The sequence below is a fragment of the Chryseobacterium pyrolae genome (genome assembly GCF_025153485.1).
Lineage (GTDB): Bacteria > Bacteroidota > Bacteroidia > Flavobacteriales > Weeksellaceae > Chryseobacterium > Chryseobacterium antibioticum.
This window is the reverse complement of sequence record NZ_JANZQH010000004.1, coordinates 115,344-173,014: the sequence shown is the minus strand read 5'-3', so window position 1 is coordinate 173,014 and position 57,671 is coordinate 115,344. Positions and strand designations below refer to the sequence as shown.

55 protein-coding genes, 3 tRNA genes and 1 riboswitch (2 of these 59 cut by a window edge) are annotated in these 57,671 nt (G+C 37.8%); of the genes, 25 read left to right on the top strand and 33 right to left on the bottom strand.

What is annotated here, in order from left to right:
- The 7 genes from NZD88_RS10460 to rpsL form a co-directional block, all read right to left on the bottom strand.
- A protein-coding gene (locus NZD88_RS10460; protein ID WP_259829102.1) for a low affinity iron permease family protein crosses the window boundary here: on the bottom strand, positions 1-45 show its 5' end (the start). The gene continues 453 nt to the left of window position 1, outside the view; the window shows 45 of its 498 coding nt (coding positions 1-45); the start codon lies at positions 43-45; the stop codon falls past the left edge of the window.
- A gap of 226 nt (positions 46-271) precedes the next feature.
- Positions 272-550: a hypothetical protein gene (locus tag NZD88_RS10455; RefSeq protein WP_259829101.1), complete on the bottom strand. Its 279-nt coding sequence runs from the start codon at positions 548-550 to the stop codon at positions 272-274.
- A gap of 18 nt (positions 551-568) precedes the next feature.
- Complete coding sequence (locus NZD88_RS10450; RefSeq protein WP_259829100.1) at positions 569-2,830, bottom strand: TonB-dependent siderophore receptor; 2,262 nt, start codon at positions 2,828-2,830, stop codon at positions 569-571.
- Positions 2,831-3,170: 340 nt separating this feature from the next.
- Complete coding sequence (rpsJ, locus tag NZD88_RS10445; RefSeq protein ID WP_002661363.1) at positions 3,171-3,476, bottom strand: 30S ribosomal protein S10; 306 nt, start codon at positions 3,474-3,476, stop codon at positions 3,171-3,173.
- A gap of 17 nt (positions 3,477-3,493) precedes the next feature.
- A complete protein-coding gene (gene fusA, locus NZD88_RS10440) occupies positions 3,494-5,611 on the bottom strand; it encodes an elongation factor G (RefSeq protein ID WP_169234025.1) in 2,118 nt (705 codons plus the stop codon).
- Between the two features lie 6 nt (positions 5,612-5,617).
- Positions 5,618-6,094 carry a 30S ribosomal protein S7 gene (rpsG, locus tag NZD88_RS10435; RefSeq protein WP_169234024.1) on the bottom strand — a complete coding sequence of 159 codons (477 nt, stop codon included), beginning with the start codon at positions 6,092-6,094 and terminating at the stop codon, positions 5,618-5,620.
- A 23-nt stretch (positions 6,095-6,117) separates the two neighbouring features.
- Positions 6,118-6,531, bottom strand: a complete 414-nt coding sequence (gene rpsL / locus NZD88_RS10430) for a 30S ribosomal protein S12 (protein WP_027383325.1) — start codon at positions 6,529-6,531, stop codon at positions 6,118-6,120.
- Between the two features lie 486 nt (positions 6,532-7,017).
- Here rpsL and NZD88_RS10425 point away from each other — a divergent pair, with 486 nt between their 5' ends.
- The 10 genes from NZD88_RS10425 (at position 7,018) to NZD88_RS10380 (ending at position 14,624) form a co-directional block, all read left to right on the top strand.
- Positions 7,018-7,494 carry a Dps family protein gene (locus NZD88_RS10425; protein WP_169234023.1) on the top strand — a complete coding sequence of 159 codons (477 nt, stop codon included), beginning with the start codon at positions 7,018-7,020 and terminating at the stop codon, positions 7,492-7,494.
- A 93-nt stretch (positions 7,495-7,587) separates the two neighbouring features.
- Positions 7,588-8,766 carry a nicotinate phosphoribosyltransferase gene (gene pncB, locus NZD88_RS10420; RefSeq protein WP_259829097.1) on the top strand — a complete coding sequence of 393 codons (1,179 nt, stop codon included), beginning with the start codon at positions 7,588-7,590 and terminating at the stop codon, positions 8,764-8,766.
- Positions 8,767-8,820: 54 nt separating this feature from the next.
- Positions 8,821-9,291 carry a YciI family protein gene (locus NZD88_RS10415; RefSeq protein ID WP_259829095.1) on the top strand — a complete coding sequence of 157 codons (471 nt, stop codon included), beginning with the start codon at positions 8,821-8,823 and terminating at the stop codon, positions 9,289-9,291.
- A gap of 2 nt (positions 9,292-9,293) precedes the next feature.
- A complete protein-coding gene (locus tag NZD88_RS10410; protein ID WP_259829094.1) occupies positions 9,294-9,758 on the top strand; it encodes a hypothetical protein in 465 nt (154 codons plus the stop codon).
- Between the two features lie 50 nt (positions 9,759-9,808).
- Positions 9,809-10,375 (top strand): cysteine hydrolase family protein, encoded by a 567-nt coding sequence (locus tag NZD88_RS10405; protein WP_259829093.1) that lies wholly within the window; start codon positions 9,809-9,811, stop codon positions 10,373-10,375.
- Positions 10,376-10,440: 65 nt separating this feature from the next.
- Positions 10,441-10,767 (top strand): TIGR04149 family rSAM-modified RiPP, encoded by a 327-nt coding sequence (locus tag NZD88_RS10400; protein ID WP_341483010.1) that lies wholly within the window; start codon positions 10,441-10,443, stop codon positions 10,765-10,767.
- Positions 10,768-10,898: 131 nt separating this feature from the next.
- Complete coding sequence (locus NZD88_RS10395) at positions 10,899-11,654, top strand: DUF5995 family protein (protein ID WP_259829092.1); 756 nt, start codon at positions 10,899-10,901, stop codon at positions 11,652-11,654.
- A gap of 179 nt (positions 11,655-11,833) precedes the next feature.
- Positions 11,834-13,336, top strand: coding sequence for a DNA recombination protein RmuC (locus tag NZD88_RS10390; RefSeq protein WP_423738662.1), 1,503 nt, complete (start codon positions 11,834-11,836; stop codon positions 13,334-13,336).
- 94 nt (positions 13,337-13,430) lie between these two features.
- Positions 13,431-13,763, top strand: coding sequence for a hypothetical protein (locus tag NZD88_RS10385; RefSeq protein ID WP_259829089.1), 333 nt, complete (start codon positions 13,431-13,433; stop codon positions 13,761-13,763).
- 93 nt (positions 13,764-13,856) lie between these two features.
- A complete protein-coding gene (locus tag NZD88_RS10380; RefSeq protein ID WP_259829088.1) occupies positions 13,857-14,624 on the top strand; it encodes a TrmH family RNA methyltransferase in 768 nt (255 codons plus the stop codon).
- A 206-nt stretch (positions 14,625-14,830) separates the two neighbouring features.
- Here the strand turns inward: NZD88_RS10380 and NZD88_RS10375 are convergent, their stop codons facing one another.
- Positions 14,831-15,172: a hypothetical protein gene (locus NZD88_RS10375; RefSeq protein ID WP_076507063.1), complete on the bottom strand. Its 342-nt coding sequence runs from the start codon at positions 15,170-15,172 to the stop codon at positions 14,831-14,833.
- Between the two features lie 183 nt (positions 15,173-15,355).
- Between NZD88_RS10375 and NZD88_RS10370 the strand changes: the two genes are divergently transcribed.
- Both NZD88_RS10370 and NZD88_RS10365 read left to right on the top strand, forming a co-directional pair.
- Entirely contained in the window at positions 15,356-16,537 is a 1,182-nt protein-coding gene (locus NZD88_RS10370) for a hypothetical protein (protein ID WP_259829087.1), read from the top strand.
- Positions 16,521-17,102: a hypothetical protein gene (locus tag NZD88_RS10365; RefSeq protein ID WP_259829086.1), complete on the top strand. Its 582-nt coding sequence runs from the start codon at positions 16,521-16,523 to the stop codon at positions 17,100-17,102. The genes NZD88_RS10370 and NZD88_RS10365 overlap by 17 nt, the downstream gene beginning before the upstream one ends.
- Here the strand turns inward: NZD88_RS10365 and NZD88_RS10360 are convergent.
- Both NZD88_RS10360 and trhO read right to left on the bottom strand, forming a co-directional pair.
- Positions 17,051-17,626 carry a 5-formyltetrahydrofolate cyclo-ligase gene (locus NZD88_RS10360; protein WP_259829085.1) on the bottom strand — a complete coding sequence of 192 codons (576 nt, stop codon included), beginning with the start codon at positions 17,624-17,626 and terminating at the stop codon, positions 17,051-17,053. The two genes, NZD88_RS10365 and NZD88_RS10360, sit on opposite strands and share 52 nt — an antisense overlap.
- A 2-nt stretch (positions 17,627-17,628) precedes the next feature.
- Positions 17,629-19,002: an oxygen-dependent tRNA uridine(34) hydroxylase TrhO gene (gene trhO / locus NZD88_RS10355; RefSeq protein WP_259829084.1), complete on the bottom strand. Its 1,374-nt coding sequence runs from the start codon at positions 19,000-19,002 to the stop codon at positions 17,629-17,631.
- Between the two features lie 402 nt (positions 19,003-19,404).
- Here trhO and NZD88_RS10350 point away from each other — a divergent pair, with 402 nt between their 5' ends.
- Positions 19,405-20,931: a trypsin-like peptidase domain-containing protein gene (locus NZD88_RS10350; RefSeq protein WP_259829083.1), complete on the top strand. Its 1,527-nt coding sequence runs from the start codon at positions 19,405-19,407 to the stop codon at positions 20,929-20,931.
- Between the two features lie 72 nt (positions 20,932-21,003).
- Here the strand turns inward: NZD88_RS10350 and NZD88_RS10345 are convergent, their stop codons facing one another.
- The 3 genes from NZD88_RS10345 to NZD88_RS10335 all read right to left on the bottom strand — a co-directional run bounded on the left by NZD88_RS10345 (position 21,004) and on the right by NZD88_RS10335 (position 24,565).
- Complete coding sequence (locus NZD88_RS10345; protein ID WP_259829082.1) at positions 21,004-21,456, bottom strand: hypothetical protein; 453 nt, start codon at positions 21,454-21,456, stop codon at positions 21,004-21,006.
- Complete coding sequence (locus tag NZD88_RS10340) at positions 21,456-21,836, bottom strand: RidA family protein (RefSeq protein WP_099764939.1); 381 nt, start codon at positions 21,834-21,836, stop codon at positions 21,456-21,458. The genes NZD88_RS10345 and NZD88_RS10340 overlap by 1 nt, the downstream gene beginning before the upstream one ends.
- A gap of 143 nt (positions 21,837-21,979) precedes the next feature.
- Positions 21,980-24,565, bottom strand: a complete 2,586-nt coding sequence (locus tag NZD88_RS10335; RefSeq protein ID WP_259829081.1) for a putative LPS assembly protein LptD — start codon at positions 24,563-24,565, stop codon at positions 21,980-21,982.
- Between the two features lie 53 nt (positions 24,566-24,618).
- On the opposite strand from NZD88_RS10335, the gene NZD88_RS10330 reads away from it, so the two are divergent.
- The 9 genes from NZD88_RS10330 to NZD88_RS10290 all read left to right on the top strand — a co-directional run bounded on the left by NZD88_RS10330 (position 24,619) and on the right by NZD88_RS10290 (position 30,356).
- On the top strand, positions 24,619-25,908 hold the full coding sequence (locus NZD88_RS10330) for an N-acetylmuramoyl-L-alanine amidase family protein (RefSeq protein WP_259829080.1): 1,290 nt from the start codon (positions 24,619-24,621) through the stop codon (positions 25,906-25,908).
- A gap of 58 nt (positions 25,909-25,966) precedes the next feature.
- Positions 25,967-26,041, top strand: a tRNA-Glu gene (locus NZD88_RS10325).
- An 11-nt stretch (positions 26,042-26,052) separates the two neighbouring features.
- A complete protein-coding gene (locus NZD88_RS10320; protein ID WP_169234004.1) occupies positions 26,053-26,373 on the top strand; it encodes a hypothetical protein in 321 nt (106 codons plus the stop codon).
- Positions 26,374-26,440: 67 nt separating this feature from the next.
- Positions 26,441-26,695, top strand: coding sequence for a 30S ribosomal protein S20 (gene rpsT / locus NZD88_RS10315; RefSeq protein WP_169234003.1), 255 nt, complete (start codon positions 26,441-26,443; stop codon positions 26,693-26,695).
- A gap of 10 nt (positions 26,696-26,705) precedes the next feature.
- A tRNA-Glu gene (locus tag NZD88_RS10310) sits at positions 26,706-26,777 on the top strand.
- A gap of 101 nt (positions 26,778-26,878) precedes the next feature.
- Positions 26,879-26,950, top strand: a tRNA-Glu gene (locus tag NZD88_RS10305).
- 521 nt (positions 26,951-27,471) lie between these two features.
- A complete protein-coding gene (locus tag NZD88_RS10300; RefSeq protein ID WP_259829079.1) occupies positions 27,472-28,128 on the top strand; it encodes a FadR/GntR family transcriptional regulator in 657 nt (218 codons plus the stop codon).
- A 58-nt stretch (positions 28,129-28,186) separates the two neighbouring features.
- Entirely contained in the window at positions 28,187-29,392 is a 1,206-nt protein-coding gene (locus NZD88_RS10295) for an MFS transporter (RefSeq protein WP_259829078.1), read from the top strand.
- A gap of 190 nt (positions 29,393-29,582) precedes the next feature.
- Positions 29,583-30,356: a T9SS type A sorting domain-containing protein gene (locus tag NZD88_RS10290; RefSeq protein WP_259829077.1), complete on the top strand. Its 774-nt coding sequence runs from the start codon at positions 29,583-29,585 to the stop codon at positions 30,354-30,356.
- 135 nt (positions 30,357-30,491) lie between these two features.
- On the opposite strand, the gene NZD88_RS10285 is transcribed toward NZD88_RS10290, so the two are convergent.
- The 19 genes from NZD88_RS10285 to NZD88_RS10195 all read right to left on the bottom strand — a co-directional run bounded on the left by NZD88_RS10285 (position 30,492) and on the right by NZD88_RS10195 (position 54,313).
- The gene (locus NZD88_RS10285) at positions 30,492-32,771 is read right to left on the bottom strand and encodes a T9SS type A sorting domain-containing protein (protein WP_259829076.1); all 2,280 of its coding nucleotides are present in this window, start codon (positions 32,769-32,771) and stop codon (positions 30,492-30,494) included.
- Positions 32,772-32,800: 29 nt separating this feature from the next.
- The gene (locus NZD88_RS10280; RefSeq protein WP_259829075.1) at positions 32,801-34,009 is read right to left on the bottom strand and encodes a cell surface protein; all 1,209 of its coding nucleotides are present in this window, start codon (positions 34,007-34,009) and stop codon (positions 32,801-32,803) included.
- 14 nt (positions 34,010-34,023) lie between these two features.
- Positions 34,024-35,157 (bottom strand): YncE family protein, encoded by a 1,134-nt coding sequence (locus tag NZD88_RS10275; RefSeq protein ID WP_259829074.1) that lies wholly within the window; start codon positions 35,155-35,157, stop codon positions 34,024-34,026.
- Positions 35,154-37,184: a TonB-dependent receptor plug domain-containing protein gene (locus NZD88_RS10270; protein ID WP_259829073.1), complete on the bottom strand. Its 2,031-nt coding sequence runs from the start codon at positions 37,182-37,184 to the stop codon at positions 35,154-35,156. Before NZD88_RS10270 ends, NZD88_RS10275 begins: the two co-directional genes overlap by 4 nt.
- A gap of 109 nt (positions 37,185-37,293) precedes the next feature.
- Positions 37,294-37,481, bottom strand: a riboswitch (cobalamin riboswitch).
- Between the two features lie 227 nt (positions 37,482-37,708).
- Entirely contained in the window at positions 37,709-38,560 is an 852-nt protein-coding gene (locus tag NZD88_RS10265; RefSeq protein WP_259829072.1) for a transporter, read from the bottom strand.
- 101 nt (positions 38,561-38,661) lie between these two features.
- Entirely contained in the window at positions 38,662-39,708 is a 1,047-nt protein-coding gene (locus NZD88_RS10260; RefSeq protein WP_259829071.1) for a cytochrome-c peroxidase, read from the bottom strand.
- The gene (locus NZD88_RS10255; RefSeq protein ID WP_259829070.1) at positions 39,701-40,528 is read right to left on the bottom strand and encodes an MbnP family protein; all 828 of its coding nucleotides are present in this window, start codon (positions 40,526-40,528) and stop codon (positions 39,701-39,703) included. The genes NZD88_RS10260 and NZD88_RS10255 overlap by 8 nt, the downstream gene beginning before the upstream one ends.
- 196 nt (positions 40,529-40,724) lie before the next feature.
- Positions 40,725-41,093, bottom strand: coding sequence for a hypothetical protein (locus NZD88_RS10250; RefSeq protein ID WP_259829069.1), 369 nt, complete (start codon positions 41,091-41,093; stop codon positions 40,725-40,727).
- A 2-nt stretch (positions 41,094-41,095) separates the two neighbouring features.
- On the bottom strand, positions 41,096-41,770 hold the full coding sequence (locus NZD88_RS10245) for a superoxide dismutase (protein WP_169233990.1): 675 nt from the start codon (positions 41,768-41,770) through the stop codon (positions 41,096-41,098).
- A 199-nt stretch (positions 41,771-41,969) separates the two neighbouring features.
- Positions 41,970-42,653, bottom strand: a complete 684-nt coding sequence (locus NZD88_RS10240; RefSeq protein ID WP_423738661.1) for an SCO family protein — start codon at positions 42,651-42,653, stop codon at positions 41,970-41,972.
- The gene (locus NZD88_RS10235) at positions 42,640-42,915 is read right to left on the bottom strand and encodes a YHS domain-containing protein (RefSeq protein ID WP_259829068.1); all 276 of its coding nucleotides are present in this window, start codon (positions 42,913-42,915) and stop codon (positions 42,640-42,642) included. The genes NZD88_RS10240 and NZD88_RS10235 overlap by 14 nt, the downstream gene beginning before the upstream one ends.
- Positions 42,916-43,068: 153 nt before the next feature.
- Entirely contained in the window at positions 43,069-43,431 is a 363-nt protein-coding gene (locus NZD88_RS10230; protein WP_259829067.1) for a hypothetical protein, read from the bottom strand.
- Positions 43,432-43,854: 423 nt separating this feature from the next.
- A complete protein-coding gene (locus NZD88_RS10225; protein ID WP_423738664.1) occupies positions 43,855-45,507 on the bottom strand; it encodes a heavy metal translocating P-type ATPase in 1,653 nt (550 codons plus the stop codon).
- A gap of 356 nt (positions 45,508-45,863) precedes the next feature.
- Complete coding sequence (locus NZD88_RS10220) at positions 45,864-46,283, bottom strand: Fur family transcriptional regulator (protein ID WP_169233986.1); 420 nt, start codon at positions 46,281-46,283, stop codon at positions 45,864-45,866.
- 15 nt (positions 46,284-46,298) lie between these two features.
- On the bottom strand, positions 46,299-47,195 hold the full coding sequence (locus tag NZD88_RS10215) for a cation diffusion facilitator family transporter (protein ID WP_259829065.1): 897 nt from the start codon (positions 47,193-47,195) through the stop codon (positions 46,299-46,301).
- Positions 47,196-47,217: 22 nt separating this feature from the next.
- The gene (locus NZD88_RS10210; RefSeq protein WP_259829064.1) at positions 47,218-48,099 is read right to left on the bottom strand and encodes a bestrophin family protein; all 882 of its coding nucleotides are present in this window, start codon (positions 48,097-48,099) and stop codon (positions 47,218-47,220) included.
- A 130-nt stretch (positions 48,100-48,229) separates the two neighbouring features.
- Entirely contained in the window at positions 48,230-49,492 is a 1,263-nt protein-coding gene (locus NZD88_RS10205) for an efflux RND transporter periplasmic adaptor subunit (protein ID WP_259829063.1), read from the bottom strand.
- Between the two features lies 1 nt (position 49,493).
- Positions 49,494-53,855, bottom strand: a complete 4,362-nt coding sequence (locus NZD88_RS10200) for a CusA/CzcA family heavy metal efflux RND transporter (RefSeq protein WP_259829062.1) — start codon at positions 53,853-53,855, stop codon at positions 49,494-49,496.
- 134 nt (positions 53,856-53,989) lie between these two features.
- Complete coding sequence (locus tag NZD88_RS10195; protein ID WP_259829061.1) at positions 53,990-54,313, bottom strand: DUF6660 family protein; 324 nt, start codon at positions 54,311-54,313, stop codon at positions 53,990-53,992.
- Positions 54,314-54,447: 134 nt separating this feature from the next.
- Here NZD88_RS10195 and NZD88_RS10190 point away from each other — a divergent pair, with 134 nt between their 5' ends.
- The 3 genes from NZD88_RS10190 (at position 54,448) to NZD88_RS10180 (ending at position 56,252) form a co-directional block, all read left to right on the top strand.
- Positions 54,448-54,921, top strand: a complete 474-nt coding sequence (locus tag NZD88_RS10190; RefSeq protein WP_259829060.1) for a hypothetical protein — start codon at positions 54,448-54,450, stop codon at positions 54,919-54,921.
- Positions 54,922-55,035: 114 nt separating this feature from the next.
- A complete protein-coding gene (locus NZD88_RS10185) occupies positions 55,036-55,584 on the top strand; it encodes a hypothetical protein (protein WP_259829059.1) in 549 nt (182 codons plus the stop codon).
- 275 nt (positions 55,585-55,859) lie between these two features.
- On the top strand, positions 55,860-56,252 hold the full coding sequence (locus NZD88_RS10180; protein ID WP_259829058.1) for a hypothetical protein: 393 nt from the start codon (positions 55,860-55,862) through the stop codon (positions 56,250-56,252).
- 40 nt (positions 56,253-56,292) lie between these two features.
- Here the strand turns inward: NZD88_RS10180 and NZD88_RS10175 are convergent, their stop codons facing one another.
- Positions 56,293-57,671: the 3' portion of a RagB/SusD family nutrient uptake outer membrane protein gene (locus tag NZD88_RS10175; RefSeq protein WP_259829057.1), read on the bottom strand. It continues 115 nt past the right edge of the window; 1,379 of the gene's 1,494 nt are visible here — the last part of the coding sequence; the start codon falls outside the window, past its right edge; its stop codon occupies positions 56,293-56,295.

Sequence of the window (57,671 nt, the reverse complement as noted above, 5' to 3'; positions counted from 1 at the left end):
CCAGTCAGAAAATTTCTCAAAAAGATTATTATTTTGATGGCTCATGATATCAATTATTTTAATGAATAAATTTATAGAATTAACTTGAATCGGAAGGAAAGAAAGTTGGGAAACGGAGGAAAGAATGAAAAATGTTTCGACTGGAATTGATTCAGCTTTATTTTTAATCTTATGAGTACCTAAATAGATCTCAGTGGTATTAAAAAAAACATTAAGACAGAAGGACTGCCTTAATGTTTTCTAATTAAAATTTGATATGAATGAATGTTTATTATTTTCTCCTGAAGGTTATTTCTTCAGATTGATCAGCCGTTTTTGCACTGATTGAAGACAAATCTTTTCCGAAGTGAATCTTTTTTATGCCGGGCATTCCATTATTCCAGGTATTTTGAGGCCAGCTATTCCACTGGTATGGATTATGGACCGTATTATACTTCATTGCCTCATTGGCAGCCTTTAATTCTTCTTCTGAAAGTTCTGTATCGGAAGAACAGGCTCCTGTAGCTATTCCAAAAACCATAGCATAGAATATTATTTTGATGCTTTTCATAATGAATAATTTAACTGATTAAAATTTATAATTCACCTGTACGGCAAAGTTTCTCGGTTGAATCTGATCGATGTAGCCTCCTCTGAAATAAGAGCTGTACCCTACTGAATCGAAGATGTTATTCATAAATACTCTTAATCCCATCCCGTTTTTAAGGGTGTATCCCACCTGAGCATCAAGTGTCGTATATTCCGGCATATCAAAAGGCTTGTCTCCTGCTTTTACGCTATTAAGATGAGCAGCTGTAAATGTTTTCTGAGTCCATTCATCAACCGGTCTTTTTCCAACATAATAGATTCCGGCTCCTACATCAAGACCTGTTAAAGTTCCTGTAATAAATTTGTAATTTAACCATCCATTTGCGGTATGCCTTGGAGCATTCATTGGCGCAGAACCATTCATATAAGCAGGACTCTCCTGATACTGAGCATCCAGATATGCCCATCCTGACATGATCTGAAGGTTTGGTAAAATTCTTCCGATAAGCTCTACCTCCATTCCTTTTCTTCTCAGGTTACCGGCAAGTCCGTAAAGAATATTATTGTTGTTATCTTTTATGGGCTGATAATTTTTATCCAGAATCTGGAATGACAGGTTATCTGTATTAATATCAAATAAGGTAACATTGAATCTCAAACGTTCATTAAACCAGTCAGATTTAATACCGGCTTCCCACTGCTTGGTGTGCGATGCTCCAACCAGTCCTCCCGCCTGAAGAATATTATTCGAAGCTCTTAAAGAGGTCGTCGTCGTATACGATCCGAAAACATTGATATTCTGAATCGGTGAAACGATCAATCCAAAAGATGGATTCCATGTGTCTACCGTTTCATTCGCAGATCCATTCAGTCTGCTGTATCTTAGTCCCAAATGGGCTTTCAGGTATTTTCCGATTGACATTACATCCTGCGCCATAGCACCGATGCTTGGAGTCAGGACAGGATTTGATCGTCCCAGGTTTTTATAAATGACGTTCGTTGGAATTTGATTGGGTATTGTTCCGTTCACAACATCGAAAATATCCAGAGGATTGGCATTATATGTTATCGTTCCGATTTTTGTTGGGCGGGCAGTAATTAAGTTTTCAGGCGCAATGGAATTTTTATATGCCTCATAGGTCACAGTAGATGTTTCCGTTTCTCTCCAGTCAAACCCAACCTGGAAGGTATGATTGATGAAACCTGTTTTTATCTGCTCACCAATGAAATCTAACTGCAATACTTTATTGATATCTTCTCCCTGGGACTTCCCGATGGTATGCTGTCTGATATTATAATTCGTTTCTCCGGTAGGCAATGATATGGAAGAAGCCTCACTGTCTGAACTGCTTGTAGAGTTAATAAAAGCAGCTCTTACCTTTAATTTATCATTAAGTTTACGCACTACTGTAGTGGCGAAGTTAAATGTTTCTGTTTTTGAATAATCAGAAGTATATCCTAAAAATTTACCTTTTGGCATATGGTATAATGATTCTACATCACCAGGCGCGGTATTAATAGTTCCTCTGTCTGGAGTACGGTTATCATGAAGATAATCCATCTCCACATTGATGTCTGTTTTATCATCCGGACGGTACGTTATGGATGGATTTATGTAGATTCTCTCCCCTTCCACATGGCTTCTGAAAGAATTGTTTTTCTGATAAGCCCCATTGAATCTTACCGCTACTTTTCCCTGAGAGTCCAGGACTCTCTGAAAATCTACAGTGGGTCTGTAAAAGTCCCAGCTCCCGTAACGGAATCCTACACTGGTCTGATCAATAAACTGTGGTCTTTTGGTCACAACATTAATGACTCCTCCTGCAGAACCCAAACCATTTCCGATCCCCTGGCTTACAGCCGCTGATCCTTTTATTACCTGGATACTTTCAACGCCCTGCATATCTGTGATCATCCCTGCAGTACGGAAATCCGAATCCATCTGAACGCCATTTTTCAATACAGGTACTCCACGGTACCCTCTGATTGACATACTTTCACTTCCTCCTCCATAGCTGGAGAACAAAGTAACGCCGGGTACATTTTTGGCAACGTCTGTAACGGTAAGACCTCCCAGCTCTTCGATGGCTTTATGCGAAATTACCGAAATACTCTGAATCTGGTCCCTGGTTTTCAAAGGAAGCCTTGTAATGGCTTCTAAGCCTACCGGCTGTTTCTTTTTTTCACCAAATAATTCTACTTCATCAATCTCTTTTGATTTTTTAATAGAATCGTTTACTTGCTGTGCGTTTACAAAAACCCCACCTAATACAAGCAAAGAAAAGGATACTACTTTATTCATCTGATTATTTTTTGCAAAATTATTATTTTTATTGATTCTAAATAAATAAACAAAGGTGACATATCTCACCTCCGAATGACTCATCATTATCAGATTATAAATGAACTTTCAGATGTTATAGAGATCCCTTAATGACACCGGAGCATCTTTAAAGGTCCCGGGAAAAAGTGGACTTATCTGTAGAAAAGGCGAAATGGTAAAAAGACAGAATATCCAGTATTAAAATATTTTATACGCTAATTTACCAATCGTAGATCAGCTTTATTACCATGATTTATAGACAAAAAAATCCGGCCCTTTTCAGGGCCGGATTCTATAATCATTGCAAAGTATGCAATTATCACACTTTAATTTCAACGTCTACACCGCTTGGTAACTCTAATTTCATTAGAGCATCAACAGTTTTAGAAGAAGAAGAGTAGATATCCATCAATCTCTTGTGAGCAGAAAGTTGGAACTGTTCTCTAGCTTTCTTATTTACGTGCGGAGATCTCAACACAGTGAAGATTCTCTTATTTGTAGGCAATGGAATTGGTCCGTTTACAACAGCACCAGTAGCCTTTACCGTTTTTACGATTTTCTCAGCAGACTTGTCTACCAAGTTATAATCGTAAGATTTTAGTTTTATTCTGATTCTTTGTGACATTTTTCTAATTTAAAAAATTAACCTTTTGCTTTAGCAATGATATCTTCAGCAACGTTTTGTGGAGTTGCTTGGTACTTCTCTAATTCCATAGAAGAAGTAGCTCTTCCTGATGAAAGTGTTCTTAGAGTCGTTACATATCCAAACATTTCAGAAAGTGGAACTGAACCTTTGATAACAACAGCACCGTTCTTTTCTTCCTGTCCACTGATCGTACCTCTTCTTTTGTTAAGGTCACCAATGATGTTACCCATATATTCTTCCGGAGTTACAACTTCCAGTTTCATAATAGGCTCCATAATTACTGGCTTAGCAGCACGTCCCGCTTCTTTAAATCCTAATTTAGCTGCCATTTCGAAAGAAAGTGCATCAGAATCCACTGCGTGGAAAGATCCGTCTTTAAGAATAACTTTAATACCTTCAACTTCGAAACCAGCCAAAGGACCGTTCTTCATTGCAGCTTTAAAGCCTTTTTCAATTGCAGGAACAAATTCTCTAGGAACGTTACCACCTTTGATCTCATTGATGAATTCTAAACCAATTTTACCTTCGTCAGCTGGTCCTAGTTCAAATACAATATCAGCAAATTTACCTTTACCACCAGATTGTTTTTTGTAAACTTCTCTGTGTTGAGCAACTCTTGTAAGATTTTCTTTGTATTCTACCTGAGGTTGACCTTGGTTAACTTCTACTTTGAATTCTCTTCTCATACGATCTACAAGAATGTCAAGGTGAAGTTCACCCATTCCTGAGATAATCGTTTGACCAGAAGCTTCGTCAGTTTTAACCTGGAAAGTAGGATCTTCTTCAGCTAATTTAGCTAGAGCGTTACCCATTTTATCCTGGTCTGCCTTAGTTTTAGGTTCAACAGCGATACCAATTACCGGATCAGGGAAAACCATCGATTCAAGAACGATTGGGTGTTTCTCATCACACATTGTATCACCAGTTTTGATAGATTTAAAACCTACAGCTGCACCAATATCTCCTGCTTCAATATATTCTACAGGATTTTGCTTATTAGCGTGCATCTGATAGATTCTAGAGATTCTTTCTTTATCACCTGAACGGGTGTTCAAGATATAAGAACCTGCATCTAGTCTTCCAGAGTATGCTCTGAAGAATGCTAATCTTCCCACGAATGGGTCAGTAGCAATCTTAAATGCTAAAGCCGCGAAAGGCTCGTTTACGTCTGGTTTTCTTGTAATATCAAGATCTGTTCTAGGATCAGTACCTTTGATATCGTCTTTATCCAATGGAGAAGGCAAGTATTTACATACTGCATCCAACATAAACTGTACTCCTTTATTCTTAAATGAAGAACCACAAGTCATTGGGATAATAGAAAGATCAATAGTAGCTTTTCTTAGCGCTTCGTTGATTTCTTCTTCAGAGATTGAATCCGGATCTTCGAAGAATTTCTCCATCAAAGTCTCATCGTAATCAGCTACAGCTTCTACTAATTTCTCTCTGTATTCGTGAACTTCAGCCTTCATGTCTTCAGGAATTGGCACTACTTCGAAAGTAGCTCCTTGTCCTGCTTCATCCCAGATGATCGCTCTGTTTTTAATTAAGTCAACAACACCTTTGAAATCTTCTTCAGCACCGATTGGTAAAACGATTGGAACTGCGTTTGATCCTAACATCGTCTTAACCTGGTTTACCACGTTAAGGAAGTCAGCACCTTGTCTGTCCATTTTGTTTACGAATCCCATTCTTGCTACTTTATAGTTGTCAGCAAGTCTCCAGTTTGTTTCAGACTGAGGCTCTACTCCATCTACTGCAGAGAATAAGAATACCAAACCATCCAATACTCTTAGAGATCTGTTTACTTCTACTGTGAAGTCAACGTGTCCAGGTGTATCGATGATGTTGAAGTGGTAAGGCTTACTTTCAGGTAAGATTTTACCTTGATCTGTTGGAAAATTCCAAGAACAAGTTGTTGCAGCAGAAGTAATTGTAATACCTCTTTCTGCTTCCTGCTCCATCCAGTCCATTGTAGAAGCACCATCGTGAACTTCTCCAATTTTATGGTTAACACCAGTATAGAATAAGATTCTTTCTGTAGTGGTAGTTTTTCCCGCATCAATGTGGGCAGCAATACCAATATTTCTTGTAAATTTAAGATCTCTACTCATTTCTAATTAGAATTTAAAGTGTGAGAAAGCTTTGTTAGCTTCCGCCATTTTGTGAGTATCAGATTTCTTTTTGTAAGCAGCACCTTCTTCTCTAGAAGCAGCTACTACTTCGTTAGCTAATTTCAAAGCCATTGACTTATCATTTCTCTTTTTAGAGTAAAGAATTAACCATTTCATTGCCATAGAAATTTTTCTATCAGCTCTGATTGGCATAGGAATCTGGAAGTTAGCTCCACCTACTCTTCTAGAACGTACTTCTACGTGAGGCATAACGTTAGTTAATGCATCTTTCCAGATTTCAAGGGCAGTTTTCTCAGTTTCTCCTTTTTTAGCTTCTACAAGCTCTAAAGCATCATAGAATATTTTGAATGCGATAGACTTCTTACCGTCTTGCATTAAATTGTTTACAAATCTTGTTACCAATTGATCATTAAATTTCGGATCTGGTAACAACGGTCTTTTTTTCGCTTTTGTCTTTCTCATTGTTTCTGTACCTTATTTAATGATTATTTTTTCTTTCCTTTAGCTGGTGCAGCTGCTGCCTGACCTGGTTTTGGTCTCTTAGCTCCGTACTTAGATCTTCTCTGCGTTCTTCCACTAACACCTGCAGTGTCTAATGCTCCTCTTACGATATGATAACGTACTCCCGGTAGGTCTTTCACCCTTCCGCCGCGTACCAATACTATCGAGTGCTCTTGAAGATTATGTCCTTCGCCCGGGATGTAGGCGTTGACTTCCTTCCCGTTAGAAAGTCTTACCCTTGCAACTTTTCTAAGTGCAGAGTTAGGTTTCTTAGGAGTGGTAGTATATACTCTCGTACATACACCTCGTCTTTGTGGACAAGAATCAAGGGCAGCCGATTTACTCTTCTTGGTGAGTGCGACTCTTCCTTTTCTTACTAATTGTTGAATAGTAGGCATTTAATTGCTTTTTATTTTAGGGTGCAAAAATAGGAATATTTTTTCAATCTACAAAACTTATATAAAAATTAAAATCAAACACTTACACGAAAAAAACCTTGTCCTTTAGTAGTCAAATCGCAGACCGCTGATGTATATTGAGAAAATGCAAAAGAAGGTCGTCATTTTTCCTTACTAACTCTCTATTAAATAATTGTAAAATTTATTTCATTATTTTAACCTTGACATTTTTACTCCATTCAAAGTTTTTTACATTTTGTTTCAGGGAATTATGGATATTTAGCTCTGGAAAATAGATATTATCATATACTCTCACCAAGACCTTCGATTATACCTTAATATATGGATCATTAATAATTACCATAAATAAGATAATCCCCATACTTCCAAACTATTTTTAAAAATTTTCTTATAGTTATCTTCTATTGACATTAAAAGCTTTTCGGCACAATATTTTCTAAATTTGTTAGTATAAAAAATAAACGTATGAAAAATGCAAGCATTATCGGCCTGAAAGAAGCCGACTGTAAAAACATTTCTGAAAAGCTTAATATACTTTTAGCCAACTATTCAGTATTCTATCAGAACACAAGAGGTTCACACTGGAATATTAAAGGAGAACAGTTCTTTACGCTTCACCCGAAGTTCGAAGAATTGTACAACAGCCTGGTCCTAAAGATCGACGAGATTGCGGAAAGAATATTAACATTAGGCGCGACTCCTGCCCACAACTATTCAGACTACCTGAAAGTATCCACTATTAAAGAAAGCAAAGAAGTAACAGATGCCACTAAAAGTGTTGAACTTATTTTGAACTCTTTCAAAGTAGTGATCGATTTACAGAGAGAACTTCTTGACATTACAGATGCAGCAGGAGATGAGGGAACCAATTCCCAGATGAGCGACTACATTACAGAACAGGAAAAAGAAGTATGGATGTACAATTCTTATTTAGGGAAGTAACCTGCAAAAATCAACTGATAAATAAAAAAATCGCCTTACATTTAGGCGGTTTTTATTTTAAATACCTATATTTGCGTTAAAATTACACATATTATGTACGACGTTCGATTAAACTCCATCTTAGATAACGATTTCTATAAAATAACCATGCAGAACGCAGTGGTAAAATTATTCCCAAGTTCTATTGTAAAATATGAATTCATCAATAGAGGAAAACATCAGTTTCCGGAAGGCTTTGATGCAGCTTTAAAAGAAGCAGTCAACAAAATGGCAGAACTGAAGCTTACCAAAGATGAAAAGAAATTCATGGCAAGAACCTGCCCTTATATAGATCTGCCCTACCTTGATTTTCTGGAAGGATACCATTACGATCCATCTGAAGTGAAAATTCATCAGGAAGGCTCCGAACTTTCTGTAACCGTTGAAGGACTTTGGTACAGAACGATCCTTTGGGAAGTGCCACTACTGGCTTTAATCAGTGAACTTCATTACGAAATGAACCATATGGAAAGAGATTCCAATGATATCGTGATGAACAGAACTCTTGAAAAAGCAGATTCGCTGGCAAGACTTGGAGTGAATTTCGCAGAATTCGGGACCAGAAGAAGACATTCCTATAAAGTACAGAATCTGGTCATGGAAGCTTTAACGCAAAACAAACCCTCCACTTTCATCGGAAGTTCCAATGTTCATTTTGCGATGAAGTACGGAGTAAAACCCATCGGTACGCATGCTCACGAATGGTTTATGTTCCACGCAGCAGAATACGGATTCAAAATGGCGAACGAGCTGGCTCTGGAACACTGGGTAGATGTATACAGAGGTGATCTTGGAGTTGCTCTTTCAGACACTTATACTACGGATGTTTTCTTTCAGCAGTTTGATAAGAAGTTCGCCAAACTGTTTGACGGCGTTCGTCACGATAGTGGTGATCCACTGGAATTCGCAGACAAAACAATCGCGCATTACCAAAACAACGGAATCAATCCTTTATTTAAATACATCATCTTCTCCGATGCCCTGAATCTGGAAAAAGTAGAGGAAATCACCAATTACTGCAGAGGAAAAATTGGAGTATCATTTGGAATCGGGACCAATCTCACCAATGATGTAGGTTTAAAACCCATGAATATCGTTATGAAACTGATCGGTGTACAAGCCCCAAACAAAGAGTGGATTCCAACGGTAAAACTTTCCGACGAACACGGAAAATATACCGGTGACCCAAAAATGATTGAACTGGCTAAAGAATTCTTGAGAATAAAAGATTAAATTAGACCTTAGATATCAGACATGAGATCATAGACTAATAATTAAATCATTGCTATGAAATTAAAAATTTATTTATCCCTTACCGTTTTGTTAGCCACTTTAACTTTCGCCCAGGAAAAGAAAAAAGAAAAGGCAAAATTCAATCAGGAACTTGCAACTTCTCTTGGTGCTGACCAATATGGTATGAAAGCCTACACAATTGTGATGCTTACCACAGGAAGTACAAAAGTTGAAGATAAAACCAAAATGGGTGAACTGATGAAAGGCCATATGACCAATATCGGAAAGCTGGCTGATGAAGGGAAAATTGTGGTAGCTGGACCTTTTTTAGAAAAAAATAAAGAAAATTACCGAGGTATGTTTATTTTCAATACAAAATCTAAGGAAGAAGCTGAACAATGGGTAAAAACCGATCCTGCCGTACAAGCTGGTGTTTTCAGTTATGAAATCTTTCCCTGGTATGGATCTGCTGCCTTGCCTTTATATTTGAAACATCACGAAGAAATATCTAAAGAGAATCCATAGAAATGGGCATACTTTCAAATATAGTCTGGGCGTTTAAAGGTAATCATCACAATAGCATTGATGATTTTAATAAAGAAATCAACCACTACCAAACCCTTATTTTAAAAGAAAAGGCAAGTTGGGACGCTGATCAAATGGTGATCACTGTTCCTGAGATAAATGTTTGCTATGAAGCCTGGATCAAAGGGAAAGAAGATATCGCGGCCAACGAAACATTATTGGGTGATGAAAATGATGTATTTGACGAAGACAATAGCGACCATGGTATGTTTCAGGTTGAGTTTTGTGCAAGGCTGAAAGCCAGCAACGGAGCCTACTTCACTGCTCTGGATCTGCTCTTTCAGTTAGAAAACCAAGTGGCTAATAAAGATCTTGGTGATCATATATTCTTTGAAGGCCTCACGGCCAACGACACCGAATCGCTAAAGAATGAAACACCACTTTACTCAATGTACTTAGGAAGCTAATTTAATTTTTTTTACAATACCCTGATAAATACACCATTAATACAACTTATATGAAACTTCAAGATAAAAAGCCAGCCTTACTTTTAATTGACATTCAAAAAGGATTTCTTGATGAAAAATATTGGGGTGGAAACAGAAATAACAAAACAGCAGAACAGATCAGTGGAAAACTATTAGAAAAATGGAGAGAGCTTAACCTACCTGTATTCCACATCAGACACAGCTCGTTAAATCCTGATTCAAAACTGCATGAGACCCATACCGGCTTCGAATTTAACGATTATGTACTTCCAAAAAACAATGAGCCCGTCATTACAAAAAATGTAAATAGCGCTTTTATAGGAACAGATTTAAAAGAACAGCTCGATCAGCAGGATATCAATACTTTAGTGATTATTGGAATAACAACCAATCATTGTGTTTCTACAACCACCAGAATGGCTGGAAATTACGGATACGAAACCTACGTAATTTCAGACGCCACAGCTACTTTCGACAGAATAGGAATACATGGAGAAAAATATGATTCAGAATTAATACACCTGACCAGTCTTGCCAATTTAAATGATGAATTTGCAACTGTATGGACCTCGGAAAAACTATTCAATGAATTATAAAAAACTGATAGCATGCCAATAGCTATCTGTCCCGAAAAAACTGAATAAAACTTAAATAAATCACTATGATGTTACATAGTGATTTATTTTTTTACTATCTTAGACGTTCATTTTCAAAACTATACAAATTAAAACCATCAAAAAAAATTAATTCCATGAAAAAAACGAACCTATCAAAACTTTCAAGAACAGAACTGAAAGATGTATTCGGCGGGTATTTATATCCGGCACCATGTCCCGGAGGATGCCCTGGTGAAGGCATGATCAGATGTCCTGACGGCTCCACCACGATGACTAATTTTATATGCATGGGGAACAGATGCGAACCGGCCGCCATGTGCAAACCATTGGTTCTTGAACCTTTTCCAGATCCGATTATCATCACTCCATAATCTGATCAACAAAAATAAAGTGAGCTTTCCGGCTCACTTTTTCATTATTAAAAAGATCACTTCTACTCGTTTTCAAAGCAATACACCACTGATCACTGGTTTTTATTATCTTTAAATAAACAAAAACCACCATGAAAACAATTGAAGAAGTTCTGCAAAAACTGGATGCAATCATCATTTGGTGCAAAGAAAACCAAAGCCCGGCCGGATATTTTGCTTGCACTTACCGCATTATGACCGCTCAGGTACTGAAAGGAATTCAGCAGAAAAAATTTGAGGATAATCCTAGAATGACACAGCTAGACATCGCTTTTGCACAAAGATATCTGGAAGCCTGGGAAAATTACAGCAAAGGAAAAAAATGCACCCAATCATGGTATACAGCTTTTGAAGCAACCAAAAATAAAAATCTTCTGATCCTGCAGCATATCTTCTTAGGAATGAATGCTCATATTAATCTGGATCTGGGAATTTCTGCCGCAACAGTGATGCCGTACCGTAAAATAAATCCGCTAAAAAAGGATTTTGAAAACATCAATACTGTTATCGCCTCCATCAACCAGCAAGTTCAGGATTCTCTGAATACAATCTGCTATCCGGTAGGTCTCATTGATAAAATTTCCAACGGAAAAGATAACGCCGTTCTGGATTTTGCTATTTCCAAAGCAAGAGAAACTTCCTGGACCACGGCAGTTATTGCATCCAATACCCCTAACTTTTTAAGAGAATCAGTCATTAATATTGTAGATTATGCGGCGGCAAAAGTGGCATCACAAATTTTAAATCCAAAGATATTGACTCCGGCTTTGACTAAAGAACTGAAAAAATGTGAGAGCAATGATATTGTGAAAAATATTGAAATTTTATCCGGAACAACAGTAGTTTAAACTCGATCTTACTTTATTAACCTGAGTTTGGAGATAGATTTAGAGATTAATGACTATCCTTTTCAAGGTTTTAAACCTTGAAAAGGATACTTCCTCTCAATACCTTCCCTCTTCCAACTTCAGGCTTCCAGTCTCTTATTTTAAACATAAATTAATTTTTCTTTTTGTAATTTTGAAACATGGAGATGACCTATTTAATTATTGGATGTATTGCCGGCGGAGTTCTTGGAGCCGTTATTTTATATTTTGCTTTAAAATCGTCTATGGTTTCAAGAAGTTCTTATGATGAACTGAATAATCTGCATATCAAAAATCATTCGGATCTGGAAAATCTTACCCTGAAAGTTCAGGAACTGAACCAGCAAATCAGTAGAGAAAAAGAGCAGAACCAGCTGCAAACCGATCTTCTGAATGACCTCAAAAATGAATACGCAAAAATCTCTGCCGAACACGCTTCTTTAAACTCCCAGTTTTCAGAACAGAAACAGCTTAATTTAAAACAGACTTCTCAAATCGAGAATCTGATATCCGAGAAGCAACATATTTTTGCCAAAAACTCTGAACTCTCTGCTAAAAATGAAAGTATGCAGCAGTCACTTGATACCCAGAAGGAGGAAATCACCAAAATTCAGGAAGAATCGAAACTGCAGTTTGAAAATCTGGCCAATAAAATTTTAGATGAAAAAACGGAGAAGTTTACTACTTTAAACCAAAGTAATTTAAAAAACATCCTTGAACCTTTCCAGGAAAAGATCACCGATCTGAAAAACAGAGTGAATGAAGCTTATGAAAAGGAAAATAAAGAACGCTTTTCTCTTGCGGAAAAGGTAAAAGAGCTTGCAGAACTGAATCAGCAGATCTCAGAAGATGCTAAAAAACTGACCCGGGCATTAAAAGGGGAAAGCAAAACACAAGGGAACTGGGGAGAAATGATCCTTGAAAGTATTCTTGAAAAATCCGGACTCGTAAAAGGGAGAGAATATTTCCTTGAACACGAACTTCGTGACGAAGATAATAAAGCCCTGTTCTCTGAATTTTCCGGCAAGAAAATGCGTCCGGATGCCGTGATAAAATATCCGGACGAAAGAAACGTAATCATTGATTCTAAAGTTTCTCTCACCGCATTCACGGAACTGGTGGATGAGACCGATCAGGATGTTTATGCTATGAAACTCAGCCAACATTTAGGTTCTATCAAAAATCACATTCTTCAGCTAAGTCAGAAAGCCTATGATGATTACGGGAAATCACTGGACTTCGTAATGATGTTCATTCCAAGTGAACCTGCTTATATTGCCGCGATGCAGGCAGACCAGAATCTTTGGAATTTTGCTTATGAGAGAAGAGTTTTACTTCTCAATCCCAGCAATCTGATTACTTCCCTGAAACTTATTGCAGATCTTTGGAAACGGGAATATCAGAACAAGAACTCTATGGAGATTGCCGATCGTGGGGCAAAACTGTATGATAAATTTGTAGGTTTTGTAGACAATCTAGAGAAAGTCGGCAAAAATCTTGATCAGGCCAAAAATGTTTACAATGATGCTTATAAGCAGCTTTCTACAGGAAATGACAATCTGGTCATCCAGACTCAGAAACTGAAATCTCTGGGCATCAAAAACAAAAAAGATTTACCACAGAGTCTTATTGACAACAGTGATTTCTTAGAAACAGAAAATTAATATGAAAAAGAACCACATTATCTTAATCCTCAGTATAGCTTTTTTCATAATTTCTTTGGCTTTACCGGCCGTTTTCACCAAAAAAGGCAGTGAAATGTACGGTTTATCCCTATTCCTGTTAGGGTGGACAGATCTCAGCGGAGACGGAACTTCATGGTTAGCTAATCCAATACTCTTTTTTTCATGGATTTTCATGTTGGTCAAACAGCCAAAAATTGCCGCTTTCCTGGGCTTACTTTCTGTAGCCGTAGCTTTTTATTATTTGACAGAAACTGAAATAACTGTAAATGAAGCCGGACACAAATCTTCTATTACATCGTATGGTTTAGGATACTATCTGTGGATCACAAGTTGTATTACGATGTTTATTGGCAGCTTAATTCTCTTAAGGTCTAAGCCATCAGCTCAAAACATTTCCAAAAATTAATTCAGAAAGAAAATTTCTCTTCGTAATCATTAGAACATCCCTTTTCATCAAAACTAAGCAGGCCTAATCACAAATTTTGCATAATTTTGCAGCATGTTGATAGAAAGCTTTCAAAACGAAAAAATAAAAAATGTCACCAAACTTTTGGCTGACAACAGGTTCCGTAAAAAATCAAAAGTTTTTGTTGTTGAAGGACAGCAGGAAAACGAAAGAGCTTTACAGTATGATTTTGAACCTGTAGAGTTTTTTGTATGTGAAAATATTTTTAAAGGAAAGCTTCCGGAAGGCAGAATCCATTATGTAAGCGAAAAAGTATACGAAAAAATAGCGTACAGAGGGAGTTCTGAGGGCATTATCGGAATCTATCAAACTAAAGAAAACCTTCTATCGTCATTTATTCCTAAAGAAAATTCTACCGTAATTATTGTCGAAGGTGTTGAAAAACCGGGTAATTTAGGTGCTATCTTGAGAAGCTGCGAAGCTTTTGGAGTAGATGCCTTGATTGTTGCAGACGGAAAAGCAGACTTTTATAATCCAAATGTAATACGCTCAAGTGTTGGATGTCTCTTTGGAATGGAAGTTTATGAGGCTGGAAATGAAGAAACCTTTGAATTTCTTCAGAAAAATAAGTTCAATATCTACACCACTCTTATGGATGAGACTGCGGAAGATATTTATAAAAGGGATTTCAGACAGCGCTCTGCTGTATTATTTGGAACTGAGCATTCTGGACTAAGTGATTTCTGGCTTGGAAAAGGAAAAAACACCTTGATTCCAATGGCAGGAAGTATTGATTCTTTAAATTTGAGCAATGCTGTGGCCATTACTTGCTATGAATCTTTAAAACAGAAGAAAGGATAGATTTGAAAAGAAGCTTGAAGTATGGAGAGGGATGTTGTTAATGTTCAAAAACAACTGTAAGCCATATCAAAGATCATTGAGAAATTAAAAGATTAACAGGAATATCCATCTTCAATCCTTATATCTTCCATCTTCTAAAATATAACGCATAAAAAAACCGTCTCACCAGGTGAAACGGTTCTTTTATTGTTAAGCTATTGCTAGAATTATTTCTTAGCAGCGTCTTTAACTTCTTTAGCAGCATCTTTAGCAGCACCTTTAGCAGCGTCAGCAGCACCTTTAGCAGCGTCAGCAGCAGCTTCAGTTGTAGCTTTAGCAGCATCAGCACCAGCAGCAGTTGTAGCAGCAGCAGCATCTTTAGTAGCGTCAACAGCAACGTTAGCAGCTGAATCAATTACTTTAGCAGCAGAATCAGAAACTACAGCAGCAGAATCAGCTACGTTAGCAGCAGCAGAATCAGTTGCTCCTTCAGTAGAAGTAGCTTCAGTTTTTTTACAAGCAACTAGAGAGATTGCAGCGATAGCAGCTACGAATAATGACTTTTTCATAATAAATTAAATTTAATTTTGTTAATATTGTTTTATATAAATTTTCTTCTGTTCTGTTATTTGAACAAGACAAAGGTAGACCAGATACAAAAGTTGTTTATGAAAAATAATTGTAATACCTTTGTAAAATAGTTTTACAAAAAAACAATACTGATAATCAACATTTTAATTATTTTATAAAAATTGACAGATTTAGATCTATTACATTTTGAGCAGCTAAAAAAGGATGTTCAGACAGAATTTTTAAAAGAATCCAGCTCTTCCCATGATGATATTTCAAAATGGAAGGGTATAGATATTATATATTTCCAGGAAGACCTTCGCAAAAAAGCAAAAGGTAACATCAGTGAAAAGTCATTTTACACCTATTTCAAAACTTCACCAGTCACCAAATTGCCGAGAATCGATATGCTCAATTTATTGAGTATCTATGCAGGATACGATTCATGGTATGACTTCAAAAAACAGCACCTTTTTGCAGGAGAATTGCTACAGGAAAATGAAGATCTTGAGGAGGAAGAAATCAAGGAATTGGAGAAAACGGTATCAGCAGCGCTTGATTTGCCTAAAACTGAAATTTCATCCAAAAAAATTGAGTATCAGCCACAAGAAAACATTGATTTACAAAAATCAAATACTGATGATCAAGCAATTACGCAAAAAACGACGACACTTACAAATATAGAGATACAAGCTTCAACACCAAGGAAAAATCTCTTCAAAAAGCACGCTTGGGCGATCATAACTTCTATATTAATTACCATTACCGGAATTCTTGGTTTTAAAGATGAAATTTTTTCAAAAACCTATAAATATTGTTTTACGGACAAAGACCGTGGCGTTTCCGCTATCAATACCCTTGAAATAAGAGTGATCAAAGAAAATGAATCACCGCTTCTGTTTAAAATAAAACCGGGAGAATGTTTTTACTATTCTACGAAAGACAAAAATCTTAAAATGCAGATCAGTGCTCCTTTCTACGAATATCTGGAAGTCAACAGAAATCTGGAGAATGCTCCGGATGAGGAAATGATAGAACTGAAACCTGATGATTATAAAATGGCAGCCTATTATTTCTCCATTAAAGACATCAAAGGCGGCAATCCTGAAGAACAGGTAGCCCTCATTAAGCAAAAAAGAAATCAACTGGAAAACCTGATCAGCAATAACGCCGTTATTTATCAGGTATATGACAACAAAACCTACGGTATAGAGAGACTTGATAAGCAAAGATATATCACACTGGTCACCACCCCTACCACATCTCTGAAAAACCTTAATGTTATTGAGATGAAAAAGGACAGTAAAGGAAAAATCGTATCTATCAAATTTAAAATTGCCACCACAGATGAAGAAAATAAATAAATTTTTAATGTTCGCTGTACTTTTTTTAGCATTTGTTTCCTGCAATAATAAAAAGACAGAAGTAAGCGATCTGGATAAACTAAGAAACAGCACCAATGTAAAAAGCTACCCTGCGGTACAGATGGACAGTATGCAGGCCATTAATTCCATCACCAAACAGAAAGTACAGGAACTCCTGGATCTTTCCACTCTTTATTTATCCGGCAACAGAAATACAGAGATAGACACGGTTATTTACTCGCAAATGGAAAGCTATTTCCATAAACCTGATTCTATGACGTTTAGAAAACTTTTCAGAGAACTAGACAGTCTGAAAGTAAAATCGGTGAAAGTAAACAGCCTGAATGTTTATAAAGAGTTCTATAAAAAAGATACGTTGGATTATGCCAAGTTCAATCTGGAATATTTTGACGCCAAAAATAAATCTCTGGGAACTTTTGAAAAAAATGCTCAATATATTCTCCTGTCAACTCCGATGATTAAAAAGGAGTTTAAATTTTATTTCTTAGACTTCTATACTGCCCCATTAAAAAAAGACAGTACTTCAGTAGGAGTAACCAAATAATCCAAAGGAATATCATTTTCCCAAACATCATCGATCTCTTCATCCGGGCTGAAGTAGTTGATCCCAATTTTTTTGGAAGTGGCTGAAATGCTTTGGAAAAACGTGTCATAAAAACCTTTTCCATAGCCTACTCTATTTCCTTTAGGGTCACCGTAGAGTAAAGGCGTGATCACATAATCAAAATGATGCTCTCCGGAATCTTCGTTGGAAAGAGGTTCTGAGATCCCCCAACTGCTGGTTTCAAATACCGTACTCCTGTTAATCTCCACGGAGATCAGGTTATCCGCTACTACTTTAGGGACAAAAACGCGCATATTTTTCTCTAAAAAAGCATCAATAAAGATCTTTGTATCAATCTCATTAAACTTTTTAATCGGGATGAATATATGCACCTTCTCCCCTGTTAAAGGTTTAAAATAATCTAAAAAAAGTTCTAATATTTTCCCAGATAACAAGAAAGCCTCATCAATTGACAAGGCTTTTCTTTTTTGCATATATTTTTTTCTAAGCTCAGCTTTTAACATGATTACTGTGCGTTTTCAGAAGCTTCTAAAATTTTATATAATTTATCCGATAAACGAACTCTAAACGGAAGTTCAAAAGTGATTTGATCTCCTACTTTTGCTATTTCGCAAGGACCTCCATTCACATAAATTTCAGTAATGGTTACCTCTTGCTCACCAGTTGTCGGACCTGAAATCAATACTTTATCGCCTACTGAAAGTTCTTTATTTTCGATCAAAAACTGTGCAATTTTTGATTTTGTATAATAGTGTTCTGCTTTTCCAAGCAATACTTTTTTGACCGCTATTTTTTTGCGGATATTTTTGGTTTGAACTTTCGCTAAAGGTTCGTTTGGTAAATCGCCTGAGGTTTTAAATTTCAAAGCATCAGATTTTCCTTTTCTAAACACTTTATTTCCAACCTGTAGTCCCTCTCTTAATTTCACCTGCTCAGCTAAAGGCAAATGGGTTATATCCAGACATTCTGTAGAACAGCAGTTTTCCATAACAGCTTTACAGTCGTCACACTGAATAAATAACAAATGACAGGCATCATTGGAGCAGTTGGTATGGTTGTCACAAGGTTTTCCACACTGATGACATTTTGAAATAATATCGTCTGTAATTCGTTCACCTAATCTATGATCAAATACAAAGTTTTTTCCGATAAATTTACTTTTGATTCCTTCTTCTTTTATCTGACGGGTATATTCAATAATTCCGCCTTCTAACTGAAATACATTTTTAAAACCCTGATGTTTGAAGTAAGCACTGGCTTTTTCGCAACGAATTCCGCCTGTACAATACATCAACAGATTTTTATCTTCTTTAAAATCCTGTAATTGCTCGTGGATAATAGGTAAACTTTCTCTGAAATTTTCTACATCAGGAGTAATAGCCCCTTCGAAATGCCCCACTTCACTTTCGTAGTGATTTCTAAAATCAACGACAATGGTGTTTGGATCTTCAAGTAGGTTATTAAATTCCTGTGCTTTCAGGTGAATTCCTTTGTTGGTAACATCAAAAGTATCATCATTCAAACCATCGGCAACAATTTTATGTCTGACTTTTATCGTTAGTTTTAAAAAAGAATGGTTATCCTGTTCAACGGCTACATTTAAACGAATTCCTTTCATAAACTCGTATACTTCCAGCGTATCCCGAAATGCTTCAAATTGGTCCGCAGGAACACTCATCTGAGCATTAATTCCTTCATGAGCAACATATATACGACCAAGAGCATCAAGTGCATTCCAGGCTATAAATAATTCGTCGCGAAATTTTTTGGGATCTTCAATTTTGGCATACGCATAGAAAGACAATGTAAGGCGTTCCTTACCAGCTTCATCAATAAGTTGAGCTCTTTCTTCTGCGCTTAAGGTGTTATACAGTTGCATGCTATAAACGTTTTAAGTGAGAAAAATATTTTTGCAAATATAGTAATTTTTCAATTGAGTCTGTTTTTCCGGGAAAATCACACGCCACAAATATCGGTAATGAGTAATGGATATAAGAAATAGAGGTTAATCATTGCCAGATTGAAACATTTGGATTAATTGTTGTACCTTAATCTTGACATTATTTCTTTTGACAATGTACAAAATGTCACATTTTTCCTTTAATTTTTTTTTAAGTTTTGTTAATGCCTTATTTAAGATTATGACATAATCCATAAAATGACACAATACCCGTTAAATTTTAGTTAAAATTGAAACACAGCATACTAATTGCTTACTTATTTAGCATTAAATTTGTTTACGATAAAACAAAAAATTAATAAATAAAAAGAAAGATATACAATGAAGAGTACTTTAAAAAAACTATTACCATTTGCAGTAGTGGGAGTGATCTCAGGAGCTACTACCGTTGGGACATTACAATATTTCGGTCATCAGTCTAATAATGGAGACCAGTCGTACTTCACATCAGCAGCTCCTAATGCATCCTTTGTAGGAATGAACACTGGAACTGTGGGCGACGATTTTGTAAAAGCTTCAAAAACTACCGTTCCGGCTGTTGTTACCATTAAAAATTACCAAAGCAGATCAACGAGCAGAGCTTCGGAACAGGATCTGTTTGATTTCTTCTTCGGAGATCCTTTCGGAGGAGGAGGACAGCAGAGACAGAAGCAGCAGGCTCCGGACAATATGCCATCAGGAATGGGATCCGGGGTGATCATTTCTCCGGACGGATATATCATCTCCAACAACCACGTGGTAGCAGGAGCGAATAAACTGGAAGTCGTATTAAGCAATAAAAAATCTTATATAGCAACCCTTGTAGGAACAGATCCCAATACAGATATTTCTTTACTGAAGATTGAAGAAAAAGGACTTCCCTATTTAAATTTTGCGAACTCAGATAATATTGAAGTCGGACAATGGGTACTGGCAGTAGGAAACCCGCTTGGGTTAAATTCTACAGTAACCGCAGGGATTGTTTCTGCTAAAGGAAGAGGAATTGGCATCCTGGGAGGTCAGGGGAAAGCCGCCAACCCAATTGAAAGCTTTATCCAGACCGATGCAGCGATCAACCCGGGTAACTCTGGAGGAGCGCTGGTAAACGTTAATGGTGATCTTATCGGGATCAACTCTGCGATCCAGTCTACTACAGGGTATTATCAGGGATACGGATTTGCTGTTCCGGCTAATTTAGCAAGAAAGATTGTTGAGGATATCAAGAAATTCGGAATCGTACAGAGAGGATTCTTAGGTGTTTCATCATTAGACCTTTCTAACGATCAGCAGGTAGCTGCCTATAATAAACAGTTTAAGACCAATATTAAATCCGGTTCAGGAGTTTATGTAACAGGATTCGGAGATAACAGCGGTGCAGAAGATGCAGGATTGAAAAAAGGTGATGTTATCACGAAAATCGACACCTACGATATTACAGATTTTGCTGATCTTTCTATGTCAATCGGAAGCAAACGTCCAGGCGATAAAGTTCAGGTAACCTATGCAAGAAACGGTAAAGAAAGCACAACTACGGTAACGCTTAAAGACCAGAAGGGAGGAACGACTACCAGAACAAAAGCTGACTTAAGCGTAACTGAAAAAATTGGAGCAGACTTCGATCCGCTTACTGAAAAATTCAAAACAGAATACGGATTAAACAGTGGGGTCGTTGCTAAAAATGTAAGTGAAGGAAGCGAAATGGCCAAGATCGGAATCGTAGACAATTATATCATTATCGAGATCAACGGGAAGCCTGTGAATTCACAGAAAGACGTAGAAAAGATTCTTGATAAATACCAGGGTAATGTACAGGTGAAATTTGTAGATGACTATGGAAGAATCTATACAAAAGGATTCAAAATGCCTTAATCAACAAAGACAATAGTCTTTTTCATATCAACAAAAAACGCTGCAGATCTGCAGCGTTTTTTTTATTTGGTTTTATTTCTTATTCATTTTCTCTGCAATCCTTTTCTTCTTGTTCCGTTCATAAATTACCTCTACAATCTTTCCTCCTATCCACGAAAACGGGAAAAACGTAAGAAAAATAGAGATCTTATAAAATGTAGGATGGTATGGAAATATAATAACATCCAGCATGGCAATGAAAAGCATAATGAAGCCGATAAGAATGGCATAAGCCACCTTAGCATACTTCACAATAAGAGCAGTCGCCACTCCCCCTATCGTAGAGCCAAGCCCGGAAATAAACAACAGAAATCCGAAAAACGCACTATCGCCTTTCATACTGTAAAGAAATCTCTGCCAATGCTCGAAGGGAGCAAAAGCTTCGAAAGTGATCCATTGCGGAAAAGCTCTTATACCAAGAGTGATAATAAGCCCCGCTATACCAAGGCCTACCAGAACCGCAATTGTGTTTCTTATAAAATTCATTAATCCTGATGTGCAATCATAGAAATTTCAATATCAACATTCTTAGGCAGACATGAAACCTGTACAGTCTCACGGGCCGGATAGCTGTCTGCATCAAGATATGAAGCATAAATATCATTCATTACGGCAAAGTCATCCATACTTTTAAGGAAGATGGTAGCTTTCACAACATTTTTAAAGGTCATCCCCGCTTCTGTAAGAACAGCCTCAAGGTTTTTCATCACCTGGTGCGTTTCCTTCTCAATTCCCTCTACCAATTTTCCAGTTGCCGGATCTACAGGAATCTGTCCGGAAATATATAAAATTCCGTTCGCCATATTAGCTTGCGAATAAGGCCCGATAGCTGCAGGTGCATTAACTGTGTTGATTATTTGTTTCATATGTGGATATTTATTTTTTCAAAGGTCACATGCAATCACCACCTTCTGCATTTGTTTGTCAGCAAATTTTGTCAACAGTGATTTCATTAGAATTTATTTTGGTTGCAAATATAAAATTTATATTTACAATTGTCAATTTGATCTTAGAAAGGTGCATTAGGCTGTGTAAAACTTCTGTCTTTGTATTTCAGCGCATCGCTTAAGATATTGGCTTTGATACCGATAAAGAAGTCATATACCTTGTATTGTCCGAAAGGAACCCAGTTAAAGTTGATCGTGAAACTTCGCTGATCTCTGGAGAATCCGATTCTTGTATACGCCAGATCTTTCGTCACAAGGTCAAAATGCGTACTTCCATTGATATTCCAGTAAGGAGTCAGCTTAATGCTACCGTCAAGACCTACTGAAGCAATTTTATTGCCAAGGGCAGAAAGTCCTTTTGAATAAGCATAGTTTGCATTGATATTTAAAGTCCATGCCTGATCGAAATGAGCATAATTATCATCATCAAAATAATAATTTTCATTTCTTACTTCACCTTTCGAAGGATATTTCTTAGCATAATCTGTCTTCTCACCAAAAATCTCACTGCTTAAAGGATAAGATAACTGTACGTTGAATCCCTGTACACTGAAATGACCAAATTCTTCTGTTCTGATTCCCTGAGTAGCTCCCGGAGCAAAAATAATTTTATATGGCTCCAAAGCAAGACTTGTATTAACGCTTAGCTTATTATTGAAGAAAGAAGACTGCCCGTTGATGCTGAATACAGACCATGGATGATCTTTTGCGGCAAAATTATAGTTTCCTGATAGGTTAAGTGATTCAAAAATCTTTATTTTCTTCACACCGGTAGAGTCACTTTTAGACTTTACCTTCATTTCAATATTGTTTCCAATGTTAAAACCCAAAGCTCCTACAACGCCACTGGATGGAGTTCCAACAATTCCTTTTTCAAAAATAGAATAAGGCGTCAAAGCTCCTTCTGCATTGTAATAGTTTTTGTAGTAACCAAAGCCAGGGCTTGAGAAATCCGGTGAGTAGGTAAAACTAAGACTTGGCGTCATCATATGTCTCACGGCTTCTACAGCAGATCCTTTTTTAAATTTCAACATTCCGTAAAGCGTTGTCTGAAGACTGGCTGATGAAGAGAATGTAGAATATCCGGCAACATTCTTTTGGATTTCGTCTACATCCACATTCTTTACAGGATCATAATATTTGTTAAGCGTTTTAGTTGTTAACGCATTATCAATATTCGCATTTAAACTGAATGTGAAATATTTCGCTAACGTTGTATTGGTTCCTAAAGCAATATTATTTTTAAGCCCTGTCTGCATTTTGTCCCACATTGCTTTGGTAAAAAGCTCATTCTCCTGAGTGCTGACATAGTTGGTCAGGTTAAAACCTGTATTCACTGTAATATTTTCGAGAAGCCCCTGTCTTACCCCTGTTTTTGATTTAAACAGGTAAAACTGGTTGATCGCCACATTCATCTGAGGAAGACGGAGATCTGCTAATCCAGTCGCAAAGTTTTGAGAGTATGATGCCGATCCTGTAATCGTTGCAGGTAACTTCAAAAATCTTTTGGTAACCGTTACCGCTGAACTCTGCTGCGTATTCAGGACGTTCTGGTTAAAAATATAATTGTTATTAAGCGGATTGTTATAAAATTTGGTACTTACAATATCAACTGAAGCACTAAAAGTTAGGAAAGGATTGGCTTTTGAATCCTGAGTATGCGTCCAGGCAATTCTGTAGGTACTGTTTTTCGTATAATCATCCAAACCTTTAATTCCTCTTACCATCGTTCCCACATCTGCTGTAAAAGTTCCGGAATAGCGATATTTCTTCAGATAATTCATTTGAGGCCTTAAGTTCCAGCTCCCTTTGGTATAAATATCGGCAAGAACCTTAAGATCAAAATGCTCCCCTATCGGCTGATAATACCCCAGTCCATTCAGGAAAAACCCAACATCTTCCCTTTCTCCAAAACTTGGAATGAGGATACCCGCTGCCCTTTTTTCTGAAAACGGAAGAATAGCAAACGGAAGAATAAGAGGAGTCGGAACCTTTTCGATGTACATCTGGATAGGCCCTGTCACAATCTGTGATTTATTTTTGGTCTTGATTAGCTTGATATTTGAAGCTCGCATAAAATAATCCGCAGCAGTATCTTTTTTCTTGATATAATATTCGTCGGTCGTATAATCTGCGTTCCTCATAGCAAAAACAGAATCACTATACTTTTTAGTTTTCTGTGCCGTGATAACCCCGCCACTTTCTTCTGTTCTGGCATTAAAAGCGATCGCCTGTCTGGTCTTTGTATTGTAACTGAACTCGTTGGTCTCATACTTTTTACCCGCTTGGGTTGTAATTACCGGTTCAATAATCTTTCCAAGAGAATCCATTTTTCCACGGGCATAGATGAGATTTTTATTATCATCAATAGAAATATAATCTGCATCAATCTGCATGTCCTGGTATTTTACCTGGGCATTTTTGTTCAGGAATGTCATCTTTTTAGGAACATCTCTTCGCTGATCATCCGCCTTTGTGCGGAGAATATCATCTAAAGCTTCCTTTTTTACGACAATGGTATCCTTTTTGGAAATAGTATCATTAACCACATTTTTAGGCAATTTTTCAGGGTTTTTCTGTGCTAAAAAATTGTTAAAAATTAGGATAATTAAAATTTGTAATATATTTTTGAGGACGGTTTTGGCCAATTTTGTTATATATAATTAAGGCTCAAAATTAGTATAATTTTTAAAACTGTAAGATGTACAAACAAAAATTTAAAATAATTTTATCATTTCTCCTTATTCTTTCAAGCACTTTAATTTTCTCACAAAAGAAATTTACGATCGTTTTAGATGCTGGACATGGGGGAAGTGATCATGGAGCAAACAGGTCTTATGCGGATATTGGAAGGGTTGCAGAAAAAGACGTTACGCTTGCCGTTACTCTAAAAGTAGGGGCTATGTTGGAAAAAAACAGAGATTTCAAAGTAATATATACCCGTAAGTTTGATGAATACCCTTCTCTTTCGGACAGAACCAATTTGGCCAATAGAAGTAAAGCAGATCTTTTTGTCTCTATTCACTGTAATTCTTCGCAGAGACCTACAGCCTACGGAACGGAAACTTATGTACAGGGACCGAACCAGAATGATGAGAATCTTGAGGTAGCAAAAAGAGAGAACGATGTGATCTTTCTGGACGAAAAGGATAAACAGACCTTCGGTTCTTACAATCCGAGTTCTCCGGAGTCTCTTATTGCCCTGAAACTCCAGCAGAACAAGTACCTGGAATCAAGTTTGCTGCTTGGCGGACTGGTAGAGGGTAACTTTGTGAATAAAGATAAAAGATTTTCAAGAGGTGTTTTCCAGAAAAACCTTCACGTACTCCGTATGAATGCAATGCCATCCGTATTGATCGAAACAGGTTTCATCAACCACCCCGAAGAAAGTCACTACCTGGCATCAGAAAAAGGTCAGAATGAAATTTCAGAAAGTATCTATAACGCAATCATCGATTATAAAAAAGCGATTGACAGAAAAACCGGAGGTTCTTCTATTGCTACCAGAAAACCTGAACCTGAGAAGCCGGCAGAGTCACCATTAAAAAATGATTTCAGGATTTTATTACTAAGCTCACCTACCAAATACAATGACGGAGACCCAGCTTTAAAAGGCTTAAATTATATTCTTCCTCTGAAAGACAACGGACAGTACAAATACTACTATGGGGTTACGAATATGGCTTCTGTAAAAGATATCAATTTAAAAACAGCAAAAGATGCAGGATTCAGAAATGCCTATGCGGTAGGATTTATGCCTAATCAAAAACTGCTGATGGGTTACTATACCATCGAAGTTTATGTGGGTGAAAAACTGAATGGAAACTCATTTATCCTTCAGACACTTAAGGATGTGGAAAGGAATAAAGACAGTGGTGTTTTTTACTATACCTATGGTAAAGTTTTCACTTTGGAGGATGCCGTAAAGCTCCAAAAAGACCTTGAATCCAAGGGAATCAAGAATACCATTATTCAAAAAGTTTTTAAATAATCTGGAAAATAATTTTGAAGTTAAAAAGTTAATCACTACTTTTGCAACCTCAAAATTTGGCCTATTCGTCTAGTGGTTAGGACTCAAGGTTTTCATCCTTGCAACAGGAGTTCGATTCTCCTATAGGCTACCAAATTTGATATCATGCCGGATTTAAAAATACAAGAAGCAAAACTTCTTTTTAAGAAAATCCACTCTAACCCAAAAAGTTACGATTTACAAATCAATGAAGACGGGATTGCAGGCAGGGATGATAAAATAAGTTTCAGACTTTACAGGACTGGAGAAAGGGTCGCCTTTGAAGTAACAATTGATGGACTTACCTTCACCAACACTACTGGAGAATGGAACAACGCAATGATTATGCTAAGTAGCACAATCAAGAAAATAGAACGAGAACAAGAGAATTTAAAAATAGAACAAGCAATAGATAAACTCAGAAAATACCTGTCAGAAGAAAATTGAAAAATTTTAAAAATAAATTTGGCAGATTAAAAAAAAGTTTATAGTTTTGCACTCACATTTGAACGATATGGCAAATCATAAATCAGCATTAAAGAGAATTAGACAAAACGAAGTTAGAAAAGTTCGTAACAGATATTATCACAAGACTGCAAGAACTGCTCTTAAAGTTTTGAGAAGTGAAGAAAACAAAGCTGCTGCTTCAGAGCAACTGCCAAAAGTTATCGCTTTATTGGATAAATTAGCTAAGAAAAATATTATCCACAAGAACAAAGCGGCTAACTTGAAAAGCAAATTAACTAAGCACGTTAATAAATTAGCGTAAAAGTATAGTAGGCCCGTTCGTCTATCGGTTAGGACCTCAGATTTTCATTCTGGTAAGAGGGGTTCGACTCCCCTACGGGCTACAAAATTTAATCACTACTAACCGAGTGGTTATACTAAGAGTTGAAACTTATAAAAACAAAAAAAAACTAACCCTGTAGATAGTATTTACAGTTTGGTAGATGGCCCGTTCGTCTATCGGTTAGGACCTCAGATTTTCATTCTGGTAAGAGGGGTTCGACTCCCCTACGGGCTACTTAAAAAAACTTTGATATTTTATATCAGAGTTTTTTTGCTTTTGGATACTTCCGAAATTCTTCCGATCATGGGAAATATCTCTACACAATCCAGCACAAGTATATTTCATTTTTGCTCCTTGAAATGGATCTACATCCCCAATTCGGGGATTCAATTATATAAATAATTCATAAATGGATAACTGGGCAGGATTAAAAATGGGGATAAAGTTACTGATCACCGAATTTATATTATCCGGAGCCAATATGAATATTGAATTAAAATAAAGTAATCTTCAACTAAAACCAAGTCTGTATAGATCCAGTCATTTATTGAAAGTAAGAGGCTATCTTCAAAGTTGAAATTGCCTCTTTTTTATCCTAATGAGTTGCCTAAAAATAACTTCCGAATGTCTCCTATTCCTGCCTTTTGCTTTATGATTGTGGTTATACTTTTGGGTGCGAAGAAAATCATTCCGAAAATTAGCATGAAATATTTCAAAAAGCCTTACCTTTGCATTCATCAGATGATAAGATGTATATGCAAATTCAAAGACGCACATTGGCTCAGGAAGTCGCGGAAAGATTAATTCAGGGAATAATCAGCGATGAATACAGGATTGGAGATAAACTTCCCATAGAACCGGAGTTGATGAAAATTTATGGGGTGGGACGTTCCAGCATTCGTGAGGCTATAAAAATTCTATCAATACAAGGTATTCTGAGTGTACAGCAAGGTGTAGGCACATTTGTGATTTCAAAAAACATTCAGGAATCATTAGAAACCCAGATCACCAAAGCAGAAATCAATGAGGTATATGAGGTACGCTCTCTTTTAGACTCAAAAATTGCGGCAAGAGCAGCCGTTCATCGTAGTGAAAAAGACCTGGCAACCATTAAAATGTATTTGGATCTGAGAGATCAATTTGCTAAAGAAAACAAGGCGTTGGAATGCTACCAGGCTGATATCAACTTTCATATATCTATTGCCGAAGCGTGTAGCAATACCCTTTTGAAAGAAATTTACAGAATAACAAGCAAACATATTCTAAGAACTTTTGAAAGCAGTCATAACAATAATACAGACTCTTTTAAGCTTTCACAAAAAATACATACTGATCTTTATAAAAGTATTGAAAATAAAGATCATGATCAGGCTGCGCACATTGCACAGCTTATTGTTGAAAAAGTATATTAAAAATTAAATCTATAACAAAATTCATCAGATGACCAGATGAATTTAAGAATTCAATAGTATGGAAAAGGTACAGACACAAACCATTGACACCACCAAAATTGTTTATCCGATCTTATTTATGATCAGTTTTTCTCATTTACTGAATGACCTGATTCAATCTACCATTCCTTCCTTATATCCAATTTTGAAAGGGGAATTCAGTTTATCATTTGCTCAGATAGGTATCATTACATTAGTATTTCAGCTTACTGCTTCTATTTTACAACCGTTTGTTGGAATTTATACTGATAAAAAACCTAATCCAAGATCTCTGGCCATAGGAATGGGGCTATCGATGGCTGGTTTATTACTTTTGGCAGCAGCGCATCAATATTATATGATTCTCATTGCCGTTGCATTAATTGGTATGGGATCATCCATTTTCCATCCTGAAGCTTCACGAGTTGCCCAATTGGCATCGGGTGGGCAAAAAGGACTTGCTCAATCCATCTTTCAGGTTGGTGGAAATTCCGGAAGTGCTATTGGTCCTTTACTGGTTGCCTTAATTATACTTCCTTTAGGCCAGGGCTATCTTGCTCTTTTTGCCATTGCAGCTTTTATAGGAATTATCGTTTTATGGAGAATTGGAAACTGGTACGCTGAAAGATTGTCTCTTAAGAAGTCTGCTCAACATTCGGATAACATTATTGAGATACAACTGTCACGCAAAAAAGTAATATTTTCTATCAGTGTTTTATTGGCTTTAGTATTTTCAAAATACATCTATCTGGCTTCAATGACTAACTATTTTACCTTTTTCCTGATTGATAAATTTCATATTTCGGTAAAGGATTCTCAACTTTATTTATTCATGTTTCTGGCAGCAGTTGCTATAGGAACCATTCTGGGTGGAAAGTTAGGTGATAAATATGGCAGAAAGAAAATCATTTGGATTTCCATTTTGGGAGCAGCGCCTTTTACTCTTTGCCTACCCTATCTTCCTTTGGTGTGGACTATCGTTTTTGCAGTTTTAATCGGCTTAATTATCGCATCCGCATTCTCTGCCATTTTAGTCTATGCCACAGATCTTATGCCCAACAAAATCGGACTGGTCGCAGGATTGTTTTTTGGATTCATGTTTGGGATGGGCGGAATCGGTTCTGCTGTCCTGGGAGCTGTAGCCGATGATACAGGAATTGAATATGTATTTAAAATCTGTGCCTTTCTGCCTCTTATGGGTGTCATCACTGCTTTTCTACCCAACATTAAGGGACGGAAAAAATAGATCAAGAGGTGAAGATCAAAAAAAACTGGACATTCCGATGATTCAATATTTCTAATCCGAAAAAACTTTGTCGGTTATTACATTCCATATTACAGAATTATTACATAATTCACATTTAATAGAGATAATATTGTATACATATACTTTTATGCTTAAATTTGGATAAACATTAACCAAAAATCTCTATAGTATGAAATCTATTCTACTTTCAAAGAGCCGTCTTTTTCAGGCCGCCTTATTTTTAGCCTTTTTATTCCAATCGAATAATTCACAGGCACAAAGCAGAATCTACGCAAACGATCAGCATTCCAATGTATATGGAGTATGTCTGGGATGTGCCGTACAGAATCCTCTGAATGCGGTGGGAGACAACGAAGACAATTATTCTACCATGGTCATGGGTACCGTTTTATTGGGAGGCGTTGAACAAACCCTAAGATTCCCTGAGGTGAGAATCAACACTAAATTAGTAATCGGTATCGGAACTAATAATATTCCTCTGACCGTTCAGCTATTAAGCGGTGTATATATAGAAACGATGAGCGGAACGACAGCCAACAATGACAGCCAAATGATAACCGCCAGTTTACTGAAGCTAGCAGACACTCCTAACAGAGCAACTATTGAACTTACTCCTGCCAGCTCATATAACGCCGTTAAAATAAGACTGAGCGGGGGCGTACTAAGTCTGGGTGGTGGATTCAGAGTGTATTATGCTTATCAGGATCCCCTTGCTACGATAATGGCATACAGCAAAGCCGGACAGGTTACTCTGGGTGGTACTGTTCCATTAGAAGGGGCCGAAGTTACCCTAAGAAATACGTCAGGAAAAGAAGTACACCGTTCTACCCTGAAATCAAATACTTTTGAACTGTCTACTCCACAACCGGAAGGTGTTTACATCCTGACGGTGGAAGCAAAAGATAAAAAGACTTACACCCGTAAGATCAGAATTACAAACTAAATAACGGGACCTATTAAATTTCCGGCAGGCTTTCAGCCTGCCGGAATCTTTTTTTTATACAATCAACCCTAAAGAAATAAAAACCGGCGGCCCGAATGGGCCGCCGATTCATTGAAATAAAATAGACTGTGAAAACTATTTTTTGATCAATTTCTGTTGATATACTGCTTTATCCGTAACAGCTTTCAGAATATATACTCCGTTCGGAAGCGTGCTTACATTCATCTGACCGTTGTTAAGCTGTGTATTTACCAATTTACCGGAAACATCATAAACAGAAACGTTTAGGATCTTCTCCTGAGTTTTAATGGTAAGAATATCTGTCACTGGATTCGGGTAGATACTGAATTCAATTTTCTTCACTTCTGCTGTCGCCAGAACGGAAGCAGTACTGTTGACAGTAAGTGTTTTTTCAACGACTTTTCCGTTTGAATTAAAGCTGATCTTAATATCAGCAGTTCCTGAAGCCATCGGCGTCAGAACAAGCTCATCATTGGCGTTGATCACTGCAGAAACAGCCGCCGGATTCGAGTTCGATTTAATTGATTTTACAATGGCTGATGAAAGATTATCCTCATCAGAAACTATTGTTTTCAGATCAATTACAGATGCATTGTTTACATTAACCTGTGATGGGAAAGTACTGCTTACCGAAGGAAGAGTATTATCCGGGAATACGGCCAAAGATGGGAACCAGTAGTAATCATTAAGCGTTTTGGTATCGGTAAGGGTTCCTGTAGCATCAATCGTATGGATCCAGTTTTTCTGATAGTGAGCGCCGTAACCGCTTTCCGTAGTATTCAGGATCAGTTGATCCGTTGAAGGATTTACCCGAAGTCCGGCACCGTAAGGAATCTGTTTGTATGTCCCGGTCTGTCCCGGAACTGCTGCAAAGTTTTCATTAAACGCTTTTGTTGTTACATCAAACTTTACGATCTGCGCTCCTGAAACAAAACTGTTGGCCGAATTGATCCAGTATAAAACATTCTGTTTGCTGCTCGCTGTAAAGCTTCCTGCATTCCATGCTCCCCAGGAGCCTAAATACTTAGTGGTAGGAATATTATAAGAAGTAGTGGTAAATGTTGTAGGATGAATGTTCACTACTTTCTGATCCTGGATAGCCCAAATACTTCCGTCTTTTGCCTGAACAATAGAATGGAAAGATCCCGGAATCGTATTGATAAGGGTATCAGTTGCAGGGTCAATGACTAAAATTCCGGCAGACTGTTTCACTGCAAATACATATTTCGAAGAACGGATCATATTTCCGATCTGTCCGGCATACTGGCCACCGCCACCTGTTCCGGTTACTGCACTTCCAACCTGTAAATTAGCTATATCAAATACAAAAACGCCGTTAGAAGCTCCGATGTACCCTTTGTTTTCGTTAACTCCAACAAATGACCTTCCGTCACCGCCTCCAATATTGTTAAATCCTGCAATTTTCTGCATCGTCTGCGCATTAGCCACAACAAGTCTTCCTCCAGGAGTATACTGAGTATCTCCACCATCTGCAGCCTGTTTTGAAATAAAATAGAATTTATCTCCGTAGATCGTTCCATATTGGGTTGTAGCACCAAAAGCATGATTGTTATTGGCATTGCTGTACACACGGTAGTTGATCTGTCCATTACTATCAATGAAATTTACAGACCCGTTGGTATGTCCGTACCATTCTTCATTCACCATAAAGTAGCCATTCGTAAAATTAGTAGAAGCCACATAAGCTGATACCGGTGTTAGGGTTGAAGAAATAGGAAACGAATTCATCCCTGGATTAAAATTCCATACATCCCACGAGCCATTCTGAAGCACACGGGAAGAAGCGCCTACCCCTGAATATCCGAAATCAACATCTGTAGGATCTTTTACCCAATAAGACCAGTAACTGTTGTACCATCCCGATCCCCAATGATCAGCGGCATCTGCTGCAGTATAATCATCAAAATCATAGGCAGCAGTATTTACAATACCATTTAAAGGATAGTAAGGATAGGTTATATTTCCGCTTTTGTAAAGTGCATTACTGTTTTGCCCGTTCAGGTCAAAACCCATTCCTCCGATGGCTGTTCCGAACTGGGTTCCCGGATAAAGCAATGTGAAAAATCTGTGATCTGTCTGTGCAATGGCTTTCAGCATATCTTCTCCAGTCGCGGTTCCGTTCCATCTGAATCCCCATACCAGCGCATCAGGATTTTTACTATCATTCCATTGTACCACAAAAGCAGCTTCATTTGTTCCGCTTCCCACCCAATACTGGATATCAGAAAAACTGATATTGTTGGTTACTGTGGTATTCAGCTGATTGTTGCTGATACTCTGAATATCATTTCTGGGTACGCCCTGGACTGTTACCTGCGCATTCGTAAAAAGTGCAAACAGAAACAGCATGGTTAAAAGGTAAAACTTTTTCATTTTTTAAATTATATATTAAATTTTGTTTCTTATTTAAGATGCAGGTCATAGGCACCTCCTACTTCAGTAGAGACTTCGCCAAGCCAGCCCGCTTCCTGATTGATACCGGTGTATACTTTAATAAAATCAATACCGGGAAGTTTTACATAGTTCCCGTTCCTGTCTACAGCCCAGGAAATATCAATATTAGAAGCTTCGTCAGTATTCGGGGCATTATCGGCATAGCCGTACTCATAAGATGTTCCTACCCAATAATTTCCCACTCCGCTTTGGTCGTAATAATTATCCTTAAGTCTGGTTCCTGTCAGGCTATAAGAAGTACCTGAAAGCCATAAAGGATAATAGCTTTGCGAATGGAAGGTATTTTTGGTTTTAAGCCCTGAATTCCCAATATTATCCTGCCATTTGATGTACTCCACATCAGTCTGCCAAAGTTCACTTCCGGGAACTGGGGGCTTATTTTCGTTGGGCTTGAAGTAGGTTATGCTGTAATTCTTAGTTGTTGTATTTTTAAAATATTCGCTGCCGGCGATTTCGTACCACTCATCCTCATCAGGCTTTCCATTTTTATTTTTATCAAAGCCAACCATGATGATACCGGGCTCGCAGGATCCTGTTCTGGTTGCATTGGCATTATTTCCCCAAAAAGCATTGCCCAAAATTTTGAAATCTCTTCCTTCAAGGTTGGGAATCGTATGGTCAAAGCCAAAAGCAACATAACCCCCAAAACCGCCAAGTGTAATCATCATAGAATTGCCACCTATCAATAATTCTCTGGCTTTTTTAATCATATCAGCCTCGGTATTTCCGCTTGCGTATGTAGGATTATCATTGATAAACTGTCCAACAGCAGGACGGAATTCGAAAACATCTGCAATGTATTTGCTGTAAGGGGTTAGCTCTTTATTGACAATGATTGAAGATTTGTAGGTTTTCACAGCGCCTTTTACTTCTACCCTTAATGTCAAAGGGTAAGTTTTTACAACAGGGCTTACAAAGTCCAACTGCAGATGATCAGAAATAATAGAATCATTAATGCTCCAGGTAAGCTTGCCTTCAATTTTAGGATCTATACTCAAAAGTTTAAGCCTGTCTATCGTATAGGATTCCCTAAGAACTTCTGTAGGAAAAGTAACTTCTTCCACCACTTCCTCACTATCGCTTTTACAAGCAACAATTCCCAAAAGAACAGAAGAGAGAAGGGTAATTTTTAAAATAGTTCTGGTTTTTCTTTCCATTTTTTCCGATGTGATTATTTATATAAAAAAGTAAAATGGGCCGGGATATTTCCGCCTTCGGTTTTCCACTTGAATTTTCCGCTCTTATCGAAACAGTATACATAACCGGTGGTTACATAATTTCTGGCATCTGTGAGATAGATGTCCTCCGTATAAGGATTTACAGCAATTCCATACGGAGCTCTGATCTCGTCCACATATTGCGGGTCAATAATTTTGTTGGAAATGACCTGCTCTGTCTTGACATCAATAATTCCAAAGGTCTTGACGTAGGTATGGGTATTGTAATTAAACTCATTCCCGTAATAATACAGCTTGTCATTCACGATGGTCATCCCGCTGACTGCAACATGGAAGTCTTTTTCCACTGTTCCGGTAGCAGCATCCACCAGAAAAAGACTGGATGGAATGTTATAATAATCTCCTCTGGAACTCACATACAGATCTCCATAATTATCTTTTTTAATACGGTGAAGGTTGATCGCCACATCAATTTTCTTAGTTTGCGTAAAACTGTTGAGATCAATAACAGAAACAGTTTTATCATAATTCGGGAACATATATCCTCCTGAATTGGCTACAAAAAGCTGATCACCGATAATCTCCATTTCCTCCGGCTGATACCCTACTACAGCCTGTCTTTGAATAGTCAGTGAAGCAGTATCGATTTCTACCACTTTACCGGGTGGAGAATTTGGATTTAGTTCAACAGGGCCGGCATAGCTGCTCGCATATACTTTAGTGCCTTTAAAAGACATATAGCGGCAGTTCTGCAACTGTATGGTTTTGATTCTTTTGGCAGTTTTAGCATCCAAAACTTCAATTTTATTGGACACATTCACCACGACGTACATTTTACTTCCGTAAATCATGATGTGATTTCCCACGTCGCCCAGCTCTTTTATCACAGTGGGGTTGATCTCTGCATAAATGTTCTTGTGATATGTTCCTGTAGCATAATCGAAATAATCGAGCGTACATTTGTTGCTCCCCATATTTCCTTCGTTCAGAAGATAAAAACCTTTAATGGGGGTATCTTCTCCGGTACTTACCTCTTTTTTTTCTGAGGGAACCACATAATCATCTGTCCGGCAGGAGAATAGAAATAAAAGAGTAAAAGCCAGCAGGCAAAAGTTTAGTTTTTTCATAATGTAAAGCTTACAACAAGTTTAAAATTTCTTCCGGGCATCGGATAATTCCTTACCACGTCATAATATTGATCAAGCACGTTATTGACCTCAAAACTGGCTTTGAACTGATGGGAATGCCAGTTGAATTTTTTCTGAACGGATAAATCATGGGTGTACCAGGGCTGTAGATAATTAGCCCGGATATTATTCAGCTGCGCATCATAACGCTCTCCTGTATACATAAAACTGTAATTGAAACTCCAGTCTTTGTAATCCGCCATCATGGTAAAGGTCGCAGCATGCCATGGCACGTAAGAGATCTGATCTCCGTAATAATCATCTTTTTTATCGGTATAATCTCCGGCCCGCTGATAGGTATAACTTACCAGAGGTTTCAGTTTAACTTTACTGATATCAAATTCAGCCTGAACATTCACGTCTGCACCAATAATTCTCACATCGCCTAAATTCGTCATCATCCACCTGAAGAGATTGTTGGTGGGAACAGCTACAATTTTGTTCTCCACTTCATTATAATACCCATCCACTTTCACATAAATACCTTTAAAAACTTTATGATCATAGAGTTTCTGATAGGTAAAACCTGCATCATACTGGTTGGTGTATTCTGGTTTCAGCATTACATTTCCGATCATTGTATAATACAGATCATTGAAAGTTGGCATCCTGAAAATTCTTTTGTAAAAAGCCCGTACTGTAAAATCTTTTGATTCAAATGGCTGATAGCTAAGGAAAGCAGAAGGTGTCCATTCCGTTTTGTCGGGAGATTTTGCATTCTTTTTTACGTTTTCATGTACGAAAGTTCCGAGAATACTTCCCAAAAATTTGAACCGGCTCCACTGATAGGTTGTCGCAAAAGCAACGAGCGATGTATAGCGGGTAGGATATGAAAAATCTGTCAGATCAGCATTCAGATTATTATACTGAAAATCAAAGCTGGCACTTACATCCCAGTCCTTACTGATGGAGTACATATTGGATGTAGAAAAATACAGTTCCCTCTGAATATAAGAATTATCTATCGGGAGAACAGTTGTGGCAATATTCACCGTATCTAAAAACCTGGTGTAGTCATAGGCAAATTTGGCTTTCACCTGAGTTTCAAATTTTGGAAACAGTTTTTTCCTGAAACTGGCCTGAACAAAATAATTTTCATCCAGCATCTGCTGACCTTTAGGTTTAAAATTATTGCTGACAATAGGTGTAGGAATTCCACGATCCGAAATATATCCGTAACCCCGTACATTCCAGCTTCCGTCATTAAGGGTACCGTTTATACTGGTTTCAAAACGTTTCGCACGGATGTAGGAGTCGTATCTTCTTGCAATGGTATCGTTGGCAATAGATCCGTCAGAATTTTTCTTTTCATATTTAAACTTATACAACCCGTCGCTCTGTACAAACTCTGAACTGAAACTTGCCGAAACTTTATCTGAAAGCTTCTGCTCTAAACGGAATGAAGGATTAAATAGACTGATGGAGCCTAACTTTAGCTTAAGGATCAAGTTTGTTTTTTGATCTCCTTTAAAAACCGGTGTTTTAGGCTGAAGATAAATGGATCCTGAAGATCCGAAATCCCTTGCAGGTTGAAAAATTTCACTTTTCTGACCATTGTACAAAGAGACAGATTCAATATCATCCAGTGAGAATTTACTCAGATCCACAATCCCGTTCTGAACATTTCCAAGCTGGATTCCATCATAGAAAACACCTACGTGCTGGCTTCCCATACTCCGGATATTCACCGTTTTCAGGCCACCCATTCCACCGTAATCTTTGATCTGAACTCCCGAAAAGTATCGTAAAGCATCAGCCACCGACTGACTGTTCAGCCTTTCAAGCTGCTCGCCGGAAAGGACCTGTGCAGGAAGAATTTCTTTAAAATCTTTTTTGTAAAGCTGAATAGGAAGAATGGTTTTCTCCCGGATCGTATCTCCGGATTGTGAGAATAGAAGTTGAGATGCCATCACAAATAATGTGATAACGCCTTTTTTAAACTGTGAAGCAGTACATTTTCTGACCATTAGCTCATTGAGAATAATATTGACGCTAATGGATATAAGATAGCAAAGATAAAGCGCAGCTATCACTGCACAAAATCATTGTTGTCCTAAGCTTTATTCCACGAAAGCATCAAACGTTCATCCTCTGGCAGGTCTTCTGACTTACTCCGTTTTTGAAATCCTTCCCATTAAAAAAAAACAGTGGATATACTCTTCAAAAACTTTGATGTGGAGCTTACAGCAGCGGGTCTGTCCCGGATTTTCACCGGATTCCCTTTTAAGTGCTTTTTACAGCGCACCAGATTGCGGCAAAGATAGAAAATTATTAATATATGCAATACGCGGCATAATAAATTAATTCCCAGCACTATGAAAACATTTTTAATAAAATCTGCGTACGTGATATTATGTTAAGCTTCATTTTTTTGCGCGAAGACTTTCTACGAAAAAACCTTATAGATTTTAGAAATCTATAAGGTTGATTAACAGTAAACAATTTTCAGTACTAATAACTGGCGGCTTCGGCAGCCTCAGCTAACACTACATTAAATTCCAAAATTGATAAAAACACTGAATCTGGATTTTGCTTCAATGTCACCTCCTGCTAAATTAGAATAGGCGGGCAGCATCACTTCCCCTCCTAAGCTGATTTTTTTATAAGAAGCCTCAAAACCAACCTTTCCATATAAAGCACTTCCTGCTGTGTTGGGCAGTACCTCATTAAACTGTTTGTTTTTATCATAGACCTCGCCCTGAAGTCCTGCTTTAGCAGAGAAAATAGTCTTTTCATTTCCTGCGAGCTGGTAAAAACCTGTTGCTGCATAATTCCATTGGTTTCCGAAGTGATACTTCTTTTTGTTTTCAGTCTTTACGGTGTAATCTGTATTAACCAGCACAGCCAGCTTATTCTTTTGAAATTTATAGTTTAAAGCGGCCTGATAATCCCAGCTTCCCGTTCCCAGCTGAAAACTGGGATTGACACCGGAAGCTCCTTTTTCATCAAATTTCCCCAAAGGAATTTTAACGCCCAAACCACCGTGGAGTTGGTGAAAATTATCTTTAGAATTGATGATCCGATAGATTCCCATCAGGTTCAGATCTCCGATTCCATTGATATTGATATCCCCTTGCATTGTTTTTTTCTCATGAAAATGAAACGGCAAGCTGGCGTATACACTCAATTTTTCAGTCACAGGAATCTTTCCCCATACCTGCAGGGTATTAAAATACTGGTCCTGAGTAAGATCTTTGACAAATAGATTCTCTTTGGCTTTATAATGCTGTGCAAAATATTTAATTCCAATAAACTGAGGATTTAGCAAAGACTCAAAACCGGAAGATCCGTTTCCTGCGGCACAACCACAAGCATCGCAATCATCAAGTATAATACTATTCATATGGTCTGCCATATAAAGACTATCGTTAATTGTTTTAGCCTGAAAAATCACTGATAAAACAAGGCTGAGTGTAAAAATTATTCTGTTTATGTTCCTCATGGTCATTCTGCAAATTTTGGATTAGAAATAAAGTTTTTATCGGACAAAGTTTTCAAAAAGGCGATGATAAATTGCTTTTCCTGAGTATTCATCGCAATTCCGATGTGCCCGTTCTGTTTCAATTGTGGATCAAGATTGGGATTGTCTTCTACGTTATCTGAATAGAAATTAAGAACGGCTTCCAACGTGTAGAATCTTCCGTCATGCATATACGGTGCGGTATATTCTACATTTCTCAGACTCGGTACACGAAATTTCATCCAATCCGCCTGATCAAGCGTTACCCGATAACGCCCGGCATCTTTGAACTGGGCATTGTGATACATTCCTGTATTTCTGAAACTCTCATCCGTAAATAATTCTCCGCTATGACAGGATGTACATTTCTGTTTAAAAAGAGCCATTCCTTGAGATTCTTCAGGGGTAAAAGTTTCTTTTCCCTGTTTTACTCTGTCGTATTTCGAGTCTGCAGAGATCATGCTTGCCATAAACTGCGATAGCGCTTTCAATATTCTTTCACCCGTCATATTTTCGTCACCGTAAGCTGCCATGAAGAGTTTTTTATACTTCGGATCATCCTTTAATTTAGAAATCACCTCTGGCATGGAGCTGTCCATTTCATTCACATCTGTGATCGGTATGATCGGCTGTTCGTTCAGATTATGAATGACACCATCCCACATATATCTCTTGAGGAATGCCATATTTTGAATCGGCGGTGCATTACGAATTCCTATTCTGTCATCCACTCCATGGCTCACAGTATGGCCATGGTGGGTAAAAGCATTTTCCTGAATATGACAGAATCCACAGGATATGGTATTATTTCTTGAAAGCTTTCCTTCATAAAATAATTTTCTACCCAGCTCTACTCCATTTTTAGTCACCGGATTACCGGATGCATCGAAAGTCATTTCAGGAAAGTAAGACGGAAACTGCAGCGAATAAGCTTCATCTTTTTCCAGCGGCTGGATGACCTCATCTGAACAAGACAGGCAACTCAAAAAAGTAATGACAACCCATATTGTTTTCAATAAAATCCTAATCATTGTGAACGTGATCTACTTTAAACATCGCTGTAAGATTATTCGTAACATCTACGAGATGCTGGCTGGAGCCCATCATCATATTATTTTCTGTAGTAAGAGAAAGGGTTTTGCTTCCGCTCAGAAACTGATTCAGATCTGCAAGAATATGAATGGAAGGCTTTATCTGTGAAGTTACTCTGGCGGTTGTCGGCAGATTCAACGTAATTTCCCGGTAAAGATCCGGAGTAGTATTAGCGATAACATTTCCCATATTTCCGGTATGATTCATGAATTCTGTGTCTGCAGAAGCTGAACCGTATTTCCCTTCCAGTTTTACAAAAACATAACCGGCTGCCCAGGACCAAGACATTCCTTTCTGTTTAGCTTTCGTCCAGAATTCTGCCTGGCCGTCCTGTCCTAAGAGATAAGCCTTCTGACTGATCCCAAGTCCGAATTTTACTTTTTTGTAATTATTTTTAGGAATTCCGTTCAGATCAAGATAGATCACTCCCGCAACAGCGTCTGCCTGATCGATGATAAAAGCGCCTTTATCAGGATTATTTTCATTGTATTTGAATTCATTTCCGCCCTCATCAATCAAAGTGATGTTGCTGATGACATATTTTAATGCGGAGAAATTATGTTTCTGTCCGGCCGCGGAAGTCTGTACCGTTTGGTTGAGAACAATATCCCCCAGGTTATTGAAGCCGTTTTCAAATTTGATCTGAATATTTCCGGTTGAAGTATCCTGCGGATCATCGTCATCGCTGTTCTGACATGAGGATAAAGTGAATAAACTAAAGGCAATAAAGAATAATGATAAAAATTTATAAATTTTCATTTGGATTATTTAAGTTGAATTTTTTGAAATAGAAATATTTTTGAATGGGTGAACATTCAATTTTTTTTAACCACAAAAGGCACAAAATTTTTTGACACTTTAGCTATTTAAAGTGTATTGAAAAACTGTTTAAGGAACACTGAAGCTTCGGAGAACCTTATATGCGCTTTGTAATTTGTAATGATTAAAATTGAACTTAAAAAACCGGTGGTTTGAAAATGTGTTTTAGAAACAGAAAAGAATAGGCTGTTTCGTAAAGAAAATTGAAATGTACAGAAAGGAGTTTTTCTGCATTTTGAATAGAGGTAATGTCAGGAAGCGTACAGATATCAAGAATTTTCTGTCCTGAATTTTTTGTTTTGTTTAAAGGCGAAGAATCAGAATCATTCGTCTTTGAAAGTTCCTTGCTTAAATAACATTTTCCGTTACAGTGGAGCTCCGGCTTGCTTTTATTGATGCAGAGAACGGTGGATATGTAATTATAATTTACAGCATACTCCATTAATGGGATCAGAGGTCTGAACGCCATATAAAGAGTGAGGAATATGCTGCAAATTAAGTTCATCTTTATTTTTTGCTTATCGCATCATCATATCTTTTGCTTACTTCTTTCCAGTTAAGCACATTCCAGATCGCTGTAAGATAGTCAGCTCTTTTGTTCTGGTATTTCAGGTAATAAGCGTGTTCCCACACATCAATTCCTAAGATCGGAGTTCCTTTTTCTTCTACGACATCCATCAGAGGGTTATCCTGGTTAGGTGTAGAAGACACGAATAATTTTCCGTTCTTATCTACAGAAAGCCATGCCCATCCTGAACCGAAACGGTCTGCACCCGCTTTGCTAATCTTTTCTTTGAATGCATCCATACTTCCAAAAGTCTCAGTAATTGCTTTAGCCAATTTTTCAGAAGGCTTTGTATTTTTTACAGGCGTAAGAACTGTCCAGAAAAGCTCGTGGTTGTAATGGCCTCCTGCATTGTTTCTTACCGCTGGAGTCAATTTAGAAACACCGGAAAGGATTTGGAATAAAGTCTGTTTTTCCTGTGGTGTTCCTGCAATTGCTTTATTTAAATTAGCAACATACGCTGCAGCATGCTTAGAATAGTGAATTTCCATAGTCTGTGCATCTACCGAACCTTCCAATGCATTGTAGGCATAAGGAAGTGGATTCTGCTTAAACTGCGCGAAGGCAAATTGTGCTGCTACTACGGCACCTAAAGTTGCTACTTTCAAAATCTTCATAATTTTTTGTATTTATGGTTTAACAATATTTTTTATTTATAGAAGGAAGAGGGAGGAGGGAAGCACGAAGTTATTTCTGCCTGAAGATGGCTATCCTTCATTGATACTTCTCCATATCATCTTTTTAATCATGTGCATTACTGACTGCCATCAATCATTACCCTCATCATAACTTCCATCTTCTTTCTTCCAACTTACTTTATTTCAATAATTTCTTAATATCCTCGATCAATATTTCCCGGTCAGGATGATATTTCCCGTTGAGTTTCGGGGTCTTTCCTTCGGGATCTTCATAGTTCAGCCCCGAGTAGTACAGGATCGGCATATTTTCTTTATTGTATCTGCAGCGGATATTCCCCTCTTGATCTACCAGAGCGATCATTCCACTGTGGTTAAGGCTTTCGCTGTCGTCTTCCTGATCTCCTATATAGATATTGAACTGGTCTGCCAGTTTTCCGATATAGTCTCTGTTTCCTGTTAGAAAATGCCAGTCGGGAGATTTTGCGCCTACACTTTTAGCATGTTCTTTTAATGCAGCAGGCGTATCGTTTTCCGGATCAATACTTATGGAAATAATTCCGAATTCCGGGCTGTTTATCTCATCTTCAATAAATCTCATATTACGGTTCATCACAGGACAAATCGTAGGACACCTGCTGAAGAAAAACTCCACCAGATATACTTTTCCCAGCATATCTTTATTGGTGATCTTTTTATTATTCTGGTCGGTGAGTTCAAAATCGGGAACCTTCATTACGGTATACAGGTTCTTTTTAAAATATCCCATTCCAACACCTATTCCAAGAAACAAAAGGGCAAAAATAGCAATCGGAATGATCACCTTTCTTTTTATGCCTGGAGCTTCCTTTTTAGTTTTGGACATATTTCTCAGGATTTTTTTTGAACTCGTCCTTACAGAGGATACTGCAAAAACCGTACGTTTTATTTTTATAGACCACCGTATCTTTCATATCATCCTCTGTTTTCATATGACAGATAGGATCTTCTGCATTAGCAAATTTCACTTTCTTAACAGTAGATTTTGAAGATGTTGTACTCTTTTTATGCTTTACTTTAGGCGTTTCCTGGCCACAGGCAAATAATGAAACTGACAATAATGCAGTCAAAATAATTTTTGATTTCATTTTAATTGTAAATTGAAATTGATAGTATGACGAATGTGTACATTAATTTTTAACACAAAGATAATCGTCGTTTTATTACTTATTGCTTAAAGCAACATTCAGCTATAAAAACGAAGGTATTTTGAGAAAAAAACTAAAAGAATAGTTGAAAAATTAAGCTAAAGGAGGATGGAATATCCTGGAGAAATAGTCTGAAGTATGATCAACAATATAATCCGAATGTATAGCCTTAGCTTCAGTATCAGATTCTTTCTGTCCTAAAAATGAAAGGGTATTGTGGGAAACAAAAACATCCAGTACAGATATTTTGATAACCTGCGAATTGTTGGATTGTTTTTCTGTTTTCGCCAGTTCTTTGCTGACGTAACACTTCCCTTTACACGTTGACTGAGGAACATTTCTGTTGTCACAGAGGTTTTTTACAATATAGTCATAGTTCACGGCATAGTTTACCAATGGCAAAACAGGGCGTAATGCAATGGTAAAAATAATGAATATGGAAATAAAAAATCTCAATGATCAGTTCTGTTGTACAAATATACTACTCAAATTGTGTTTATGTATTATTTATGATGAATGTCATTGATTATTTTTAGATTGGGATTAGGGAAAATAAGGTTTCTTGAAGTTGTGATAGTTTTCCTCGCGCAGATTATGGTGATTTTGCAGATTTTTTATGATTATAAAAAACCTTATAGGTTTTGGAAATCTATAAGGTTTGGTTGTTTTCTATTTTTAAATGGATGATGTAATGTTTTTTAATCGCAAGGACGCGAAAGTTATTATGACAGGTTGTTTTTAAAGCTCAAGGATTTTATCTCCGATAAAATTTTGGACTGCTAATAATTGTCGTTTTATCTTACAGCCTAAAACCTATTATTTGGCACCTGCTAACTGCAACCAAAAACCTACCATCTGCAACCTTACTGCTGCTACCTCTCAACTAAAATTCATTCTCTGGATCCTCACTGCATTTAAGATCGCCAGCATCGCTACTCCCACATCTGCAAATACGGCTTCCCACATTGTGGCTAAACCTCCAGCCCCGAGCGCCAGGACAACTGCTTTTACCGCAAAGGCAAGAACAATATTCTGCCAAACGATCTTTTTGGTTTGCTTACCTATATTGATGGCCATCGGAATTTTGCTTGGTTTATCATCCTGGATAACGACATCTGCGGTTTCAATCGTAGCATCGCTTCCGAGTCCGCCCATGGCAATTCCTACGTCGCTAAGCGCTACTACCGGAGCATCATTCACCCCATCGCCAACAAATGCTACAGTTTGATTTTTGGCTTTGATTTCTTTTACTTTATTGACTTTGTCTTCCGGTAAGAGATCTCCAAAAGCATTGTCGATACCCAGCTGATCTGCTACGTATTTGACAACAGTACTTTTATCACCGCTCAGCATGGTGGCTTTTACGCCCATTCTGTGCAGGTTGTCAACAGTTTCTTTGGCATCGCTTTTTATACTGTCTGCAATCGTTATGTATCCTGCAAACTTTTGATCATATGCTATGGCAATAAGCGTGTATACAATATTAGCATGATTGATGTCGTAGCTGATATTGAATTTATCCATCAGCTTAAAATTACCGACCAGCAATTCTTTTCCATTGACTGACGCTTTTAAGCCATGTCCTGCAATTTCTTCCACATTTTCCAGGGGAATAGAATGATCAATCTCTCCTGCATAATTATGGATTGCTGTAGCCACAGGATGTGTACTTTTGCTTTCCAGTACATTGACCAGTTTCAGGATCTCATCTTTATTGAATTCAGGATGAATGTTTACTTCCTGCACTTTGAATACGCCCTCCGTCATGGTTCCGGTTTTATCCATCACCACATTCTTGATCTCTGCGATACTGTCTAAGAAATTACTTCCTTTAAATAAGATCCCGTTTCTGCTTGCAGCTCCAATTCCTCCGAAATACCCCAGCGGAATGGAAATCACCAATGCACAAGGACATGAAATAACAAGGAAAATCAAGGCTCTGTACAACCAATCTCTGAACTGATAATCGTTCACAAAGAAATAAGGCAGAAGACAGATTCCTATAGCAAGAAATACAACAATCGGCGTGTACACTTTTGCAAATTTTCTGATGAATAATTCGGTCGGGGCTTTCTGCGCAGTAGCATTTTGCACCAGCTCCAGAATTTTACTCAGCTTGCTGTCTTCATAAGCGGTATTTACCTTTACAAGAGCGATGCTGTTCATATTGATCATTCCTGCAAGTACAACTTCTCCTTTTGTCTTCGTATCCGGTTTGCTTTCACCTGTGAGTGCAGCGGTATTGAATGAAGCTGATTCAGTCATCAGTTCACCATCAAGAGCCAGTTTTTCACCGGGTTTCAGCTGGATGATGTCTCCTATTTTAGTTTCTTTGGCTTTAATGGTTTTCGGTTGGCTTCCGTCAATAATCGTCACCTCATCAGGTCGCTGATCCAGCAAGGCTTTGATGTTTCCTTTGGCTCTTGAAACGGCCATTCCCTGGAATACTTCTCCTACGGAATAAAAAAGCATTACAGCAACACCTTCGGGATATTCCCCGATTGCAAATGCCCCTACTGTGGCAATTCCCATCAGGAAAAATTCAGAAAAGACATCTCCGTGAACGATACTTTCGTAGGCTTCCTTTAATACGGGAAATCCTACAGGAATATAGGCCACCAGATACCAGACCAAACGCAACCAACCTGTAAACCATTCCGTTTTTATATAATTGTCCAATGCTATTCCTATCAGCAACAGCAGGAAAGAGATGATGGCAGGAAGAAACATCTGAAAAGGTGTTTTGTCTCCTGTATCGTGAGAGTGATCATGCCCGTCTCCTTCGGAATGATCGTGTGTATGCTGTTCTTTCTTTTTGGGTTTTGTACTGCAACATTCTTCCATAAATACTATTTTGATGTAAAATTAAGGTTATACTCAATGCAATACTATTGCAAACTTTCAAGACAGTTTTCGCAGATTCCTTTGGCAAAAAGTCTTATCTCATCGATTCTGAAATTGGTTTGAACATTTTCCGGAAAGGAAATATCTTCCCGGCAGGTGGTCTGCTTGCATATTTTGCAGTAAAAATGCAGATGCCAGTCTTTGTGGGTTTTCTCATCGCAACCGTCATCGCATAATTTATATTTTGTAGTGGTATTTTCCTGTATGCTGTGGACAATTCCTTTCTCTTCAAAAGTTTTTAATGTACGGTAAATGGTGGTCCTATCTGCATTGTCAAAATGATTTTCCACTTCCGAAAGGGAAAGTGCCGCTTCCTGTGTACTCAAAAAATCATACACCAGAATTCGCATGCTAGTGGGCTTGGTATTTTTATCAATAAGCTTGTTTTCTATATCTTTTTTCATGTCTGCACTTAATTTTTAAAGATGTACTTCCTGTTCTTCATAACCTTCTTCTTCAATCTGAAAAGTGGTATGGCTGATCTTAAAATTCTCGGTTGTTACGTCCGTTAAGGTTTTCAACAATTGGTTTTGAGCCGTTCTGGTATCTCTGACGATGTGTGCACTCATCGCATTTACGCTTGATGTCAATGACCATACGTGAAGATCATGAACTTCTTTTACTCCCGGAACTTGTTCTAATGATTTTCGCAGCTCATGAATATCAACATCTTTGGGTGTTCCTTCCAATAGGACATTGACTGCTTCTTTTAACAAACGCCAGGTTCTCGGAAAGATCAAAAGGCCAATGGCTGCTGAGATAATTGGATCAGCGTAATACCAACCCGTTGTCAGCATGATAACTCCTGCAATCATTACTCCGATGGAAGTAAGCATATCGGAAAGCACTTCAAAATAAGCGCCTTTCATATTCAGGCTTCCTTCTGAATCTTTTCTGAGGATCATCATTCCGATAATATTCACAACAAGTCCTATTCCCGCTACAATCAGCATTGTTTTGCTCTGAACTGCCGGAGGATTCTGAAATCTTTGGTACGCTTCATACAATACATACAGGGAAATGCCGAGTAATACCACTGCATTGATTACTGCTGCTAATATCTCTGTCCGGTAATACCCGAATGTTTTAGAAGCATCTGCTTTTCGTTCTCCTATTTTGATGGCGATCAATGCCAAAAGCAACCCCGCAACATCGGTCAGCATATGTGCAGCATCAGCCATCAGGGCAAGACTTTGGGTTACAAGGCCGCCAATCACCTCAGCAATCATGTAGGTTCCGCTCAACAGCAGGACAAAAAGCAAATTTTTTTTATGTCTGCTGGCCGGGGAACCTTTCTTTATTTTTATTTCTTCCATGTTTTTCTGAAATTTTAGTTGATCACATTTCGTAATACAAAGAATTATCTTTTTTGACAGGAATATTCTGATCTCCTGTCATCTGTTTAATATTAATTTCAATGGTCTGCGCCAATGCTGTCACGGGCGTATCTACAGGTCCGTTTTCAAAAGGATCCTGCATGATGATTGATGTTTTTTCTATCGCAAGAAACATGACCGGAATAAGAAATGTGATGATAATTTCAACAGCCAGCTGTGCATCATCCAGTCCAAATGGAAGGATGGCTGCAAAAACATAGATTAAGGTATGCAACAAAATACTGTAAGACCTCGGAAAGACTGTATTCTTCAATCTTTCACATTTCCCCATACTATCGCAGAGCCTGGTGATGATGTCATTCAGCTGCATCTGTTGAAAGTCTGTTAACCCTTTTGAAGAAGCTATTTCTTTGAGCTGTTGGGAATGGGCATCCAGAATGGCATTCGGAATATTTGTGGCTTTGATCTGATGTTCATCCAGGTAGTTCTGAACTCTGTCTGAAAAAGGTTGTCTTCTTAAAGATTCTCCAAGTGTGTAGGTCCAGATGATCTGCCTTTCTGCAAATTCCTTTATGATTTTATCTTCTCCAACAGGGGAAAACTGTATCACCAGCCTCATTAGGGTTCTTGAATCATTCACTATTGCTCCCCAGACTGTTCTGGCTTCCCACCACCTTTCGTAAGACTGTGAAGTCCGGAACGCCAGCAGCAATGAGACTGCGGTTCCTAAGAGAGCAGGAATATTGAGTGGAAGTGAGATTTTCCGGAACCACGGAAGAAGGTCTAATAATCCTATGGACACAGCAAATATGCCCATATACAGAATCTGGGTTTTTATTTCATGGATGAAATACCAGATGGATATTTTTTTGTTTAACAGCATAACTGAACGATGTATTAGAATGTTTCTTGTATTCTGACTCTGAAAATGTACCGTAAACACCTCTAATTTAGGCATAAAAATCGGTAGTTATTCCGGTCTGTTCCTATAAATCAATTATCATTTCCTTATTTTAATGCTCATGCCCGCCGGAATTGGAAAGTTTAGCATTAACGAAAAAAGCTCCTTTCACTACAATTCTGGCATCAGCAGGAATTCCTTTTACAGGTGTAATTGCTGTATAGCCCATGTCTGATGTTCCTTTTATCACTTCTACCTTTTCAAAATTTAAGGTTTTTTGATGTTGGACAGGTTCTCCTTTTTCATTTTTGTGATCGTCTCCGGATTCTTCCTCTTCATGCTCCTCCGGTTTTTTGTCTGTACGGATAAAGACATAGTATTTTCCGTCTGCTTCCACGATGGCTTCGTTCGGAACGGCCGGAGTTGTATTTTTATCAAGGCTGACAATTCCGGTGATATTCATCCCGTCGATGAGGCCTGCTTTATTTCCGGTCACTGTGCCATGTACAGAAACGGTTTTACTTTCGTTTTCAAAAGAAGATCCTACACTGTACACCATGGCATCATATTCAGTTTCAGGGTTATTCGTCAACTTGAAATGCACGATCTGTCCTACTCTCATTTTAGGAAGATCTTTTTCAAAAACCTGCAGGTCAAGGTGGATAGAATTGTTATCAATAATCTCTGCCACAGGTGATGAAACATCTACATAGCTTCCGATCTGTGCGGAAATACTACTTACGGTTCCGCTAATGGGTGCTGTAATCACCAACCCTGATCTCATATTGGAATTATTTACTTTTCCCGGACTGATTCCCATCATCTGAAGCTGTCTCAGAAGGGAAGCTTTTTTCGTTCTCAAGGTTTTAAGCTCTGCATCTGAACTCTGCAGGTTTTTCTTTGCGCCTGCATCATTGTCAAAAAGCTCCCGTTGTCTTCTGTATTCCTGTTCTGCATAGATAATTCTACTGTTTGTGGTCAGATATTCTTCCTGCAGCTGGATAAATTCAGGATTGGCGATGGTTGCGATCACTTGTCCTTTTTTCACGATGCTTCCTACCTGTACGTTCAGGGTTTTGATCACTCCGCCATACAAAGAAGTGATGGTGGCTTTATTATTATTGGGAACTCTCAGAAGACCGTTGGCTTTAACGGTAGAAGTAAGTTCCTTCATTTCGATGGGACCTAAAGATATTCCAACGGACTTTATCTGTTCTTCAGTTAATGAAGCAATCGTCTGCGGTGCTTCTTCATGGCCAGCTTCCGCTTTTTCAGTTTTTACTTCGGGATTTTCTGCCTGCGTTTCTTTTTTTCCGCAGCTTATAAGTAAAAGTGCTGTGACGGTCAGAGATATGATATTGTGCTTTATTTTCATTTTATTTATTGATGATTGAATTAATGGTAACTACAGATTGGTTGACCTGCTGAATGGATTCTAAGTATTTTAACTGAATATTGGTGGCGGTCTGCAGGGCAAAAAGATATTCTACATAAGAGATTTCTCCTGTTTTGTACCCTAACTGAGCTGCTTTGACAATTTTTTCGGCGTTTGGAATGGCCTGACTTACATAATATTCATACTGCTGTATATCCTGCTGATATTGTGCAAAAGCATTTTCAAGCTGTGTCGAAAGCTGCTTCTTTCTCATCTTTGCATTGGTTTCGGCGGCCAGTTTTTCATATTCCAGAGACTGCATCTTTGCTTTTGTCGCCCCAAACGTCAAAGGAATGGCAACGCCTACAGAGAACGAATTGAAACGGTCGCCCCCATTATAGAATTTCTCCTGCCCGTTTTTGGTATGGAAACCAATCAGCGACTGGCTCGTCAGACCAAGACTGAATTCGGGAAGTCCCTGGGATTTCTCCACATTTTTATTCTTTTCAGCAATCTCCATTTCGTGATAGAAAGCTTTGACTGTAGGGTTATTGACTACAGAAGAACTGTCGAGAATATTTTCTGTTCTCAAAGGTTCGTAATCGCTTTTAAAAGGAACTTCAACATCTTCGGAAGTATTTAATAACGTCTTTAAATTTTTATAGGCATTGTTTAAATACACTTCATTCTGTTTCAACAGCAGGCTGATCTCCCCCTTTTGGGTTTCTGCTGTATTAATTTCAATCTTCTTTATATCTCCTGCTTTAAATCTTACGCTTGCAATTCGAATAAAATCCTCATACAGACTGTCGAGATCCTTCAGCTTGAATTTGTTGTACTGAAGGTATTCGATCTGATAATAATAACTCCTTACCTGTTTGGTCAGTTCGTTCGCAGAAACTTCTTTATCGATTTGCCTGCTTTTTATATTTTCAGTGATCAATTCTTTCCTTGCTTTGAACAGTGTCGGGAAAGGAATGGTTTGCGAAATGGCAAATGACTGATCGAATTTCGGACTGTTGTACTGCCCGAGTTGTGCTTCAAAATTTAATTTGGGGAGTTCTTTCGCTGTACCTTTCAAAGCTTCCGCCGATTTTATATTGAGATCTTTTGATTTTAAAACCAAATTATTTTCGGCTGCCATTTCTACGGCCTGATCCACAGAAATCTGTCTGGTCTGCGCTTTAAACGTCTGTCCGAACATCAGAAACCCAAGAACAATAACTGTTGTAATTGGCTTAATTTTATTCATTTTTCCTGAAATCTTTGAATTAAAAATAATATAAAGCATCGGCAGCACAAATAAGGTAAGGAATGTAGCGGTTACCAATCCTCCGATTACCACTGTGGCCAAAGGTTTCTGTACTTCGGCTCCAGCTCCTGTAGAAATTGCCATGGGCAGAAAGCCTAATGAAGCCACTGTCGCAGTCATCAGAACAGGTCTTAATCTGGTTTTTGTTCCTTCGTATACTCTTTTCAATACGTCCTTCTCGCCATCTTTTTCCAATTGGTTAAAAGTTCCAATCAAAACGATTCCATTAAGAACCGCAACCCCAAAAAGAGCAATGAACCCGATCCCAGCACTGATACTGAACGGCATATCTCTTAACAGGAGGGCAAACACACCTCCGATAGCACTCATCGGGATAGCTGTAAAGATCAATGCGGCCTGCTTAAATGAGTGGAAGGTGAAATAGAGCAGCATAAAGATGAGAAACAAGGAAACCGGAACTGCGATCATCAGACGCTTGCTGGCTTCCTGTAAATTTTCGAACTGTCCGCCATAGGTAAAATAATATCCGGAAGGTAGTTTGACCTGTTGATCCAGTTTGACCTGAATATCTTTCACTACGCTTTGTACATCACGGCCTTTTACATTAAAACCGATCACAATCCTTCTTTTTCCTTCTTCACGACTGATCTGTGCCGGTCCCAGTTTATAGCTGATATTGGCGACCTGGGAAAGCGGAATCTGCGCTCCTGTAGCTGTTGCAATCATTAAGTTATTCACATCATCGATATTCGTTCTGTGAAGGCTGTCGAGACGGACCACAAGATCGAAACGTCTTTCGTTTTCAAACACCTGTCCGGCTGCTTTTCCTGCAAAGGCTGTACTTACGGCATTGTTTACGTCTTCTATATTTAAGCCATAGTTAGCCATTCTTGTTCTGTCGTATTCTACATTGATTTGAGGAAGTCCGCTTATCCTTTCGATCTGAGGAGGCGTGGCTCCATCAACAGTCTGGATGATCTTCCCTACTTTATCGGCATAAATAGATAGTGAATCCAGATTTTCCCCGAAAATCTTAACGGCAACATCCTGTCTGATCCCCGTCATCAACTCATTGAAACGCATCTGGATCGGCTGGTTCTTTTCAAAAAACACACCGGGAATAGTTTCTAATTTCTCACTGATCTCATCGGCCAGCTCTGTATAAGATTTTTTTGATTTCCATTCTTTTTGTGGTTTTAAAACGACAATCAAATCTGTTGCTTCCGGAGGCATAGGATCGGTAGGAACCTCAGCGGAACCTGTTTTTCCGACAACCATTTTTACCTCATCAAACTGTTTGATAATTCTGGAAGCCTGCATAGAGGTTTCAATACTCTGGCTGAGTGAACTTCCCTGTGGCAGGATACAGTGGAATGCATAATCCCCTTCCTGCAACTGCGGAATAAATTCGCCACCCATATTTTTGAAAATAAAAGCACTGATGACAAATATGAAAATAGTGGCCGAAACAATGATATATTTTACTTTAACAGCTTTGTGCAGCATCGGCTGATAAATCTTCTGCAGGAAATTCATCATCTTATCTGAAAAGGTTTCTTTATGCGAAATGTTTTTAGACAAGAACAAGGCACTCATCATCGGAATATAGGTCAGGGAAAGAATCAATGCTCCCAAAATTGCAAATCCCACAGTCTTGGCCATTGGCGTAAACATTTTCCCTTCTACTCCTGCAAGGGTAAGGATCGGAATATAAACAATAAGGATAATAATTTCACCAAAAGCCGCACTGCTTCTGATCTTGGATGCAGAAAGGAAAACTTCTTCGTCCATTTCATTTTGGGTAAGGTTTCGTACAGATTTCCTCAGACCTAAATGATGTAAAGTGGCTTCCACAATAATTACGGCACCGTCTACAATTAATCCGAAATCTATTGCTCCAAGACTCATTAAATTGGCACTGACACCAAAAACATTCATCATTCCCAAAGCAAACAACAATGATAGCGGAATGGCTGAAGCTACAATAAGTCCTGCTCTAAGGTTGCCAAGGAAAACCACCAATACGAAAATAACGATAAGGGCACCTTCTATGAGGTTTTTCTCTACGGTATTGATTGCTCTTCCTACAAGATCTGTTCTGTCTAAGAAGGGCTCTATCACCACATCATCGGGAAGTGATTTCTGGATGGTTGGAATTTTAGCTTTAATACGGCTGACAACATCGTTACTGTTGGCTCCTTTCAGCATCATGACCACACCTCCTACAGCATCTACTTTTCCGTTGTAGGTCAATGCTCCGTAACGCACAGCGCTTCCAAGACGTACGTCTGCAACATCTTTTATAAAAATCGGAACGCTCCCGGTTTCATTTTTTACGGAGATATTTTTAATGTCTTCCAGCGAGGTTACAAATCCGATTCCACGTATAAAATAAGCATTCGGTTTCTTGTCTATGTATGCTCCACCGGTATTCTGGTTGTTTTTTTCTAAGGCTGTAAAAATATCGGTAATGCTTACGCCCATTGCTTTAAGGCGGTCCGGATTCACGCCTACTTCATATTGTTTCAATTCTCCTCCGAAGCTGTTGATTTCTGCAACACCGGGAGTTCCGTTCAGCTGTCTGCGTACGATCCAATCCTGCATGGTACGGAGTTCTTTAGCGGAATATTTCTTTTCGCTGCCTTTTTTCGGGTGGAGAATATACTGATAGACTTCACCGAGGCCCGTACTTACAGGTGCCAGTTCCGGCGTTCCCACTCCTTTGGGGATTTCTTCTACTGCCAGTTTCAGCTGTTCATTGATCAGCTGTCTGGCAAAATATACGTCTACATTCTCTTTGAAGACTACGGTGATTACGGAAAGTCCGAATCTTGAAATACTTCTGGTTTCCTGAATATCCGGAACATTGGCAATACTCTGCTCTATAGGAAAAGTAACCAGCTGTTCTACTTCCTGTCCTGCGAGTGTAGGACATGCGGTGATGATCTGCACCTGATTATTGGTAATATCAGGAACAGCATCTATGGGAAGTTTTGTAGCACTCCATACTCCCCAGATAATGAGAAGCAAGGTCATGATACCTACAACCACCTTGTTTTTGATACTGAATTTTATGATTTTATCTAACACGATCTGTATTTAATTTTTATTGGTAATAACTGCATAGGGCAATAATGCCGCTGCAAAAATATCACGAAGACCTCTGCAATGGTATTGCAAAGTTCAATAGATAGAAAGCCTAACTTTCTAATAATCAATAAAAATTAAATTTTAGGGGGCTGCCAGATATGATCGTACATCTGGTATGCGAAATTGTTTTTCTGAAAAAGAATTTTCTTTGAAAAGTAAGCCTGAACCTGGCTCGGAATTTCTAATAAAGGATCCATTTTGAAAGAAGATACCGTCATCTGACAGCAACTGCATGTACACAGCGGTGAGCAGACATCTCCTTTATCCTTTGAATGGGATTCCTTGATATTGAATGACAGTTTAACCTCTGTAGGTCCTACAGGACGGTGCACATCTTCGCAAGGCATCAGTGATAACGCCATGAAATAGAATGCTAGTATCCATCTTAACAGGTTCATATGGACAAAGGTAAAGTTTTTTTCTAAAACGGGAAGACTCTGTGAAGATTTAATATATTCCTGACATTGTAGTGTTTTTTGAAAGGAAGCTATATTTTCTTTATTTTTGGAGTAGGATCTGCCTGATACAGCTTATGAAAAAACTTTTTTTACTTTCTTTATTTTTAACTCTGTTCGCCTGTGTAGGTTCTGATACAGAATTTCTGCCCCAAACTGTTTCAGAATCTAAAAGTAAAAATCTCTTCATCAAGGAATACCAACCCACGGAAAATAAGGTGACCATCAATCAGGGAGAATGTGAAATTGTGGAAGCGTTTACTACTTTTAAGTTGAATTCAAAAAATGATCAGACGATCAATAAAAGTTTCTTTGCCTTCAGTGTAAGGATTAAAAACCTTAAAACAGGTGAGGCAGGCCTTGCCCTTGAAGACAGTGATCATAGTCAATTCCTTGATTTCTATTGTGATTTCTGCGGAGGCATTAACAATGATAATCTTGTGCTCTATTATGATGACATCAGTAAAAGAGAAAGCCTGGACAGCATAAAGATCGGTTTTAAAGACGGAAATAAAAGTGAGAAGGTTGTTTATTTTGTTCAGAAAAAATAAAAACTATCCTCGAGAAATTATGAAGACACTTGAAAACTACAAAAAATATAATCCGTAACAATTTAATACTTTAGAAATTAAAGATTTGCAACTTGATTTCAAGATAATCTTAGTATGATAGAATTCAAAACAGAAGTTAAAGAACTTCTTCCTTACGATAGAAAACAGTATATAGCATTAAAAAAATGGTATGGGGTTTCGTTTCAATTACCGGGTGTTTTTGAAGGAAAAGATATAGGTTTAATAGTATTTCTTGAAAATTATGTGGATTGGTTTAAGAATATCATATTAAATCTGGATAGTAGTTCTCCATGGATTGTTAACCACGATGATAAGGACTTAAAATGGTTACCTAATAACGATGATACTTTAAGTTCTCTACGAACCTTGTTTAAACAAAACAATATTCCATCTGCATTTACAGGGGCTTTAGTTTTTATGAAAGATGACTTGTTGAAATATTCAAAGGATTTAATTTCATATCCTTATGGTGTGTATGAAAAAAAAGAATCTCGATATAAAGATTTAGATATTTCACATAGTCAGCTCCAATTTGTTATAAAAATATCAGGGCATTTGAGTATAGATTTATTAAGCACAGATAAGGAATTATTAAAAAAAATTGTAAATTCTAATTCTTCAGGTAATTTTAATATAATATAATAGAATATAGAGGAACTAAACTATAGCAAGATTCATATCTTTGAAATAATATAAAAACGAAAAACATACAAACTACATCTACTAATACCTGAATATAAAATGTTTAAATCTTCATTGATAATAATTAAAACAACTAATAATAAACTCTAAGCCTGATGGCATATCTGTAAGCATAGGATTATACGCAGTACCAACTGGTGTGGATATTAATTTTAATAAAACCATGTCAGCCGATAGATTTACAAAACTTAAATCACTTTTTAATAAATAGAAAAATGAATTATTATATATTTTTTTTAACCCTGTTAGGTTGTATTCTTATCTTTAGTTGTAAAGATATTAATGAAAAAGGTATCCGCGATTTTAATAAATATTCATTTGATACAGCCATAGAAGGAGAAGGAAGTTTTAATATAGGTCACGTTTTTAATATTGATAAAAAAAAATATATAGAAAAAAACGACTACGATTTTATTTATTATACAAAAGACTTAACTGAAAGAGAGTTTTTAATTCCAGGAAGTTTAACAAATGACGAATTTCCAGTATATTGGAGGGAAGTGAATCTTCCTTTCAGAATAATTAAGAATTCAAACAGTGATACATTAATTATTATAAAAGAAAATAAAAAATTCATTTTTAAAAAAGTGAAAAATACTAGTCCATAAGTAAAAGGAAGTTACCTAGGTAACTTCCTTTTTAATTTACTTACAAATTCGGATTATTATCAATCTCCTTCTGAGGAATACTGAACAGATAATATCTACTGTTCGGTGCAAAAGCAGTTTGATCAGGAAAATTAAAGACCGAATGCCCTCTTCCGTTCACTGTTTTTACAGTTCCGTCAGGAGTGGTAATCTGTACTTTTATAGGCTGTCCGTTGGCATCAACAAATGGTTTTCTCACCACTGTTCCTTGCGTTCTGATAATATCTGAAAGTGAGAATCCTTCTCCGAAAAGCTCTTTTCTTCTTTCGATCAGTATTTCTTTTACTACATCATTCTGAGCAAGAGAACCTGTGTAAAGATTGGCATTCCTGGCCGTTTTCAACTGGTTTAAAACTGCCACAGCATTGGTAACATTTCCGTTTCTGGCTTCTGCCTCAGCTTCGATCAGATACATTTCTGCAGCTCTCATCAATACGATATCTGCGATAAGTCCTGTTTTAAATTTAAACTTGGAATACCTCAGTAAACCTTCCCTACCCGGCAGACCATCCCATTGAAACAACTGGTATCTGATATCATTCGTGTCAAACAGATCTTTGAAAAACGGATCTGCCATAAAACTGTAATAATAACTTCCTGAAGAAGATACATCAAGATAATGGAAGGCATAGCTCTCTCCAGACTGTTCTTGAGTCTGCCCATGTCCCCAGATCCATTCTCCATTGCTGATGTCATTGAATCCTTCTTTATATTTTTCAGGAGTCATCAACGGATAGCCTGCTTTGGCTATCTTTGCCGCCGCTGAAGCTTTGCTCCATTCTCCGGTATTCAGGTAAGTTCTTGCTAAAAGTCCGTTGACTACCGCTTTGTTGATCTTGTCCTTATTATTTCTTGTATAATTAGTCAAAAGGTTATCCGCTTCCGTCAAATCACTTTTAATCAATGTATAAATTTCTTCAAGACTTGCTTTTTTCTTTGGAACAGAACTGATGGTTGAGGGTTCCGTATAAATCGGAGCTGTAAGTGCCATTTTGTCTTTCAGATAACTGAACTGATAAAAGCTGGCCAGGTTCAGATAACAGAAAGCCCGTAATGCTTTAGCCTGTCCTTTTACCTGATCTTTTTTTGCCTGGCTTCCTTCTGTCTGGTCAATACGGGCAATCACATTATTCATATTATTAATGGTGGAATATAATGTAGACCATATAAACTGTGGACGCGAAAGCGTATTGTTAATCATTTCCGTAAAAGCGTAGGCAGATGGGAATCCATATTTATTAGTAAGAATAGCAGCATCACTTCCCATCGCATCACTCGTTCTCAAAACTGTTGAGTACCCGATATTTGCATAGGTGGGTCCATCATCATTAAATTTTGCCCATGCGCCATTGATTACCGTTTCTGCACTTTCCGCTGTTT

Bases quoted from the DNA above. Each gene is read 5' to 3' on its own strand.
- NZD88_RS10455 (WP_259829101.1), bottom strand. From the start codon at position 550: ATGAAAAGCATCAAAATAATATTCTATGCTATGGTTTTTGGAATAGCT.
- NZD88_RS10450 (WP_259829100.1), bottom strand. From the start codon at position 2,830: ATGAATAAAGTAGTATCCTTTTCTTTGCTTGTATTAGGTGGGGTTTTT.
- rpsJ (WP_002661363.1), bottom strand. From the start codon at position 3,476: ATGTCACAAAGAATCAGAATAAAACTAAAATCTTACGATTATAACTTG.
- fusA (WP_169234025.1), bottom strand. From the start codon at position 5,611: ATGAGTAGAGATCTTAAATTTACAAGAAATATTGGTATTGCTGCCCAC.
- rpsG (WP_169234024.1), bottom strand. From the start codon at position 6,094: ATGAGAAAGACAAAAGCGAAAAAAAGACCGTTGTTACCAGATCCGAAA.
- rpsL (WP_027383325.1), bottom strand. From the start codon at position 6,531: ATGCCTACTATTCAACAATTAGTAAGAAAAGGAAGAGTCGCACTCACC.
- NZD88_RS10425 (WP_169234023.1), top strand. From the start codon at position 7,018: ATGAAAAATGCAAGCATTATCGGCCTGAAAGAAGCCGACTGTAAAAAC.
- pncB (WP_259829097.1), top strand. From the start codon at position 7,588: ATGTACGACGTTCGATTAAACTCCATCTTAGATAACGATTTCTATAAA.
- NZD88_RS10415 (WP_259829095.1), top strand. From the start codon at position 8,821: ATGAAATTAAAAATTTATTTATCCCTTACCGTTTTGTTAGCCACTTTA.
- NZD88_RS10410 (WP_259829094.1), top strand. From the start codon at position 9,294: ATGGGCATACTTTCAAATATAGTCTGGGCGTTTAAAGGTAATCATCAC.
- NZD88_RS10405 (WP_259829093.1), top strand. From the start codon at position 9,809: ATGAAACTTCAAGATAAAAAGCCAGCCTTACTTTTAATTGACATTCAA.
- NZD88_RS10400 (WP_341483010.1), top strand. From the start codon at position 10,441: ATGATGTTACATAGTGATTTATTTTTTTACTATCTTAGACGTTCATTT.
- NZD88_RS10395 (WP_259829092.1), top strand. From the start codon at position 10,899: ATGAAAACAATTGAAGAAGTTCTGCAAAAACTGGATGCAATCATCATT.
- NZD88_RS10390 (WP_423738662.1), top strand. From the start codon at position 11,834: ATGGAGATGACCTATTTAATTATTGGATGTATTGCCGGCGGAGTTCTT.
- NZD88_RS10385 (WP_259829089.1), top strand. From the start codon at position 13,431: ATGTACGGTTTATCCCTATTCCTGTTAGGGTGGACAGATCTCAGCGGA.
- NZD88_RS10380 (WP_259829088.1), top strand. From the start codon at position 13,857: ATGTTGATAGAAAGCTTTCAAAACGAAAAAATAAAAAATGTCACCAAA.
- NZD88_RS10375 (WP_076507063.1), bottom strand. From the start codon at position 15,172: ATGAAAAAGTCATTATTCGTAGCTGCTATCGCTGCAATCTCTCTAGTT.
- NZD88_RS10365 (WP_259829086.1), top strand. From the start codon at position 16,521: ATGAAGAAAATAAATAAATTTTTAATGTTCGCTGTACTTTTTTTAGCA.
- NZD88_RS10360 (WP_259829085.1), bottom strand. From the start codon at position 17,626: ATGTTAAAAGCTGAGCTTAGAAAAAAATATATGCAAAAAAGAAAAGCC.
- trhO (WP_259829084.1), bottom strand. From the start codon at position 19,002: ATGCAACTGTATAACACCTTAAGCGCAGAAGAAAGAGCTCAACTTATT.
- NZD88_RS10350 (WP_259829083.1), top strand. From the start codon at position 19,405: ATGAAGAGTACTTTAAAAAAACTATTACCATTTGCAGTAGTGGGAGTG.
- NZD88_RS10345 (WP_259829082.1), bottom strand. From the start codon at position 21,456: ATGAATTTTATAAGAAACACAATTGCGGTTCTGGTAGGCCTTGGTATA.
- NZD88_RS10340 (WP_099764939.1), bottom strand. From the start codon at position 21,836: ATGAAACAAATAATCAACACAGTTAATGCACCTGCAGCTATCGGGCCT.
- NZD88_RS10330 (WP_259829080.1), top strand. From the start codon at position 24,619: ATGTACAAACAAAAATTTAAAATAATTTTATCATTTCTCCTTATTCTT.
- NZD88_RS10320 (WP_169234004.1), top strand. From the start codon at position 26,053: ATGCCGGATTTAAAAATACAAGAAGCAAAACTTCTTTTTAAGAAAATC.
- rpsT (WP_169234003.1), top strand. From the start codon at position 26,441: ATGGCAAATCATAAATCAGCATTAAAGAGAATTAGACAAAACGAAGTT.
- NZD88_RS10300 (WP_259829079.1), top strand. From the start codon at position 27,472: ATGCAAATTCAAAGACGCACATTGGCTCAGGAAGTCGCGGAAAGATTA.
- NZD88_RS10295 (WP_259829078.1), top strand. From the start codon at position 28,187: ATGGAAAAGGTACAGACACAAACCATTGACACCACCAAAATTGTTTAT.
- NZD88_RS10290 (WP_259829077.1), top strand. From the start codon at position 29,583: ATGAAATCTATTCTACTTTCAAAGAGCCGTCTTTTTCAGGCCGCCTTA.
- NZD88_RS10285 (WP_259829076.1), bottom strand. From the start codon at position 32,771: ATGAAAAAGTTTTACCTTTTAACCATGCTGTTTCTGTTTGCACTTTTT.
- NZD88_RS10280 (WP_259829075.1), bottom strand. From the start codon at position 34,009: ATGGAAAGAAAAACCAGAACTATTTTAAAAATTACCCTTCTCTCTTCT.
- NZD88_RS10275 (WP_259829074.1), bottom strand. From the start codon at position 35,157: ATGAAAAAACTAAACTTTTGCCTGCTGGCTTTTACTCTTTTATTTCTA.
- NZD88_RS10270 (WP_259829073.1), bottom strand. From the start codon at position 37,184: ATGGTCAGAAAATGTACTGCTTCACAGTTTAAAAAAGGCGTTATCACA.
- NZD88_RS10265 (WP_259829072.1), bottom strand. From the start codon at position 38,560: ATGAATAGTATTATACTTGATGATTGCGATGCTTGTGGTTGTGCCGCA.
- NZD88_RS10260 (WP_259829071.1), bottom strand. From the start codon at position 39,708: ATGATTAGGATTTTATTGAAAACAATATGGGTTGTCATTACTTTTTTG.
- NZD88_RS10255 (WP_259829070.1), bottom strand. From the start codon at position 40,528: ATGAAAATTTATAAATTTTTATCATTATTCTTTATTGCCTTTAGTTTA.
- NZD88_RS10250 (WP_259829069.1), bottom strand. From the start codon at position 41,093: ATGAACTTAATTTGCAGCATATTCCTCACTCTTTATATGGCGTTCAGA.
- NZD88_RS10245 (WP_169233990.1), bottom strand. From the start codon at position 41,770: ATGAAGATTTTGAAAGTAGCAACTTTAGGTGCCGTAGTAGCAGCACAA.
- NZD88_RS10240 (WP_423738661.1), bottom strand. From the start codon at position 42,653: ATGTCCAAAACTAAAAAGGAAGCTCCAGGCATAAAAAGAAAGGTGATC.
- NZD88_RS10235 (WP_259829068.1), bottom strand. From the start codon at position 42,915: ATGAAATCAAAAATTATTTTGACTGCATTATTGTCAGTTTCATTATTT.
- NZD88_RS10225 (WP_423738664.1), bottom strand. From the start codon at position 45,507: ATGGGAATTGCCACAGTAGGGGCATTTGCAATCGGGGAATATCCCGAA.
- NZD88_RS10220 (WP_169233986.1), bottom strand. From the start codon at position 46,283: ATGAAAAAAGATATAGAAAACAAGCTTATTGATAAAAATACCAAGCCC.
- NZD88_RS10215 (WP_259829065.1), bottom strand. From the start codon at position 47,195: ATGGAAGAAATAAAAATAAAGAAAGGTTCCCCGGCCAGCAGACATAAA.
- NZD88_RS10210 (WP_259829064.1), bottom strand. From the start codon at position 48,099: ATGCTGTTAAACAAAAAAATATCCATCTGGTATTTCATCCATGAAATA.
- NZD88_RS10205 (WP_259829063.1), bottom strand. From the start codon at position 49,492: ATGAAAATAAAGCACAATATCATATCTCTGACCGTCACAGCACTTTTA.
- NZD88_RS10195 (WP_259829061.1), bottom strand. From the start codon at position 54,313: ATGAACCTGTTAAGATGGATACTAGCATTCTATTTCATGGCGTTATCA.
- NZD88_RS10190 (WP_259829060.1), top strand. From the start codon at position 54,448: ATGAAAAAACTTTTTTTACTTTCTTTATTTTTAACTCTGTTCGCCTGT.
- NZD88_RS10185 (WP_259829059.1), top strand. From the start codon at position 55,036: ATGATAGAATTCAAAACAGAAGTTAAAGAACTTCTTCCTTACGATAGA.
- NZD88_RS10180 (WP_259829058.1), top strand. From the start codon at position 55,860: ATGAATTATTATATATTTTTTTTAACCCTGTTAGGTTGTATTCTTATC.